Origin of the sequence: Hoeflea ulvae (genome assembly GCF_026619435.1) — a bacterium.
GTDB classification, from domain to species: Bacteria; Pseudomonadota; Alphaproteobacteria; order Rhizobiales; family Rhizobiaceae; genus Hoeflea; species Hoeflea ulvae.
The window spans coordinates 57672-114126 of record NZ_JAOVZQ010000002.1; the positions used below are offsets into that span (position 1 = coordinate 57672).

52 protein-coding genes and 6 pseudogenes (2 of these 58 only partly in view) are annotated in these 56455 nt (G+C 60.6%); 21 read left to right on the forward strand and 37 right to left on the reverse strand.

Annotation, left to right across the window (positions count from 1 at the left end; genetic code table 11):
* The 8 genes from OEG82_RS23805 to OEG82_RS23840 form a co-directional block, all read left to right on the forward strand.
* Nucleotides 1-595: the 3' end of a type II toxin-antitoxin system HipA family toxin gene (locus tag OEG82_RS23805; RefSeq protein ID WP_267615102.1), read on the forward strand. The gene continues 689 nt to the left of window position 1, outside the view; only the last 595 of its 1284 coding nucleotides appear in the window; its start codon lies beyond the left edge, outside the window; its stop codon occupies nucleotides 593-595.
* A gap of 238 nt (nucleotides 596-833) precedes the next feature.
* A complete protein-coding gene (locus OEG82_RS23810) occupies nucleotides 834-1148 on the forward strand; it encodes a DUF423 domain-containing protein (protein WP_324289012.1) in 315 nt (104 codons plus the stop codon).
* 215 nt (nucleotides 1149-1363) lie between these two features.
* Complete coding sequence (locus OEG82_RS23815; protein WP_267615104.1) at nucleotides 1364-1672, forward strand: WGR domain-containing protein; 309 nt, start codon at nucleotides 1364-1366, stop codon at nucleotides 1670-1672.
* A 259-nt stretch (nucleotides 1673-1931) separates the two neighbouring features.
* Nucleotides 1932-2522 carry a TetR/AcrR family transcriptional regulator gene (locus tag OEG82_RS23820; protein ID WP_267615105.1) on the forward strand — a complete coding sequence of 197 codons (591 nt, stop codon included), beginning with the start codon at nucleotides 1932-1934 and terminating at the stop codon, nucleotides 2520-2522.
* Complete coding sequence (locus OEG82_RS23825) at nucleotides 2519-3301, forward strand: enoyl-CoA hydratase/isomerase family protein (RefSeq protein ID WP_267615106.1); 783 nt, start codon at nucleotides 2519-2521, stop codon at nucleotides 3299-3301. Before OEG82_RS23820 ends, OEG82_RS23825 begins: the two co-directional genes overlap by 4 nt.
* Nucleotides 3294-4778 (forward strand): AMP-binding protein, encoded by a 1485-nt coding sequence (locus OEG82_RS23830; RefSeq protein ID WP_267615107.1) that lies wholly within the window; start codon nucleotides 3294-3296, stop codon nucleotides 4776-4778. Before OEG82_RS23825 ends, OEG82_RS23830 begins: the two co-directional genes overlap by 8 nt.
* On the forward strand, nucleotides 4775-5131 hold the full coding sequence (locus OEG82_RS23835; RefSeq protein WP_267615108.1) for a MaoC family dehydratase: 357 nt from the start codon (nucleotides 4775-4777) through the stop codon (nucleotides 5129-5131). The genes OEG82_RS23830 and OEG82_RS23835 overlap by 4 nt, the downstream gene beginning before the upstream one ends.
* Entirely contained in the window at nucleotides 5131-5487 is a 357-nt protein-coding gene (locus tag OEG82_RS23840; RefSeq protein ID WP_267615109.1) for a hotdog family protein, read from the forward strand. The genes OEG82_RS23835 and OEG82_RS23840 overlap by 1 nt, the downstream gene beginning before the upstream one ends.
* 24 nt (nucleotides 5488-5511) lie before the next feature.
* Here OEG82_RS23840 and OEG82_RS23845 read toward each other — a convergent pair whose 3' ends face one another.
* The 6 genes from OEG82_RS23845 to OEG82_RS23870 form a co-directional block, all read right to left on the reverse strand.
* Nucleotides 5512-6270: an alpha/beta fold hydrolase gene (locus OEG82_RS23845; RefSeq protein ID WP_267615171.1), complete on the reverse strand. Its 759-nt coding sequence runs from the start codon at nucleotides 6268-6270 to the stop codon at nucleotides 5512-5514.
* Nucleotides 6271-6284: 14 nt separating this feature from the next.
* Entirely contained in the window at nucleotides 6285-7337 is a 1053-nt protein-coding gene (locus OEG82_RS23850; RefSeq protein ID WP_267615110.1) for a branched-chain amino acid ABC transporter permease, read from the reverse strand.
* Between the two features lies 1 nt (nucleotide 7338).
* Entirely contained in the window at nucleotides 7339-8373 is a 1035-nt protein-coding gene (locus OEG82_RS23855) for a branched-chain amino acid ABC transporter permease (protein WP_425497665.1), read from the reverse strand.
* On the reverse strand, nucleotides 8373-9095 hold the full coding sequence (locus tag OEG82_RS23860; protein ID WP_267615111.1) for an ABC transporter ATP-binding protein: 723 nt from the start codon (nucleotides 9093-9095) through the stop codon (nucleotides 8373-8375). Before OEG82_RS23860 ends, OEG82_RS23855 begins: the two co-directional genes overlap by 1 nt.
* Nucleotides 9088-9852 (reverse strand): ABC transporter ATP-binding protein, encoded by a 765-nt coding sequence (locus tag OEG82_RS23865; RefSeq protein ID WP_267615112.1) that lies wholly within the window; start codon nucleotides 9850-9852, stop codon nucleotides 9088-9090. Before OEG82_RS23865 ends, OEG82_RS23860 begins: the two co-directional genes overlap by 8 nt.
* A 68-nt stretch (nucleotides 9853-9920) precedes the next feature.
* Nucleotides 9921-11096 carry a substrate-binding domain-containing protein gene (locus OEG82_RS23870; protein WP_267615113.1) on the reverse strand — a complete coding sequence of 392 codons (1176 nt, stop codon included), beginning with the start codon at nucleotides 11094-11096 and terminating at the stop codon, nucleotides 9921-9923.
* A gap of 131 nt (nucleotides 11097-11227) precedes the next feature.
* Here OEG82_RS23870 and OEG82_RS23875 point away from each other — a divergent pair, with 131 nt between their 5' ends.
* From OEG82_RS23875 to OEG82_RS23905, 7 genes and pseudogenes are all read left to right on the forward strand, one after another.
* Nucleotides 11228-11677, forward strand: coding sequence for a hypothetical protein (locus tag OEG82_RS23875; protein ID WP_267615114.1), 450 nt, complete (start codon nucleotides 11228-11230; stop codon nucleotides 11675-11677).
* 31 nt (nucleotides 11678-11708) lie between these two features.
* Entirely contained in the window at nucleotides 11709-12458 is a 750-nt protein-coding gene (locus OEG82_RS23880) for an ABC transporter ATP-binding protein (RefSeq protein ID WP_267615115.1), read from the forward strand.
* Nucleotides 12451-13168: pseudogene (locus OEG82_RS23885) on the forward strand (ABC transporter ATP-binding protein). Before OEG82_RS23880 ends, OEG82_RS23885 begins: the two are co-directional and overlap by 8 nt.
* Nucleotides 13169-13220: 52 nt before the next feature.
* Entirely contained in the window at nucleotides 13221-14423 is a 1203-nt protein-coding gene (locus OEG82_RS23890) for an ABC transporter substrate-binding protein (RefSeq protein WP_267615116.1), read from the forward strand.
* A gap of 75 nt (nucleotides 14424-14498) precedes the next feature.
* The gene (locus tag OEG82_RS23895; protein ID WP_267615117.1) at nucleotides 14499-15386 is read left to right on the forward strand and encodes a branched-chain amino acid ABC transporter permease; all 888 of its coding nucleotides are present in this window, start codon (nucleotides 14499-14501) and stop codon (nucleotides 15384-15386) included.
* The gene (locus tag OEG82_RS23900) at nucleotides 15386-16363 is read left to right on the forward strand and encodes a branched-chain amino acid ABC transporter permease (protein WP_425497667.1); all 978 of its coding nucleotides are present in this window, start codon (nucleotides 15386-15388) and stop codon (nucleotides 16361-16363) included. Before OEG82_RS23895 ends, OEG82_RS23900 begins: the two co-directional genes overlap by 1 nt.
* Before the next feature lie 26 nt (nucleotides 16364-16389).
* A pseudogene (locus tag OEG82_RS23905) lies at nucleotides 16390-16603 on the forward strand (hypothetical protein); the annotation flags it as partial.
* 191 nt (nucleotides 16604-16794) lie between these two features.
* On the opposite strand, the gene acnA reads toward OEG82_RS23905, so the two are convergent.
* From acnA to OEG82_RS23940, 7 genes are all read right to left on the reverse strand, one after another.
* Complete coding sequence (gene acnA / locus OEG82_RS23910) at nucleotides 16795-19395, reverse strand: aconitate hydratase AcnA (protein ID WP_267615118.1); 2601 nt, start codon at nucleotides 19393-19395, stop codon at nucleotides 16795-16797.
* Nucleotides 19396-19495: 100 nt separating this feature from the next.
* A complete protein-coding gene (locus OEG82_RS23915) occupies nucleotides 19496-20446 on the reverse strand; it encodes a DUF6282 family protein (protein WP_267615119.1) in 951 nt (316 codons plus the stop codon).
* A gap of 60 nt (nucleotides 20447-20506) precedes the next feature.
* Nucleotides 20507-21478 (reverse strand): Bug family tripartite tricarboxylate transporter substrate binding protein, encoded by a 972-nt coding sequence (locus OEG82_RS23920; RefSeq protein WP_267615120.1) that lies wholly within the window; start codon nucleotides 21476-21478, stop codon nucleotides 20507-20509.
* A 29-nt stretch (nucleotides 21479-21507) separates the two neighbouring features.
* Nucleotides 21508-23010, reverse strand: coding sequence for a tripartite tricarboxylate transporter permease (locus OEG82_RS23925; protein WP_267615121.1), 1503 nt, complete (start codon nucleotides 23008-23010; stop codon nucleotides 21508-21510).
* A 10-nt stretch (nucleotides 23011-23020) separates the two neighbouring features.
* Nucleotides 23021-23512 carry a tripartite tricarboxylate transporter TctB family protein gene (locus OEG82_RS23930; protein ID WP_267615122.1) on the reverse strand — a complete coding sequence of 164 codons (492 nt, stop codon included), beginning with the start codon at nucleotides 23510-23512 and terminating at the stop codon, nucleotides 23021-23023.
* Nucleotides 23513-23629: 117 nt separating this feature from the next.
* Nucleotides 23630-24610, reverse strand: a complete 981-nt coding sequence (locus OEG82_RS23935; RefSeq protein WP_267615123.1) for a hydroxyacid dehydrogenase — start codon at nucleotides 24608-24610, stop codon at nucleotides 23630-23632.
* Complete coding sequence (locus OEG82_RS23940) at nucleotides 24603-25298, reverse strand: RraA family protein (protein WP_267615124.1); 696 nt, start codon at nucleotides 25296-25298, stop codon at nucleotides 24603-24605. Before OEG82_RS23940 ends, OEG82_RS23935 begins: the two co-directional genes overlap by 8 nt.
* 126 nt (nucleotides 25299-25424) lie before the next feature.
* Here OEG82_RS23940 and OEG82_RS23945 point away from each other — a divergent pair.
* Nucleotides 25425-26285, forward strand: a pseudogene (locus tag OEG82_RS23945) (LysR family transcriptional regulator); the annotation flags it as partial.
* A 318-nt stretch (nucleotides 26286-26603) separates the two neighbouring features.
* Here the strand turns inward: OEG82_RS23945 and OEG82_RS23950 are convergent.
* From OEG82_RS23950 to OEG82_RS23980, 7 genes are all read right to left on the reverse strand, one after another.
* On the reverse strand, nucleotides 26604-27485 hold the full coding sequence (locus tag OEG82_RS23950) for a GntR family transcriptional regulator (protein ID WP_267615126.1): 882 nt from the start codon (nucleotides 27483-27485) through the stop codon (nucleotides 26604-26606).
* Nucleotides 27486-27534: 49 nt separating this feature from the next.
* The gene (locus tag OEG82_RS23955) at nucleotides 27535-29760 is read right to left on the reverse strand and encodes a N,N-dimethylformamidase beta subunit family domain-containing protein (RefSeq protein ID WP_267615127.1); all 2226 of its coding nucleotides are present in this window, start codon (nucleotides 29758-29760) and stop codon (nucleotides 27535-27537) included.
* 13 nt (nucleotides 29761-29773) lie between these two features.
* Entirely contained in the window at nucleotides 29774-30100 is a 327-nt protein-coding gene (locus tag OEG82_RS23960; RefSeq protein ID WP_267615128.1) for a N,N-dimethylformamidase alpha subunit family protein, read from the reverse strand.
* Between the two features lie 63 nt (nucleotides 30101-30163).
* On the reverse strand, nucleotides 30164-31204 hold the full coding sequence (locus OEG82_RS23965; protein WP_267615129.1) for an ABC transporter substrate-binding protein: 1041 nt from the start codon (nucleotides 31202-31204) through the stop codon (nucleotides 30164-30166).
* Between the two features lie 32 nt (nucleotides 31205-31236).
* Nucleotides 31237-32079 (reverse strand): ABC transporter permease, encoded by an 843-nt coding sequence (locus tag OEG82_RS23970; protein ID WP_267615130.1) that lies wholly within the window; start codon nucleotides 32077-32079, stop codon nucleotides 31237-31239.
* Nucleotides 32079-32981 (reverse strand): ABC transporter permease, encoded by a 903-nt coding sequence (locus tag OEG82_RS23975; protein ID WP_267615131.1) that lies wholly within the window; start codon nucleotides 32979-32981, stop codon nucleotides 32079-32081. The genes OEG82_RS23970 and OEG82_RS23975 overlap by 1 nt, the downstream gene beginning before the upstream one ends.
* Nucleotides 32982-32985: 4 nt before the next feature.
* Complete coding sequence (locus tag OEG82_RS23980; RefSeq protein ID WP_267615132.1) at nucleotides 32986-34092, reverse strand: ABC transporter ATP-binding protein; 1107 nt, start codon at nucleotides 34090-34092, stop codon at nucleotides 32986-32988.
* A gap of 154 nt (nucleotides 34093-34246) precedes the next feature.
* On the opposite strand from OEG82_RS23980, the gene OEG82_RS23985 reads away from it, so the two are divergent.
* Nucleotides 34247-34453 (forward strand): P1 family peptidase, encoded by a 207-nt coding sequence (locus OEG82_RS23985; protein WP_267615174.1) that lies wholly within the window; start codon nucleotides 34247-34249, stop codon nucleotides 34451-34453.
* The gene (locus OEG82_RS23990) at nucleotides 34450-35310 is read left to right on the forward strand and encodes a P1 family peptidase (protein ID WP_267615133.1); all 861 of its coding nucleotides are present in this window, start codon (nucleotides 34450-34452) and stop codon (nucleotides 35308-35310) included. Before OEG82_RS23985 ends, OEG82_RS23990 begins: the two co-directional genes overlap by 4 nt.
* A 236-nt stretch (nucleotides 35311-35546) precedes the next feature.
* Here the strand turns inward: OEG82_RS23990 and OEG82_RS23995 are convergent, their stop codons facing one another.
* Nucleotides 35547-36917: an aminotransferase family protein gene (locus OEG82_RS23995; protein ID WP_267615134.1), complete on the reverse strand. Its 1371-nt coding sequence runs from the start codon at nucleotides 36915-36917 to the stop codon at nucleotides 35547-35549.
* A 424-nt stretch (nucleotides 36918-37341) separates the two neighbouring features.
* On the opposite strand from OEG82_RS23995, the gene OEG82_RS24000 reads away from it, so the two are divergent.
* Complete coding sequence (locus OEG82_RS24000) at nucleotides 37342-38679, forward strand: PQQ-dependent sugar dehydrogenase (RefSeq protein ID WP_267615135.1); 1338 nt, start codon at nucleotides 37342-37344, stop codon at nucleotides 38677-38679.
* A 96-nt stretch (nucleotides 38680-38775) separates the two neighbouring features.
* Here OEG82_RS24000 and OEG82_RS24005 read toward each other — a convergent pair whose 3' ends face one another.
* From OEG82_RS24005 to OEG82_RS24050, 10 genes and pseudogenes are all read right to left on the reverse strand, one after another.
* Entirely contained in the window at nucleotides 38776-39210 is a 435-nt protein-coding gene (locus OEG82_RS24005; RefSeq protein WP_267615136.1) for a RidA family protein, read from the reverse strand.
* 169 nt (nucleotides 39211-39379) lie between these two features.
* Nucleotides 39380-40762 (reverse strand): NAD(P)/FAD-dependent oxidoreductase, encoded by a 1383-nt coding sequence (locus OEG82_RS24010; RefSeq protein WP_267615137.1) that lies wholly within the window; start codon nucleotides 40760-40762, stop codon nucleotides 39380-39382.
* Nucleotides 40759-42258: an aldehyde dehydrogenase gene (locus tag OEG82_RS24015; RefSeq protein WP_267615138.1), complete on the reverse strand. Its 1500-nt coding sequence runs from the start codon at nucleotides 42256-42258 to the stop codon at nucleotides 40759-40761. Before OEG82_RS24015 ends, OEG82_RS24010 begins: the two co-directional genes overlap by 4 nt.
* On the reverse strand, nucleotides 42251-43132 hold the full coding sequence (locus OEG82_RS24020; RefSeq protein ID WP_425497671.1) for a molybdopterin dinucleotide binding domain-containing protein: 882 nt from the start codon (nucleotides 43130-43132) through the stop codon (nucleotides 42251-42253). The genes OEG82_RS24015 and OEG82_RS24020 overlap by 8 nt, the downstream gene beginning before the upstream one ends.
* Nucleotides 43124-44694: pseudogene (locus OEG82_RS24025) on the reverse strand (molybdopterin-dependent oxidoreductase); the annotation flags it as partial. The gene OEG82_RS24020 and the pseudogene OEG82_RS24025, both read right to left, overlap by 9 nt.
* Nucleotides 44583-45560 carry an ABC transporter ATP-binding protein gene (locus OEG82_RS24030; RefSeq protein WP_267615139.1) on the reverse strand — a complete coding sequence of 326 codons (978 nt, stop codon included), beginning with the start codon at nucleotides 45558-45560 and terminating at the stop codon, nucleotides 44583-44585. The gene OEG82_RS24030 and the pseudogene OEG82_RS24025, both read right to left, overlap by 112 nt.
* Nucleotides 45550-46533 (reverse strand): ABC transporter ATP-binding protein, encoded by a 984-nt coding sequence (locus tag OEG82_RS24035; RefSeq protein WP_267615140.1) that lies wholly within the window; start codon nucleotides 46531-46533, stop codon nucleotides 45550-45552. The genes OEG82_RS24030 and OEG82_RS24035 overlap by 11 nt, the downstream gene beginning before the upstream one ends.
* On the reverse strand, nucleotides 46530-47375 hold the full coding sequence (locus OEG82_RS24040) for an ABC transporter permease (RefSeq protein ID WP_267615141.1): 846 nt from the start codon (nucleotides 47373-47375) through the stop codon (nucleotides 46530-46532). Before OEG82_RS24040 ends, OEG82_RS24035 begins: the two co-directional genes overlap by 4 nt.
* Nucleotides 47376-47380: 5 nt before the next feature.
* Nucleotides 47381-48325, reverse strand: a complete 945-nt coding sequence (locus tag OEG82_RS24045; protein WP_267615142.1) for an ABC transporter permease — start codon at nucleotides 48323-48325, stop codon at nucleotides 47381-47383.
* Between the two features lie 20 nt (nucleotides 48326-48345).
* A complete protein-coding gene (locus OEG82_RS24050; RefSeq protein ID WP_267615143.1) occupies nucleotides 48346-49803 on the reverse strand; it encodes an ABC transporter substrate-binding protein in 1458 nt (485 codons plus the stop codon).
* A gap of 271 nt (nucleotides 49804-50074) precedes the next feature.
* Here OEG82_RS24050 and OEG82_RS24055 point away from each other — a divergent pair, with 271 nt between their 5' ends.
* Together OEG82_RS24055 and OEG82_RS24060 are read left to right on the forward strand one after the other, a co-directional pair.
* Nucleotides 50075-50992: a LysR substrate-binding domain-containing protein gene (locus OEG82_RS24055; protein ID WP_267615144.1), complete on the forward strand. Its 918-nt coding sequence runs from the start codon at nucleotides 50075-50077 to the stop codon at nucleotides 50990-50992.
* Between the two features lie 18 nt (nucleotides 50993-51010).
* Nucleotides 51011-51314: pseudogene (locus tag OEG82_RS24060) on the forward strand (DDE-type integrase/transposase/recombinase); the annotation flags it as partial.
* 61 nt (nucleotides 51315-51375) lie between these two features.
* Here the strand turns inward: OEG82_RS24060 and OEG82_RS24065 are convergent.
* The 6 genes and pseudogenes from OEG82_RS24065 to OEG82_RS24090 form a co-directional block, all read right to left on the reverse strand.
* Entirely contained in the window at nucleotides 51376-52824 is a 1449-nt protein-coding gene (locus OEG82_RS24065) for an aldehyde dehydrogenase (RefSeq protein ID WP_267615176.1), read from the reverse strand.
* A 258-nt stretch (nucleotides 52825-53082) separates the two neighbouring features.
* Nucleotides 53083-53556 (reverse strand): annotated as a pseudogene (locus tag OEG82_RS24070) (ABC transporter ATP-binding protein); the annotation flags it as partial.
* Nucleotides 53549-54277: an ABC transporter ATP-binding protein gene (locus OEG82_RS24075; protein ID WP_267615145.1), complete on the reverse strand. Its 729-nt coding sequence runs from the start codon at nucleotides 54275-54277 to the stop codon at nucleotides 53549-53551. The pseudogene OEG82_RS24070 and the gene OEG82_RS24075, both read right to left, overlap by 8 nt.
* Nucleotides 54274-55188: a branched-chain amino acid ABC transporter permease gene (locus OEG82_RS24080; RefSeq protein ID WP_267615146.1), complete on the reverse strand. Its 915-nt coding sequence runs from the start codon at nucleotides 55186-55188 to the stop codon at nucleotides 54274-54276. The genes OEG82_RS24075 and OEG82_RS24080 overlap by 4 nt, the downstream gene beginning before the upstream one ends.
* Nucleotides 55185-56057 carry a branched-chain amino acid ABC transporter permease gene (locus tag OEG82_RS24085; RefSeq protein ID WP_267615177.1) on the reverse strand — a complete coding sequence of 291 codons (873 nt, stop codon included), beginning with the start codon at nucleotides 56055-56057 and terminating at the stop codon, nucleotides 55185-55187. Before OEG82_RS24085 ends, OEG82_RS24080 begins: the two co-directional genes overlap by 4 nt.
* A gap of 69 nt (nucleotides 56058-56126) precedes the next feature.
* Nucleotides 56127-56455 carry the 3' end of an amino acid ABC transporter substrate-binding protein gene (locus OEG82_RS24090; protein WP_267615147.1) on the reverse strand. 886 nt of this gene lie beyond the right edge of the window, so 329 of the gene's 1215 nt are visible here — the last part of the coding sequence; its start codon lies off the right edge, out of view — the gene reads right to left on this strand; its stop codon occupies nucleotides 56127-56129.

The following is a 56455-nucleotide window of genomic DNA, read 5'->3' on the forward strand; positions in this document are numbered from 1 at the left end:
CCTGAATGCCCCCGACGCCCGGCTGATGCTGGAACGAACCGCGCATCCCATTGCCCTCATCCGCCGCTTTGACCGGGAGGGCACAGCGCGCATCCCCTATATCTCGGCGCGAACAGCGCTCGAACGCCACGGCACCGAGCAAGGCGCCTATACGGATCTGGCGCAATTCATCCGGCAGCACAGCGACAACCCGCTTGCAGACCTGCGCGAACTCTGGGCGCGGATGGTGTTTACCATCCTGGTGTCGAACACAGACGACCATCTCAAGAACCACGGCTTCGTCTATGCCGGTGATGGCCAATGGAGCTTGTCGCAGCTTTTTGATGTCAATCCGCAGCCGGAACGCCACCGTCTTCTCAAGACTGCCATCATCGAGGGTGAACCGTTCTCGGCCTCCCTGGAGCTTGCGCTTGAGGCTGCTGTGTTCTTCAACCTCCCCGCAGATGAAGCCAGAGGATTGGCGCGCATGTTGGCACGGCAGATCAAGGACAACTGGAGGGAGATCATGCGCAACTATGGTGTGACGGGCACAGAGCTTCGCAGCCTGGAACCCGCATTCGAACATGAGGAAATGGAGCGGGCGCTGAATCTGTAGCCTGAAGAATAATATGACATATATGGCAGATAAATTGATTTTATAAGCCATATATGGCGTATCATTCCACGATACCATGAGCTGATCCGCCTCCGTTGCCCACCTTCCAAAGGACACCACCGATGACCTATGACATGATGACCGGGGCTCGCCGGGTGAAACGAGCGCTGCTATTCATTTGCCGCATTCAACCACTGGGATCTGCGTCATGACCATTCTCATTTTTGCGGGCGGTTTGATGGGAGCAGCAGGTGTTGCATTGTCGGCCTATGGTGCCCATGCAGGCGGCGGCAATGTCACCACGGCTGCGCAATTCCTGCTGTTTCACGCACCCCTTTTTGTTGCGCTGGGCCTTGCTGGAAATTCCGGTCGGATCCGGAACGCCGGTGCGGGTCTTCTGTGCCTTGGCCTGGCGCTGTTTTGCGGCGATCTGCTGATGCGCCATTTTGCCGACACGCCCTTATTTTCAATGGCTGCACCTTCCGGAGGCATGGCAATGATCGGCGGGTGGCTGGTGATTGCGGTTTCTGGATTGTGGAGCAGATTCCGCTAATGCCAAGCGTCATCGATTCCTTGCAATGAACCGATTGAGGGTGTCCGCAGGCAAGCAGGTCCTACAAAAGGTGATTCCGGTCGCGGCCTCAATGCCCGGATGAAACATCAGCGATCCCGGCAGAAGCAGGGTCGGGTTCGTCGACAGCACTTATCAAGAATGTGAATCTGTCCGGCGTCACTGATTCACCGAACTCATTGGACGCCCGCGCCTGGATGTCCGAATCTGCCGGCATGATCACGCAGCCCTACCACATCTATGTCGAACGCAGCGAAGCCGCAAAAAACATGGCTCGCTATTACGCCATGGAAATCTCGAAAACACTGTTCGGCGAAACCTGCCTGACCCGGAGATGGGGCAGGATCGGGCAGCGAGGGCAGAGCAAGATGCACCATTTCGAATGCGAAAACGAAGCCGTTGATCTGTTTCTGGATCTGATGCGCCAGAAGCGAAAACGAGGGTATCGACCCAGGGTCTTGCCGCAAAACCCAGTGCATTTGCGCGTGAACAGTGCACACCTGTAGATGCGGATTCTATGGATAGGTCACACTCAACAATTCCGTTCTGTCGGTGCCCCCGAAACATGTTTCTGGCCAGATCCAGACCGGGCGCACGAGCTTGGCTCATGACGCCCATCCCCAAGGGTGGCCCAGGCAATTCTGCCCTGCCACAGATTGGCGCTGTCGCGGGCATCTACATCACCCACGCTGGAATCAGCCGGTTCCGTGCTCTTCACCCATAGTCGCTCTTGCAAATTGCAACATGAACAAGTATTCATGTTTTATGTCGACCAACACTTACCCGAGAACCAAAAGAGGTGTTGCCCGGCGCGAGCAGATCCTGCGTGCGGCCGAGGCGATGATTGGCGCGCAAGGCTTTTCCGCCGCTTCCATCGCCGACATCACCCGGCACGCGAAAACAGCTCTGGGGACGTTCTATATCTATTTCTCCAGCAAGGAAGATGTCTTCCGCGAGCTGGTTCTGGAAATGGGGCAATTGACGCGTGCGGTGGTTACACAGGCCGTGGCCGATGCGCCGAACCGGCTGGAGGCCGAGCGGGATGGATTGAAGGCCTTCCTGCGCTTTGTCGCCAAGCGCCCATCGCTCTACCGCATTGTCGAGGAAGCCCGCTTCATTGATGCCGATGCCTACAAGGCCTATTTCACCAGTTTCGCCAAGGCCTATGCGGTGCAGCTTGACGAGGCGGCGGCAGCGGGCGAGTTGCGGCCCGGTGACGCGGAGGTGCGCGCCTGGGCGCTGATGGGCATCGCCAAGACGCTGGGCGAACGCTATGTGCTGTGGGGCGATACATCCGATATCGATCACGTGGTCGATGAAGCCTTCTCGATGATCCGGGACGGTCTGGCGCCATGACCACACAGGTGGCCTGCGAAGCCTTTGACTTGCCTGACGGCACGCCGGGCATGCGGCTGACCATGGCCGCCGGCCGCGCCAACGCGCTCGAGCCCGGACTGCTGGGCGACCTCGCTTCTGCACTTGATGAGGCCGAAGCAATCGACGCCAGTGTCGTTCTGATTTGCGGCGGCCGGAATTTCTCCAGCGGCGGCGATGTGCGGGCCTTTCACACTGCATCGGCTGGCGGCGAGGCCGATGCCTATGCCCGCGAGGTTGTTCCGTGTCTGCAGGCGATCGTCGTGCGCCTGATTGCCATGAAGCGGCTGGTGGTGGTTGCCGCGCGCGGAGCAATCACCGGCGGGTCTGCCGGGCTCTTGTTTGCCGCCGATCTTGCGGTGATCGCGCCCGATGCTTTCGTGCAGCCCTATTATGCCAAGGTCGGCTTTGCCCCCGATGGCGGCTGGACCGCGCTGCTGCCCGAACGCATCGGCGCCGGGCGGGCGCTGGACTGGTTGCAGTCCGACCGGCGGCTTGACGCTTCCGCGCTCTGTGAAGCGGGCCTGACGACCGCGATTTCGCACACGCCCGAGGCGACGGCAATGCAGCTTGCCTCAGAGGGAGAGATCGGAACGCGGCTGGCCACCAAGGCGCTGATCTGGGACGAGGCTCGCCGCGCCCTGATCAATGCACGGCTGGAGGCCGAGACCGCGGCTTTTCTGGAGCGGATTGTCCAGCCCGATACGGCCCTGGGCATGGCACGATTCATCGAACGCATGGGTGACAGAGCCGATGTTTGACTTAATCCCCGACATGGCCACCAAGCGGGCCGAAATCTCGCCTGACGCCACGGCCTTCATCGATGCCGGCAGCGACCGGGAATGGCTGTTTTCCGACATCAACGCTGCGGCCAATGCGGTGGCCGACGGGCTGGGGCAGGCGGGATTGCAGCGCGGCGACCGGCTGGCGATCCTGTGCCTCAACCGGGTCGAGTTCTTCATCACGCTGTTTGCCTGCCAGAAGACCGGCATCATCCTGTGTCCGCTCAATTGGCGGCAGATGGCGCCGGAACTGGTCGAGACGCTCGAGCCGGTGGGCGCAAAGGCTCTCATCCACGATGCAGCGCAGGCCGGGCTTGCCGGGGATGTGGCGCAGGCCTGCGGGATGCCGCAACTTGGCATCGAAACCGATATCGCGGCGTGGATCGAGGCGGGCGGAACAGTCCCGGTTGCCAAGGTGGTGCCGGACCAGCCTTGGTATCTGCTGTTCACATCGGGAACCACCGGCCGGCCGAAAGCCGTGATCCAGACGGCGCAGATGGCCTGGGCCAATGCGGTCAATATCTCGCAGGCCACGCGGATGACGGCGGATGACCGCTCGGTCAATTTCCTGCCGCTGTTTCACACCGCGGGCATCAATCTCTACACGCTGCCGCTGTTTCTGCTCGGCGGCTGTTCGACGGTTCTGCGGAAGTTCGAACCAGTTCAGATTTTCGACCTGCTCAAGCAGGGCAAGGTCACGCAGTTCTTCGGCGTTCCCGCGATCTACCAGGCCTTCAGCCTGCTGCCCGATGCCGGCGAGATCAACTGGGGTGACATCCGCTGCGGCTGTGGCGGCGCGCCCTTGCCCGAACCGCTGATCCGGCTCTTCGCCGGTTTCGGCGCCAAGGTGCTCAACGGCATGGGCATGACCGAAACCGGGCCGACCGTGTTCCTGATGGATCCGGAAAACGCCGAGCGAAAGATCGGTTCCGTCGGCCGGGCGCAGATGCTGACCGAGATGCGGCTTGAGGGCGTTGCGGCCGGCGAACAGGGCGCCGGCGAGATCCAGCTCAGGGGCCCCAACATCACGCCGGGATATTACCTGAACGAAAGAGCCACGCGCGACGCCTTTACCGAAGACGGCTGGTTGCGCACCGGCGATGTCGGGCGGCGCGATGAGGATGGCTATATCTTCATCGTCGACCGGATCAAGGACATGTATATTTCCGGCGGCGAGAACGTCTATCCGGCCGAAGTCGAGCGCGTGCTCAATGAACATGAAGACGTGCTGGAAGCTGCGGTGATCAGCATGCCGGACGCCAAATGGGGCGAGGTCGGTGCGGCCTTCATCATTGCCCGCCCGGGCGCCAGTCTCGACCCGGCGGAACTCAGGAGCTGGAGCCGGGAGCGGATGGCCGCCTACAAGGTGCCGGTCAAGGTGACGCTGGTGGAGGATTTCCCGCGCACGGCGGCCGGAAAGGTCCGCAAACCGGAGCTGAGGACCCTGCTGTCATGAAGATCGAGCTTGCAGCTACGTGGACGCCGAGCCAGGCGGAATTCGACCTGTTCGCGCAGATTTCGGGCGATGACAATCCGATCCATGTCGATCCGGAATTCTCGGCGCGCACGGCCTTCGGGCGCACGGTCAGCCATGGCATGCTGATCTACACCAGGCTGTGGGGATTGTTGACTGCCGCTTACCCGGATGTCTCGCAGACAGGCCAGACGATGATGTTTCCCAATCCCTGCTACACCGGCGAGCCGGTCGACCTGGTGATCAGCGGTGCGTGTCCGGGCAGACTGTCAGTTCGCGCGGTCAGATCCGCCGATGGTGCGGAGCTTCTGGTCGGCGAAACGGAGGTCGCGTGATGCAGGTGGGGCAATCAGCAAGCATCCGCCGCAGCTACAGCCGCGCCGATCTGGAAGGCTTCGCCGGATTGAGCGGATCGGCTGTTCCCGAAACCATTCCGGAGCCGCTGATCGCAGCGCTGTTTTCCTACCTGCTGGGTGTGGAACTGCCGGGTCCGGGAACGAATTACCTCAAGCAGCAACTCAGCTTCCTGGCGCCCGCTGCGCCCGAGACCGAACTGACCGCGAAGGTGGAGATTACACGGCTGCGCCCGGAGAAGCATCTGGTTGATCTCTGGGCCACCTGCACCGATGCCAATGGCGTGCTGATCTGCGAGGGCCGCTCGCTGGTCAAGGCAAAGGACGTGGCGGTGTAAACCGGCCTTCGCAAACGGGTGGGGCTAGAGGCTGCCGGCAAATGCGACGAATGTTTTTGCAAAGGCTTCAGGCTCTTCCAGATGCGGGGAATGACCTGAATTTTCGAATGCGTGCATGCGGCCGCGGGGCGCGGTAGCCGCCAGCCATTCAGCCGCTGACTTGGGATAGACCCGGCTGCGCGCACCGCAGCTTGCCAGCAGCGGGCAGGGCAGATTTCCGATCAGCTCTGTCTTGTCCATTCTGACCAGTGCTTCCCACATGGCAATCATCTTTGCCGGGTCATTGGCGAGGATCTGGTCAAGCGCCTCCTGCCGGCCGTAGCCCGGTGCGCCTTCGCGCCGGGCAAACATGGTGGTGGCGATCGCTTCGGTCATGCCGGGCCAGTCGGAGATCATGCGCTCGGTGGTGGCGGTGAGATCGCTCTCGCCCTGATCGATCAGCCCGTGCGGCCAGTCCGCGTTGCAGCCCAGCTTGGGGCTCATGTCCACGGTCATCAGGCCTGCGATCCGGTCAGCGCCGAATTGCTCGATAGACTGCCAGGCGACGGCGGCGCCCATCGACCAGCCGACGAGCACCACATCGCGCAGGTCCTGCGCCTCCAGCAGATCGGCCAGCATTTGCGCCGCAGCCTCAAGCGATGGCTCGACCGCTGCCTCCTCGCCGTGTCCGGGAAGGTCAGGCGCATGGCAGTCAAACCCTGCCGGCAACCGGGCAATAAGATCATCGAAGATCGAGCCGCGCATGGTCCAGCCGTGCAGCAGAACCACCGGCCGCCGCGGCATGATCGGCACGGAAGTCAATCTTCCGCCCTTAGCCGTCCGACAATCCCGGTGGGAAAGAAATAGACGCTGAGGATGAACAGCACGCCGAGCCACAACAGCCAGCGGTCGGGATCAAGCAATTGCGGGATCAGCGGCAGCCCCTCGGTGGCGCTGGCTGCGACGCCCATCAGGTTTTGCAGGTAGTTCTGCGCCAGCACGAAAATGGTGGCGCCGATCACTGCGCCATACATGGTGCCCATGCCGCCGATCACCACCATCAAGAGGATATCGAGCATGATCTCGAAGGACAGGGTGGTGGCCGGGCCGACATAGCGCAGCCAGATGGCAAACAGGCTTCCGGCGAGCGCGGCAACGGCTGCCGACAGGCAGGTTGCCAGCGTGCGGTAGAGCACGACCCGGTAGCCGATCGCCTCGGCACGGAAATCGTTCTCGCGGATTGCCTTGAGCACCCGCCCGAACGGCGAGTTGACGATGCGGAGCAGCAGCAGGAACAGGGCCAGCGAGGCGAAGAACACCAGATAGTAATTCAGGATCTTGCCGGTGATGGAGATGCCGAACAGCTTGCCCAGCTTGAAGGCGGGCGTGAGTTCGCGCGGGATGGAATAGTTGAGCCCGTCCTCGCCGCCGGTCAGGCCGGAAAGCTGGCTGACAAGCACGGCCACGGCGGAGGCGACCGCCAGCGTGATCATGGCAAAGAAGATCGCGCGGACCCTCAACGAGAACAGCCCGATCAGCAGCGCCAGGATCGCTGCGGCGACGGCGCCGGCAATGGTGCCGACGATCAGCGCATCGAAGCCGCGGCCCATATGGGTGGAGGCCAGCGCCACGCCATAGGCGCCGAGGCCGAAGAACATGGTATGGGCGAAACTGACAATGCCGGAATAGCCGAGCAGAAGGTCATAGCTCGCCACAAGCACGATGAAGATGCAGATCCGCGCCGCAGTTTCCAGTGACCTGACGCCCGGAAACAGGAAGGGGGCCAGGGCCAGGGCCGCGAGAATGGCCAGCAGCAGGCCGGTCAGGATCAGGGAGCGGGGACGGTCGCCGGAGAGCAGGTTGGTGAGCATCTTACTTCGCCTTCACAACGGGCATCATGCCCTGCGGCCGCCACATCAGGACGGCCGTCATCAGGGCAATGTTGGAAATCAGCGCCAGCTTGGGTTCGAGAAACGCCACGTAATTCTGCAGCAGCCCGACCAGCAGCGCGCCGATGAAGGCTCCCTCGACGGAGCCGAGGCCGCCGATGATGACGACGATGAAGACCAGGATCATCATTTCCTCGCCCATGCCGGCGGTGATGACCTCCTGGTAGAGCCCCCACATGACGCCGCCCAGTCCGGCGAGTGCCGAGCCCGCGACAAACACGCCGATGAAGACCAGCCGCAGCCGGTAACCCAGCGCCTCGACCATTTCGCCATTCTGCACGCCGGCACGGACGATGAGCCCGATCTTGGTGCGCTTGAGCACCAGCCGCATGCCCACGAACAGCACCAGGCCGAAGACAACCGCGAGCAAGCGGTATTTCTCGATGGCCGTACCGGCAAAGGTGACGGCACCTTTGAGCATTTCCGGGCGGGTGAGATAGATCTCGTCAGGCCCCCAGATCACATGGATCATCTGTTCGATGACGATAAGACCGCCGACGGTGACCAGGATCTGCTTGAGATGCGCGCCATAGACCGGCCGCACGATCACCCGCTCGAAGCCCCAGCCCAGCGCGCCGGTGACGCACATGGCGGCAACCGCCGCAGCCAGCACGGCAGCCACATTGAGCAGTAGCGACGGCACGCCGGTCCAGCTCTCGAGCGCCACCAGGGCAGAGATGCCGACATAGGCGCCCACCGAGATGAAGGCGCCATGGCCGAAATTGATCACGTCCATCAGCCCGAAGACCAGGGTCAGGCCCGAAGCCATGATGAAGATCATCATCCCCATGGCGAGGCCAGATACGGTCAGCGTCAGCCAGCTCGATGTCGAGCCGATCGACAGGAAGCCAAGAACCACCAGCACCGGCACGAGCAGCAGCGGCATCGCCTTGCCGATCCTGTCGGGCAGGGAGAGCTGTGCATATTTCGGTGCGTGGTCGGGTGCGGCGGTGGTCATCAGTGCGCCTCCATGCTCAGGCCCATCAGCCGTTCCTGCAACGCGGCGTCACCGGCCAGCTCAGTCATCTCGCCGGCCCAGACAATGCGCCCGTCATCCATCACCGCCGCCGTGTCGCCGAGCGCCTTGGCAACGGAAAAATTCTGTTCGACCAGCAGGATCGAGGCGCCTTTTGCCTTCAGGTCGCGCAGCGCGCCGGCCATGGTCGAGATGATTGCCGGCGCCAGTCCCTTGGTCGGTTCGTCGATCAGATAGAGCTGCCGTTCCTCGGCCATGACACGGGCGATGGACAGCATCTGCTTCTGCCCGCCGGAGAGATTGCCGGCTTCCGAGCGCCAGAAGGTTTTCAGCGGCGGAAAGGCATTGAAGATCGATTCCATGCGGGCCGGATCGAGCGGACCGGAGGCGGCCGCCAGAATCATGTTTTCCTCCACCGTCAGGTCGGAGAAGATGCCCATGTCTTCGGGCACGAAGCCGATGCCGGCGCGCGCCCGGGCAGGGGTGGGCATGGCGGTGATGTCGGCGCCATTGAAGCGAAGGCTGCCGGATTTTGCCTGCCAGTGACCGATGATGGTGCGCAGCGTCGTTGTCTTGCCGACGCCGTTGCGGCCCAGAAGCATGGTGACGCCGCCGCGCGGTACCACCAGATCAACACCCTGCAGGATGTGATACTGGGCGATGTCTGTGTGGACAGCGGAAAGTTCGAGGATCGGATCAGACATCGGCAAGGTCCCGTCCCATATAGGCTTCCTGAACGACATCGGAGGCCATCACGGTGGCCGGATCGCCATCGGCGGCGAGTGCGCCGTTGTGGAGCACGATGATGCGGTCGGCGAGCGAACGGATGACGTCCATCTTGTGTTCGACCAGCAGGATGGTGCGGTCCTTCTCGGCCTTGAGTTCGGCAATCAGGTCGAGCACCACCGGGGCTTCGTCGACGCTCATGCCGGCGGTCGGTTCATCGAACATGTAGACCACCGGATCGAGCGCGATCAGGATGGCGACCTCGAGCTTGCGCTGGTTGCCGTGGCTGAGCCCGCCAACCTTCTGCTCGCTGAGCGGATGCAGCCGGACACGCTCGAGAACGGCCATTGCCGCAACCGTCAATTCGGTGTGGGAGCTCGCCATGGAAAACAGGTTGAAGCCCATCCGGCGCCGGGCCTGGATCACCAGGCGGACATTTTCGAGCACGGTGAGATCGGGAAACAGATTGGTCAGCTGGAAGGCGCGGCCCAGTCCCTTGCGGCAGCGGCTCGCCACCGGGTCGCGGGTCACGTCCTCGCCCATCAGCCGCACCGTGCCGGCAGACGCCGTGACCTGTCCGGAAATCAGATTGAAATAGGTGGTCTTGCCGGCGCCGTTGGGCCCGACGATCGCGGTGAGCTCCCCGGCCCGGAAGCCGCAGCTGACCGAATCCACGGCCACATGGCCGCCAAAGCGGACAGTCAGGCCATCCGTTTCCAGAAGCATCTGTGTCATGGCGCACCTGTGCAAGAAAAGGGAAGACTGCCGCGGACGCCACAAGCGGGCGTCCGCGGCTCAAAGGCCTAGTTGCGGACAGGAATGTCCATGTCGTCAATGCCGATCTCGCGGACCAGAACCGGGACACCATAGTCCTTGCCGTCCTGGATCTCGGTGCGGAAGTGATACATCGACTGCAGCGCCTGGTGGTCTTCCTTGCGGAAGCGCATGGTGCCCTTGGGCGTTTCCCATTCCATGCCTTCCATGGCGGTAATCAGTGCTTCGGTGTCGGTGGATCCTGCCTTCTTGATGGCCTCGACCACGGCGATACCGGCTGCCATGCCGCCGGCGGTGAAGAAATCAGGCGGCGAATCGAAGCGCGCCATGTGCTCCTTGACCAGCCAGTCATTGACCGGGTTTTTGGGGATCTCGTAGTAGTAATAGGTCGCACCTTCCATGCCCGGCAGTTCCTTGTAAGCGGTCAGCGCCGCCAGGATGTTGCCGCCGGTGGCGATCTCGATACCGAAGCGCGAGGGATCCATGGCGTTGATCTTGCCCATCGGATTGCCGCCGCCGGCCCAGATGATGAACAGCTTCTTCTTGCCTTCCACGCCTTCCATGGCATTGAAGATGCGTTCTGCCGCCGCGGTGAAGTCGGTGGTGTCGGTCGGCACATATTCCTCATGCGCGATCTTGGCGCCCGAGCTTTCCAGCGCCTCGCGGAAGGCGGCGATGCCGTCGCGTCCGAAGGCGTAGTCCTGTGCCAGCGTGGCGATGGTCACGCCTTCGCCGCCAAGTGCGACCGCGTTGGAGATGGCGTCCTGCGACGAGTTGCGGCCGGTGCGGAAGATGAAGCGGTTCCAGTTTTCACCGGTGATCGAATCGGCGACAGCAGGCTCGACGATCAGGATCTTTTCATATTCCTGTGCGACCGGGAGCATGGCGAGTGCCACACCGGAACTGACCGGGCCGACGGCGATGTCGGCCTCGTCGTCGCCAAAGGCTTCCGCCAGCATCGCCTTGCCGATATCGGGCTTGAGCTGGGTGTCCTTCTCGATGACGACGAGCTTTTCGCCGTTGACTTCCATCGTGCCGCCGGTGGCATATTCGAGGCCAAGCATCAGCCCGTTATGCGACTGGGCCGCATAGGCCTCCAGCGCGCCGGTCTTTCCGTAAACATGGGCAATGGTGATGTCGGCGAGCGCCGGGACGCTCAGCATTGCTGCGGCCACACCGGTTGCCAGTATCGTTTTCATCTTCATATCGGGTCTCCTCCCCTAAGCGAACAACGGTGAAAATATGAAACATGAATCAATATTCATGTCAATATTCGGACCTGCCCTCCGGCCGTTGTGCGGTTCATCAATTTTTGCTGCGGCGAGGACGGAAGAATATGCGGTTTGCGCCGGAGCCATGGCGGATGTCAGGTGATGAGGCATCAGTGAAGGGTGCGGCATTGGTTGGGATCGCAGTGAGCGATGCCGTCGTCGAATCTGGCGCCTTCGATGGGGCGGAACGACATTGCAAACTCGTTTGTCTCGGCTCGGGGCGCAGCTTCCTCTCGTTATCCGGAACGCGGACGTCAAGGAAGCTGGCACTGCCGCCGGTCGCGATGGTCAGCAATTTTTTGCCGGCCAAACCCTTGCAAACCGGAAGTCAGGAAATCGGCCGTGCGGTGCTTCAACCTCGACTTAATGAACGCACTAAAGCGCAGAAACGACGATGCCGGGACGGTGAGCAGAATATTGACATGAATATTGATTCATGTTTCATGTGGAAGTTCGGTATTCAAATGCTGCTACTTATCGATCGACACGGCCTGGCCTTGCACTTGCGCACGTGACACGAGGACGAATGACGACGTTGGGGGAAGAATGGCAATAGCGCTTCAGGCCAAGGGATTGACGAAGGAGTTCAAGGGTTTCGTTGCCGTGAACGACGTCGATCTGTCGATCGAAAAGGGAACCATCCACGCGCTGATCGGCCCGAACGGTGCCGGCAAGACGACCTGTTTCAATCTGCTGACCAAGTTCCTGCAGCCGACCCGTGGCACGATCACCTATGAGGGCCGGGACATCACCCGCATGAAGCCCGCCGAGATCGCGCGGCTGGGCATGGTGCGGTCGTTTCAGATCTCGGCCATTTTCCCGGATCTGTCCGTCCTGCAGAATGTGCGCGTGGCGTTGCAGCGCATGCGCGGGGAAAGCTACGACTTCTGGCGGTCGGACCGCCTGTTGTCGAAATTCGACGATCAGGCCAAGGGCTATATCGACGAAGTCGGGCTCACCAGATTCACCAATGAACGCGCCGCCGCGCTGCCCTATGGCCGCAAGCGCGCGCTCGAGATCGCAACCACATTGGCGCTGAGCCCCGACATGCTGCTGCTGGACGAACCGATGGCGGGCATGGGGCGCGAGGATGTGGAGCTCATCTCCCAGCTGATCCGCCGGATCGCGGAAAACCGCACCGTGCTCATGGTGGAACACAACCTGTCGGTCGTGGCCGACCTGTCGGACCGCATCACCGTGCTGGCGCGCGGTGAAATTCTTGCCGAAGGCACCTATGCCGAGATTTCGAAGACCCCCGCGGTGATCGAGGCCTATATCGGAGCGAGCCATGACTGATGCGGCAAAGGTGCTACTCAAGGTCAGCGGCCTTCAGGGCTGGTATGGCGAAAGTCATGTTCTGCACGGTATCGATTTCGAGGTGCCTCAGGGCGAGGTTGTCACCCTGCTGGGCCGCAACGGGGCGGGCAAGACCTCGACATTGCTGGCGATCATGGGGATTTTGGGCAAGCGCACCGGCTCCGTCACATTTGCCGGAACCGAACTGATCGGCATGCAGCCGCGCCACATCGCCCGGTTGGGCATTGCCCTGTGTCCCGAAGAACGCGGCATCTTCTCCTCGCTCAGCGTCGAGGAAAACCTGCTGCTGCCGCCGCGCATCGCCGAGGGTGGCCTGTCCATCGAACAGAATCTACGACCTGTTTCCGAACCTCAAGGAACGGCGCTCCAGCAGTCAGGGCACCAAGCTTTCGGGCGGCGAACAACAGATGCTGGCGATCGCACGCATCCTGCGCACCGGTGCCAAGATGCTGCTGCTGGACGAACCGACCGAAGGGCTGGCGCCGGTCATCGTCCAGCAAATCGGCCGCACCATTGCCGCGCTGAAGGACGAAGGCTTCACCATCGTGCTGGTGGAACAGAACTTCCGCTTCGCTGCATCGGTCGCCGACCGGCATTACATCGTCGATCAGGGCAAGGTGGTGGACATGATCCCCAACGACCAGCTCGAACAGAACACCCAGAAACTCCACGACTATCTGGGTGTCTGACCAGCCAACATCAATCAGGCGGCGCATCCGCGCTGCAAACAGGAGGAAAAGCATGATCAGGAAACTCGCAATCTGCTCCGCAGCACTGGCTGCGATGACCGGCTCTTCGGCGCTGGCCCAGGATATCAGTGTCAAGCTCGGCGTGCTCAACGACCGCTCCGGCATCTATGCCGACCTGTCCGGCGAAGGTTCCGTCGTGGCTGCACGCATGGCCGTCGAGGATTTCAAGGCCGCCGACAAGGGAATGAAGGTCGAAATCATCTCGGCCGATCACCAGAACAAGCCAGACATCGGATCCAACATTGCCCGTCAATGGTATGACGTGGACGGCGTGAACGCGATCCTCGACGTCCCGACGTCTTCGGTGGCCCTGGCCGTGGCTGACATCACCAATGAAAAGAACGGCGTTCTGATCGATTCCGGCGCCGGCTCCACATCGCTGACCCGTGAACAGTGCCGCCCGACGACAGTCCACTGGACCTATGACACCGCAGCACTTGCCACCGGCACCGGTGCGGCGATGACCAAGGCAGGCGGCAAGAAATGGTTTTTCCTGACGGCTGACTATGCCTTTGGCCACTCGCTTGAGGAAAACACCGCCCGGGTCGTCAAGGACAATGGCGGCGAAGTTGTCGGCCAGGTCAACGTGCCGTTCCCGGCGCAGGATTTCTCGTCCTTCCTGCTTCAGGCACAGGGCAGCGGTGCTGACGTGATCGGTCTGGCGAATGCCGGCGGCGATACCGTCAACGCAATCAAGCAGGCGTCGGAATTCGGCATCACCCAGGCCGGTCAGAAGATGGCCGCCCTGCTGTTCTTCGTCACCGATGTGCATGCACTGGGTGCGCAGACAGCCCAGGGACTGTCGCTGACCGAAGCCTTCTACTGGGATCAGAACGACGACACCCGCACATGGTCCAAGCGGTTCATGGACATCCACGGCGCGCAGCCGACAATGGTTCAGGCCGGCGTCTATTCCGGCACCATGGCCTATCTGGCCGCGGTCGAGGCCGTAGGCAGCGCGGATGACGGCAAGGCCGTTGTCGCCAAGATGAAGGAAATGGAATTCAACGATCCGCTCTTCGGCACGGTCACCGTGCGGGGCGACGGCCGTGCGATTCACGACATGTATCTGTTCGAAGTCAAGTCACCCGACCAGTCGGAAGGTGAATGGGACCTCTACAACCAGATCTCCTCCATCACCGGCGAGGAAGCCTTCCTGCCGATGCTGGACGAGTGCGACTTCACCAAGCAGTAAGCCTGGCACCCTGTCCGCCCCGCTGTCCAGGCGGGGCGGACAGTCTTTCACCAAACCGCGCAACAGGGCCAAAACATGTTCGAGTTATTGGGAGTACCACCGCAGGTTCTGCTGGGCCAACTCTTGTTGGGGCTGATCAACGGGTCGTTCTATGCGGTTTTGTCGCTCGGTCTGGCCGTGATCTTCGGGCTGCTGAACATTATCAATTTTGCGCATGGTGCGCTGTACATGGCGGGCGCCTTCGTGGCCTGGATGCTGCTCCACTATCTCGGCATTGGCTACTGGCCGGCGCTGTTTCTGGCCCCGCTGATCGTCGGGGCCTTCGGCATCGTGCTGGAACGCACCATGCTGTCGCGACTCTATCATCTTGACCATCTCTACGGCTTGTTGCTGACCTTTGGTCTGGCGCTTATCATTCAGGGTCTGTTCCGCAATTATTACGGCATTTCCGGCCTGCCCTACCAGATCCCCGATCTGTTGTCCGGCGGACACAATCTCGGCTTCATGTTCCTGCCCAATTATCGCGCATGGGTCGTCGCCGCCTCGGTTCTGGTGTGTTTCGGCACATGGTTCATGATCGAAAAGACCCGGCTGGGCGCCTATCTGCGCGCGGCGACGGAAAATCCGGTGCTGGTCGGTGCCTTCGGCGTCAACGTGCCGCTGATGATCATGCTGACCTACGGCTTCGGCGTGGCGCTGGCCGGGTTCGCAGGCGTGCTGGCCGCCCCGATCTATTCGGTCAACCCGACCATGGGCGAGCAACTGATCATCGTCGTCTTCGCGGTGGTGGTGATCGGTGGCATGGGGTCGATCATGGGCGCGATCGTGACGGGTTACATGCTCGGCATCATCGAGGGTCTGACCCGCGTATTCTATCCCGAAGGATCGGCCGTGGTGATTTTCGTCATCATGGCAATCGTCCTGATGATCAAGCCTGAAGGGCTGTTTGGGAGGCCCGCCTGATGGCTATGCAAGACAAGACAACCGATATTGCGCCCGTGGTGCAAACCGCCGGCATGCCGGCCCTGCACAAGGCCATCTTTGCCGTCATGCTCGCCGCGCTGATCGCGCTGCCGTTTTTTGTCTATCCGGTCTTCGCGATGAAGGTGATGTGCTTTGCGCTGTTTGCAGCCGCCTTCAACCTGTTGCTGGGCTTTGGCGGGCTGTTGTCGTTCGGCCATGCGGCCTATTTCGGCGGAGCAAGCTATGTTGCGGCCCATGCCGCCAAGGTCTGGGGCCTGACCCCGGAACTGTCGGTGCTGTGCGGCGCTGCGGCGGCCGGTGTGCTGGGCCTTGCCATCGGTTCGCTGGCGATCCGCAGGCAGGGCATCTATTTCGCCATGGTCACGCTGGCCTTTGCGCAGATGGTGTATTTTGTCGCGCTGCAGGCGGAATTCACCGGCGGCGAGGACGGAATTCAGAGCGTGCCGCGCGGCGACCTGTTCGGATTGATCCCGCTGGCCGACAATATCGCGCTGTATTTCTTCGTGCTGGTGGTGACATTCGGCGGCATCCTGATGCTCTACCGGATCGTGCATTCGCCTTTCGGCCAGGTTCTCAAGGCGATCCGCGAAAACGAGCCGCGCGCCATTTCGCTGGGCTATGACGTCAACCGCTACAAGCTGATTGTTTTCACCTTGTCGGCGACAATGGCCGGTCTGGCCGGCGCCACCAAGAGCCAGGTGTTCCAGCTGGCCTCGCTCACGGATGTGCATTGGTCGATGTCGGGCGAGGTCGTGCTGATGACCCTGCTGGGTGGCATGGGCACGATATTCGGGCCGCTGGTCGGTGCGGCCATGATCGTGACGATGCAGAACTATCTGGCAACCTTCGGCGCCTGGGTCACGGTCATCCAGGGCGTGATCTTCGTCATCGGGGTGCTGGTGTTTCGCGAAGGCATCATCGGCGTGCTGTCACGGTGGCTGAAAAGACCGCTTTAAATGGTGCCCATAGCCTGACAGCACAGAAGCGGGCGCCGATCGAGACCGCGATGGTCGGTGAAAAGGCGTCATCGGACGGCGTTCGCGCGGTCATTCCTCGCTCAACAGACAAAAGCTGCGATCGGCGTCACCATATTGAACCGGATGCCTGCCTGCGAATTCCGCACAGTTGCTGATCCCCGCACCAGCGCCTGCCAGATTAACAATATCTTCCGCTCTCGCCGCCACGTCTTACCGTAATGCCAGGGCAGATGCATTCTGTCTCTGGGCTGACTATGCCGCCGAAATCACACCATAATCGTCGCCATCAAGCGCTTTCAAAATCTCGCTTCAGCAACTTGGCAATACCCACAACCTCGATCGATCCGTAAAATCAACCCTTGGTTGCTTCTACCGGAATCACATAGATCGTTCGATGCAACCATGCTCGTTCATAAACAGCCGCTTTGCAACGCTGGGCAGGATACCGCCTTCGCGCAGGTAGCGGAGCTCCTCCCTTGTATCCGCCCGACAAATCGCCGTGAATTCCAGGCGGACAGCGCCGTCGGGGCCAATGACGGATACCGAAACGTCCCCCCCGGACTGAGCGTGTCACAACTGGCTTCGATCGAGAACCGGTCTTCCGGCGTGAGCCCGAGCGAGGTGCGGCCTAGCTCCTCTTCAAATTGCAGCGGCAGGACACCCATCCGGACGAGGTTGGAGCGGTGTATTCGTTCGAAACTTTCCGCCAGCACGACCCGGATGCCCAGAAGCCGGGTGCCCTTGGCGGCCCAGTCCCGCGCCGAGCCTGCGCCGTAGCGTTGTCCGGCAATGACCATCACCTGCTCGCCGCGCGCGGCATAGGCTTCGGAGGCTTCGAAAATGTTCGTCTCGCGTCCCTCCGGCATCACCAGCGTACGCGGGCCGATGCCGTCGATCATCTCGTTGTTGATCCGCAGATTGGCAAAGGTGCCTCGCGCCATGATATTGTGATTGCCACGGCGTCCGCCGTAATTGTTGAAATCCTTCTGCTCCACGGCACGCTCGAAAAGATAGGCCGCCGCCTCGCTGTCGCGCGCGATGGTGCCCACCGGTGAGATATGGTCGGTCGTCACCGAATCTGCGAGCATCAGCAGAGGCCGGGCAGCGTCGAGGATCTTGCCTGCGGAGAAGTTCGAAGGCAGGTCGAAAAACGGCGGGCGCTGGATATAGGTACTCTCGTCCAGCCAGCTGAATGTGTCACCGCCGGCGACGTCTAGCGCTTCCCAGTTTTCGTCTCCGCGCGTGACATCGCTGTAGGAGGAGGTGAAACCCTCCTGCACCACTACCTGGCGAAGCAAGCTGTCGATCTCTTCGGCGCTGGGCCACAGGTCTGCTAGACTGACCGGGTTGCCTTCGGGGTCCGTGCCCAGAACGGAGAGATCGGTTCGCATGGTCCCGGCAAGGGTGTAAGCCACCACGAGCGGCGGCGAAGCGAGAAAATTGGCTTTCACCAGAGGGTGGATGCGGGCTTCGAAATTGCGGTTTCCGGACAGAACCGCCGAGACGCAGAGATCACCGTCGGTCACGGCCTTTGCCACCTCCGGGTCAATGTCGCCCGAATTGCCGACACAGGTGGTGCAGCCGAAGGCCGTCAGGTTGAAGCCCAGCGCGGACAGGTCCGCATCCAGCCCTGCCGCACGCAGGTAATGCATCACCGCCCGCGAACCCGGCGCCAGGGAACATTTGATACGGGGGTTCACTGCCAACCCGCGCTGCCGCGCATTGCGTGCCAGCAGACCGGCGGCGATCATTGCCTCCGGGTTCGAGGTATTGGTGCAGGAGGTGATGGCGGCAATGACGATGTCGCCATCGCTGACACCGTTCTGTGTCCTGAGCTCGCGTCCGATGGTCTCGTCCATGACAGTTGGAACCGCGTCGATGTCGCGGCCCTGTTCGGGGCGAGAGGGGCCGGAAACCGTGCGCCGGACGGTGGAAAGATCAAACTCCATCACGTCATCGAAACAAGGGCGGGCTGAAGGATCGAACCACAGACCGGTCCGCCGGCAATAGTTTTCGACCGCCGAGACCTTGGCACCGGGGCGTCCGGTGAGGCGAAGGTAGTCGATGGTTGACCGATCGACGGGAAACATTGCCGATGTGGAACCGAATTCCGGGCTCATATTGGCGATAGTCGCCCGGTCGGCCACAGAGAGTGCGGCCACACCGGGCCCGAAGAACTCGACAATGGCGCCGACCACGCCAAAGCCGCGCAGCGTCTCGGTCAGCTTCAACGCAAGGTCGGTCGCAAGCACACCAGGGGGCAGTGTCCCCGTCAGATGCACACCGATCACCGGCGGGACCAGCATCGAGATGGCTTCGCCCAGCATGACGGCCTCGGCCTCGATGCCGCCGACACCCCAGCCCAGCACGCCTATGCCATTGACCATCGTCGTGTGGCTGTCGGTGCCGATCACCGTATCGGGAAACCGCCACCGCGCCCCGTAGACATCGCGCACAGAAACGACTTCAGCCAGGTATTCGATATTGATCTGGTGGATGATGCCGCGTCCCGGCGGGATCACGGTGAGGTTGTCCATCTTCTTCTGCGCCCATTTCATGAAGGCGAAGCGTTCCCGGTTCTCGGTGAATTCCCGCGCCTGGTTGCGCAAAAGCGCATCCGGCCCGCGTGAATGATGGGCCATGATCGAATGGTCGATGATCAGGTCGGCGGGGACCTGCGGGTTCAGCGCGGCGGGGTCCATGCCCTGCTCCCGCGCCTTGTCCCTCAACATTGCCATATCGATCAGTGCGGGCATGCCGGCACTGTCCTGCATGATGACCCGCGAGGGGTGAAAATCGATTTCCAGGCCCTGGGCGTCGCCGCGGGCGAGCCGGGCCAACTGGTCGCTGGTGATGTTTTCGCCGTTTTCGTGACGGGCAAGGTTTTCAAACAGTATCCTGATGCTGAGCGGCATCTCCGCAAGTTGCGGGAAAACCGACGCGGCCTTTGACAAGTCGATGAACCGGTCGCCCGCAATCTCGCAGATCAGGTCAAAGCTGTTCAGTGTCATGCCACAGGGTCCTGCTGGATGTTGAAAACGAAATGATCCGCGCGGGCCTTTCCGGGCTGTCGCCCGCGCGGATCATATCAATGGAGGCAAGCGCGCGAGATCAAAGCCCCAGCAATTTGCCGGGATTCTCCCGCACCATGACGTCGATGTCGGCGCGGGGGATACCCTCGGCCATCAGCCCGTTGATCAGCTCAACCATGCCGTCGGGATGAATCGGGTTGCCGGTCTGCCCGAGATCGCTGGCCAGAATAAAGTGCTGGGCACCGATCTCCTTGACCGCGGCTGCCATGTTGGCAATGGAATTCGGGCGGCGGTTGCGAAGCCACTCCATGTGGGCGGTCGGGGTGCCGAGATGATCGAGATAGATCAGTTCGAGATGTGCCCCCAGGCTTGCGGCCTCTTTCATTTGCGCGACATCAAGACCGGGGTTTTCCGCCATCGCATGGGTGACGACGATCTTGTCTATTCCCAGCTCATTGGCCCTTTGGATCACCGCCAGAACTTCCTCGGGAGAGAGATGCCCGGTCTCAAGGATCAGGTCGTGTTCCTTGATTGCGGCGAGGACCTCTTCGGTTGCCCCGGAGAGTTCGCCACCCTCGAAGACGGTAATTCCCCCGGTCTTCTTTGTCTTGGTCGCACGGTGAAATGCCGAATCGCCGGTCGGGAACCAGACAACCTTGCCGCGACCGCCTGACATTTTCGCCATGTTGTGCACTGCGGCAGCATTGAGGCCGCCGACAGCGTAGTTGAGGACGATTCCGCCGAAGACTTCGATCTCGGGCACCGCGGCATTGACCAGGGCGGCCCGGTCCGCAGTCATCGTGCCGTGGTTCTTGAGCACCAGCCCGCCCATTTCGTAACGGGCGGCGATCCTTGCCAGCTCCATGTCGGTGAGGTTGCGTGAAGACACATCCGGTGAAGTGTGGACGTGGAAATCAATAGCGCCATGTACCGGGTTGTCACTCGTGGCTGCCACTTGCGCGAAAGCTGAAGATTGCACAACGCAAAGGCACAGCGCGGCACAGGCTCCGTAAATAAAATTCAATTTCATTTTTCCCTCCCAGGATAATTAAAAAACGCTCCGGACACGGGGGCCCGGAGCGATATGCGCTTACTTCTTCGAAAGGAAGATATCCTTGTACTGCGAGTTGAAATCGAACTCGTTGTTCAGGTAATCAGCGGTCTCCTGCGCTGAGAGGAAACGAGGCGTCATCTGAACCTTTGCGTATTCGGTCGCCAGCTCTTTGCTTTCACCGAGTTCCGCAAGTGCTGACTGCAGCTTTTCAACCACATCGGCGGGTGCGTTCGGCGGCAGTGCCACCCAGAACAGGCGGTCTGGCATGGCAACGTCAATGCCCTGTTCCTGGAAGGTCGCAACATCCGGCAGGCCGCTGAAGCGCTGGGCGGCAGGGGTGCCGAGCGCACGCATGTCGCCACTTTCAAGATAGCTCTGCACAGCGCCAACCTGCACCTCGGAAACATCGACGTGCTTACCAAGGATGCTGACAATCTTCTCACCGATGCCACCAACATCGACGTTGTGCATCTCAACACCTGCTGCCTCTTCAAAGGCGGCGGCATGGACATGGGTCTGGCTGCCGAAATTGATGCCGTTCTTGACGGTGCCGGGATTGGCCTTGGCGGCTTCAACGAGGTCTTCCATGTTCTGGTAGGGCGAGCTGGCCGATGTGACCCAGATCGATCCTTCGGACATGCCGACGGAGCCGAGCACGGTCAGGTCGTCGAATCTGAAATCGATGGCCTTGGTCAGCATGCTGCCCAGCACGCCGGAGTGGTGGAACAGCATGGTGTATCCGTCCGGATCAGCCTGATAGACCTTGGTGGTGGCGATGCTGCCGGAAGCGCCGGCCACATTCACGGGCACGACGGTGCTTTCCAGGACCCTTTCAAGCTGCGACGCGAAGATGCGGCCGAGCAGATCGGAGTCACCTCCGGGGTTATAGGGAATTACCAGCTGGATCGGCTGGGACGGATAATCCTGGGCTATCGCAGCACCGGCCGTTATGAGGCCGAACGCGGGAATGGCCGCCAGGGCAAGTGTCTTCAAGGTTTTCAGTTTCATGGTAGTCTCCTCCTTTTGAAATAGATCGGTCAGCTTTGGTTGACCGGACGAAAGCGTGTGTAGAGCGCGCTGAACAAGGGCAGCGCGATGAAGATGAACGACAGCACCACGAAAGTGCCGCTGATCGGACGTGTCAGGAATTCGCTGTAGTCCCCCTTCGATGCGGTCAGCGCGCGATAGAAGTTGGTCTCGACGATTGGTCCGAGGATGAACCCCAGAACTGCCGGCTGCAGCGGAAAACCGAAAGTGCGCAGAGCGAAGCCCAGCCCGCCGAACATCACCATCGACCAGACGTCGAAAGCACGGTTGTTGAGGCCGAAAGCCCCGACGAGGCACATGACGACGACAAGCGGCATCAGCACGTTCTTGGGCGTACGGACGATGCGGATGAACACCGGCATCAGCGCGAACATGAACACGGCCATTGCGACCGAGGCGACGATGAGCGAGGTGAAGATGCCATAGACCAGCTCGCCCTGGGTCAGAAACAGCAGCGGACCGGGCTGGATGTTGTTCATGATGAACGCCCCCAGCAGGATCGAAGCCACGGTATCGCCGGGAATGCCCAGGGCCAGCAGGGGAACCAGCGCCCCGCCTATGCAGGCATTGTTGGCGCTTTCCGATGCCACGACACCGTCGACGATCCCGGTGCCATACTGATCGCCACGGCGCGAGGTTTTCTTGGCTGCAAGATAGCCGGTGAGGCTGGCAGTGCTGACGCCGATCCCCGGCAGGATGCCGATGCCTGTGCCGACTGTCGCGGCGACAAAGAAGGTGCGGATGTTGCCAACCACATCGGCCAGCTTCAGCCCGACCTCCTTGGCCGCCGTGCCCAGCTTGTGCATGGTCGCTCGGGCCGGACCATTGCCCGAATCGTGAAGCAGTTCTGAGATCGCGAAGAGACCCACAAGGAACGGCACCATGGCAAAGCCGCTCTGCAGGTCAACCTGTCCGGCGGTCAGCCGTTCGATGCCGCCGACCGGGCTCATCCCCACCATGGCAAAGGCGATGCCGATCACGCCGCTGATGAAACCCTTGATCATCGATCCTGCGCTCAGACTAGCGATCAGCGAGAGTGCGAAGAAGGAGACGGCAAAATATTCAAATGGCGTGAACCTCAGCGCGAAGCGGGCCAGCATTGGTGCAAAGACAGCCAGCACGATAATGCCGAACAGGGTCCCGAGGAAGGAAAACAGCACTGCCGCGCTGAGCGCCTTCCTGGCTTCGCCTTTCATCGCCATGGGATAGCCGTCGAACAATGTTGCCACCGATCCGGGCGTTCCGGGCAGGTTCATCAGGATCGCCGGAATCAGCCCGCCCGAGATGCCGCCGATGAACAGCCCGCACAGCAGTGACAACCCGTGCAGTGCCGGCATGGTGAAGGTCAGCGGCAGGCACAGGATGAGACCCATCGAGGCGGTGAGTCCCGGAACGGAGCCGAAGACGATACCCAGAGCGACTCCGCCGAAAACCAGAAGAACGCAATAGATATCAAGCGCGGCTGCGGCGCCTTGCAGGAAGACGTCAAACATCACAAGCTCCTCACAGGATGCCCTTGGGCAGCGGCATCGAGAGCCAGTGCCAGAACATCAGATAGACGGCGACGGGGAAGGCGATCGCAATGATCGCGGTACGGACGGGTTTGAAGGTGCCGGGGTCGTAAGTCAGGATATAGCACTGCGCGAAGATGTAGATCACCGAGGTCAGCACGAAGCCCAGCCATTCGAACAATGCCGCAGCGGCGATGATCAGGACCGCGGTAGCGATCAGCCGGCCCGGATAGGCAAACCGGTGCTGCGACGCCTTTTCATCGGAGGCGTCGGTGCCCATGCCCAGGCCCTTGAACGGCACGAAGGTCATGATCAGCAGCATGAGGCTCAGGCCACCAAGGATCAGGGCGACCAGCCGCGGAGCCAGGCTCATGTCGAGCCCTGCAACCACCGTCTCTCCGGGTCCTGGCAAGCTCGTATACATCAGGGTCGCAAACAGTAAAATGACTGCGCCGCTGATACCGTCGGTCATCTTTTTCGACATATGAGCCTCCTCCCTTAAACGCTTTTCAGACGCCTCTTTGTGCCCTTTGTAAGCGGCACCATGCCGTCATTGTCTTCCACGAATATCGCAGACTCCCTCCTGAAGAGCTTCGGACTTTCATGCAACCCGGTAGCTCTCTGTTGTCGCTCCGAACAACGCCGATGCTGTCTCCCGCGCGATGGAACATGCGACGCGGCGCAGGCTTTCCTGGGTCGCTCCGCCGTAGTGGGGGGTCGCGATGAAATTGGGTAGGGACAGCAGCGGATGTATCGGCGATGGAGGTTCCTGTTCGAAAACATCCATGCCCGCGGCGCCCAGGCGCCCGCTTTCAAGGGCTGAGGCCAGGGCCGTCTCATTGACGATCCCGCCACGGGACGTGTTCACAAGGATCAGGCCCGGCTTGGCCCTCGCCAGAACCGCTTCCGAGATCAGCCCTGTGGTTTCGGGCGTTCGTGGCAGGTTTATGCTCACGAAATCGCAGGCCGCGAAGAGCTCTTCGAGCTTCTCGACACAGCTGACATCATCCCTTTCCTGCCAGATTTCGGCGGGAAGCTTCGGGTCGTACGCCATGACCTCCATCTCGAAGCCCTTGCGCAGGATATCCGCCGTCATCCTGGCAATGCGGCCATAACCGACAAAGCCGACGCGGTTGCGGTACAGCTCGCGACAGCCCTTTCCCTTGCGCCCCTCGCCCCATTCGTTGTTGCGCACCAGGTGGTTGGCATGGACAATCCGGCGCGCCGCCGACAACATCAGCGTGACGGACAGTTCAGCCACCGATTGCGAGTTTTCAAATGGTGTGTTCAGCACCACGATGCCGCGTTCGCGGGCAGCTTGGATGTCCACGGAATCGACCCCCGCACCGTGCCGACCAATTACCTTGAGCCTCTTGGCCGAGCGGATGTCATCACCTGACAGGTTCGTTCCGCGCAAGATCACCGCATCGGCTTCCTCACGCCAGTTTTCGATCCGCGCCTCGTCCCACGTAACCACATCGAGTCGCGGGTCAGCCTTCAGAAGGGCCACGGCATCGTGATGGATGGGCGCACGCAGAAACACCGTCCTCCGTTCGTCCGGGATGGGCTGGACGTCATTCATAGGCAGCCTCGATGATTTCGCAGCCGGCCTTTTCCAACGCGGCATCAACCCAGTTCCGGTCGAGGGTGCCGTCAATGGCGGCCGCCACCTTGGCCTGATCCTTTTCCGACAGGATTCGGGCGGCGCTCAGTACCGCGTCGGCATCGGCGCGCGGAATGATGACCACACCGTCATTGTCGACCAGCACCACATCACCCGGACAGGCGACACAGCCTTCAAAAGCAATCGGCACATTGATCTGCCCCGGCCCCTGTTTCATTGGTCCGCCCGGACGAGTGCCGGTGGCATAGACCGGCAAGCCAAGATAATCGAGGGAGTCGAGGTCGCGGATCGGACCATCGAAGACGATAGCCGCCACTTTCTTGAACTTGGCATAACCGAACATGACTTCACCCATAAGCGCCTGGGTCTGAGCGCCGCCATTTGAGACGATGATCACATCGCCCTCCTGCGCCATGTTGAGCGCCTTGTGGATGACGAGATTGTCACCCGCGCTCACCTGAACGGTGAGCGCCACGCCTGCCACCGGAGCGGCCAGCCTCGGTCCCTGCAGGCGCGTGCTGGCCGGCAGCGAGTTCAACCGGGTCATGACGTCGGCCACATTCGCCGATGGCAATTCGCCCAGGGCCTTGACGACCTCGGGGGATGGAAGCTTGCGCTTGCTGAATACGCGGAAGCCGACGCTCATCTTATCTCCTCCAATTTTTAGCCCGGCCTCTCCAAAAGCCGGCTTTGATGTTGGAATTGATCTTGCAAAAGCCCGCTGATAATTACAATTTGAAAAAATTCATTTACTGATAACCTGGAGATATGAATGGATTTCAGGGATCTTGTCTATTTTCGCACTATTGCCGAGCTCGGCCACATGGGCCAGGCGGCCGAAAGGCTGCTTCTCACCCAGCCTGCCTTGTCAAAGGCGATGCAACGGCTTGAAGAGTCCCTTGGCGGCAAGCTGTTCATGCGCGAGGGGCGTGGCATCGTCCTGACCGAGCTCGGCTACGTCCTGCTTGACCGAAGCCGGGTAGTCGAGAGAATGATGAACGACACCGAACGCGAGGCCCGCGGCTATGCCCGCGGAGAGGCGGGTCACATCCGTTTCGGCTGCGCTCCGACATTGGCGAAGTACTATCTGCCCAACATCATGCGGCAGCTGCTTTCCGAAAGCCCGCGCGTGACCATCGATCTGGAAACCAATGTGAGCGGCCCGCTGCTCAAGGCGCTGCGCGAATATCGGTTGGATCTGGTGCTTACCCATGTTTCGGAACCGATCGACGGGTTCCATGTCAGCCCGGTGCTCAAAGATGAGGTGGCGATTGTCGCCAGCTGGGCGCATCCGCTGGCCTCCCGCGAAGTTCAGGTGGCCGATCTCGCCGATTACAACTGGGTGCTGCCCACGGAATCGGCCATTCTACCGTGGCTGAAGGACCTGTTCCATCGGCACGGCTGCCCCGCTCCCATGGCGCAGGTGAAGGCCACCTCGATCCTCTACCTGCCTTCGCTCATCGGCGGCACGCAACTGCTGAGCCTTTTATCGACCAGAAACCTCAAGGACGATGTCACAGGCCAGCACCTCACCGAGATCAATGTTGCAGGTGAACGGCTTCAACGCTCATTCGCACTCGTCTGCCGCTCGCCAGAAAGCCTTTCCCCGGCCGCCCGCAGCCTCTTTGGCATCATCCTCGACGCCTCGCCCCCCACGGCTCGTGATTCTTGGCGGACTTTCTGGTTGTTATGGCCGACTTCGCAATCCGGCGCGGCTCAGGAAACTCGGGAAATAGCTGCCAGTACGGAGCTTCGGAGTACGGAGCTTCGGAATGCGCAGCTCGACGGTGCCCGTCCCGTTAGCGCCTCACCCCATTCGCGGTCGCGATAGGCGCGCTCGGCAAGCGGGAAGCCATTGTTTTTACAATTGAATGCCAAGCGACAGCACTGGGCAAGGATGTCGCGGCAATCGGATCTGCCCTTTCGGGTTGAGTGTAGAAGGCATATGCAGTTAAAAATCGGGACCGGCATCCTTGGCTCTCTGAAGGTGGACCGTCATGGCATGGGCTGCTCCCTGCAGGTCCTCCCGCTCCAGTTCATCAAGGATCTCCAGATGTTCGAGGCAGGACCCCTGCAACCTTCCGGTGTTCAAGAGGGAGCTGTATTCGAGCAGTCGCCGAAGCCGGTTCTGCTGTAAAACAGATTGGACCAGGAAGCGGTTGCCAGAGCATTTCGCGATAAAATTATGGAAATCCTCGTCCAGCGCAAACAGATCAGCGGCACTCCTGGCGACTTCGCTGGAGTGAATGACTCTGGTGTGCCGCTCGCGCAGCGCCGATCCTCCGGCGCGGTCAAACCGGAATGTTGAGACAAGGAGACATTGTGGCTCAACCACCAGGCGAAAATCATAGCTTTCATCATGGGCCTGAGAAGAGTTGAGCGTGGGCTCGAACTGCCAGCCATATCCCGGCATTCTCGAAACGACGCCGTCATCGGACAAGCTGTTCAATATCCGCTGGGTGGACAGCCGCCCGAGACCGTATCTCTTTCGAATATCGCCTTCGCTCATATCCTTGGGAAGAGTGCCCTCGAACCAATCTCGAGCAATCGTCTCTTTGATTTTCTCGTCATCGGTTTTTGGCAGGGTTTTGAGGAAATTTTCACAGGCTGCCTTGTCCGCAGTGACGAAGAAACCGCGATTGGCTTGGCTGTCTACCAAATCGGCGTCCAGCAAAAGGCCCAAAGCAGCCCGGACCGGCGAGCGTGAGACGCGGAACATTTCCGACAACGCAGCTTCTCGCAGGTGCTCACCTCTTTGGATGGACCCTTCACTAATGGCCCTAGCAATTTTTTCGGCAAGTTGAAGTTGAAGGTCGCTTGCTGGAGTATTCATGAAATGCACATCGTCTGAGCGGAGCTGCTTTTGTCAACAATCCGGCGCATTATAGGGCAGGCATAGAAAAAAGCTTGGGATTATTGAAGCGTCGAAGGACATTTTCCGTCATACGCGCGATTTCATTGTCATATCCGTTCCAGGCAACCGACCCTGCCCAGGCAATCGATCCGGTCGAGAAAACCGCCCCTCCACCCGTGGTCTCGAAGAACGTCAGATCTGCACGGATGATTTCTGCCTGCGTTCCGGTCCAGTCCGGCGTCGGATCCAGCAAGTCTTCGGGTGTCATGAGATAGATGTCGGTATGCCGCACCGACGATGCCAGCACCACCGCATGCTCCGGGGTGCCCTGGGCAATATCCGCACGATCCAGCTCTAGTCCGGCCGCACCGCCGCCCGCCAGTCCGAAATCTCCGATAACAGACCGGTCAATGCCATCGAAGATGAAGGCTGTGCGACTGGTCTTTGCTTCGGGATTGACCACATAGGGTTCGGATATGTCGAAGCCCTGGCTTGTCATCCCCACTCCGCAAAGACGGTTTGGCGGATGCCCGTTGCGTCGCCACAGCCCGCCATATTCGCCGGTGAAGGCATGATAGAACTGACCGTGGCCAGGCTCCCAGGGGCGAATGCCTGCTTCCGAGCGGCGGCATTCCATAATACCGGGCATGTCCTCGTTGAAGCTCACCACCCAGTAAAAGCCGTTGCCGCCAAGATACATCAACCGGCCGCCCCGCTCGGTGAAGCTCTGCACCGCTTCAATCATGTTGCGCGTGTAGTACTCGGGATGACTGCCGGTGATCACCACATTGTAGCGCGACAGCAGCCGCAGGCCTTCTTCGTGAATGTCTTCGTCGGTGATGACATCAAAATCCTGCCCGATGTGATCGAGCCATCCTGTTATGTGGGTGTCGGCGTTGAACTGCCAGATGTTGGAGCCCAGCCCGCCCAGAAAGGATTTGACCTTGGGCTGCATGTCCACAATCGGGCGCAGGCGAGAGCTATGGAACACTCCGCTGTCATCGTCATGCATCTCATAGACAGAAAAACCAATTCCGGGATTGTCCTGCAGGAAGAGGTGGTGACGGTCGAGCTCGACGGCACGCCCCATTCCTATCTCCGTGCCCGGCACGTCCATACCGAGCCGGTGGTTAGCATAGGCCATGTAGCTGCAGGTCGGGAAGAGGAATGCAATGGTGTTGCCTGTTGGCTTGCTGCGCGGCGGGCGAACAACGAAGACACAATAATACGCGTCCTCTTCAACGCCGTCGGGCACCAGCCGGACCGCGTAGATGCCGCTTTCGAGATCGACGGGGAGGGACAGTGCAAACTCTACGTCCCAGGCCGCGTCGTAGACATCGGTCGCGTGAAAATGAATCGCCGAGTAAAGCTCGGGCCTTTTCTTCCAGTCAAGCTCCTGCCCCCTCCACAACCACCCGGTCATCGCGCGTTTGGGGGCGTTGTGTATCCTTCCGTGCAATCGATAAGGCGAGATGTCGCAAATCGTCTGCGTCGTCATTTTCTCCGAAAAGTTCCAGGCCGCGACCAGATCACTCTGGCGGCGCAGCGTCGAGAAATCTGCCAGCAAGGTGCGCAATGTCTCAGGCGCTACAACTGAATTGAACAGTGCCGGCCGATCTATCTTGCCATCGTAGAAATCGCAAAACGGACCTTCACGGGTGCGTGTAGCCGCAATTATGCACTCATCGGCACGACCATCGACGATCGCTGAGATGGTTTGCGTGTTAGGTGCCGCCAGCCTGGTGGCGGATTCGTTGTCAACAATCAGACTCAGGCTTGCGGTACCGCTCTGCACTTCATAGGACAGGGAAACGATTTGCCAACAGGCCACTGACATGCACGCTGTGCTGCGAAGGCTTGCCATGCCGCAGGTTCCGCTCAAGTGACCTTCCGCATCAATTCGCAGACTCGCCACACCGGGTAGTGAAATTATCACACGGTCGCGGCCGGTTATCAGTGTCGGCTTGACGACAGCGGCAAGGGTGAAGCTTGAAAGGCTGCCGATCACGTCTTGGCCGGGCACGATGACGCAGGAGCCCGGCCGGAATGGTTGCGCCTTGGCTTTGCGGGTTCCACCCAGATCCAGGTCAATCAGGTCATCCTTGTACCCCGGCCCCTCGGGATTTGTGTCCCCCTGAATGATCCGCCGCAGGTCCGCGGTATACTCTCTCGCGCCGAAGGAGGACACCATCACATCAAGCGTTTCCCCCGGCGCGATCGACAGCTTGTCAGTGTAGCCAACTATTGGCAGCATGGGTTGTGTCCTGTCAGGTTGATTGCGAAAGATAGGGGTCCAAATTCTGACCGGTCAGGTCTCTCCATCGGCGCTTGAAGATGTCGCGCTCGGCGTCAATCAGATCGGTATATGTGATGCCCGCAACCAGCTCGATCTTGGCGCCGCGGCGTGCCGGCAAACGACCCAGCTGCCAAAGTCCATAACGTTCCTTCACCACCAGAACATATTTGAACGATCCGTGCGGGCCCCGCATGCGGTTCAGGACGCGTTGCAAGCCGGGACTGTGATAGCCGATCGGGGCGGCCATGAATTCCCGTGCAAACGGAAGGTCTTCTTCTGTCAGCTGATACCGCGCCATAGCTAGCCTCAACAAAATAGGAAATGGGGCGCCAGACGCGGCGCCCCAAAGGAATGTAAGCGTTCAGTTGGTTTTCACATGATCCCATGCGCGTGTGTAAAGACGCAGGTCCTTACCCAAGTCGTCAAAGATTTCAAGCTTCGCGCGGACATCCGCCGGAGGGTTCACTGAAGGATTGTCCTTGAGTTCCGGAGGCAGCAATTTGATTGCAGCGGTGTTGACCGATCCGTTTGTCAGGCGTTCTGTATTCATTGCGGAGATGTCGGGCCGCATGAGGAACTCAAGGAATTTCAACGCATTGTCACGGTTGGGCGCAGACTCGAGCATGCAAATATCTTCCTGATACATCGTGGCCCCCTCTTCGGGAATCACAAAGCCGAGCAAATCTGGATTTTGGTTGACGTTGAGAACCGCGCCGACATAGTAATGCGATGCTGCAACGTCACCGGCGGTAACCAGCGGGATGACATCATAGCGGAACGCGCCGATATTCGGTTTCTGTTTCAGAATATACTCTTCAGCTGCGGCAATCTCGTCCGGATTTGTCGAGTTGACGGAAGAGCCGGTCATGATCAGGCCAACACCGAGCGTTTCGCGCAGATCGTCCAGCATGGTGACTTTCCCGGGATTGGCGGCCGCGTAGTCGAAGAACTGCTGCCAGGATGTCAGTTCGGGAATCATCTCTTTGTTGTAGAAAATGCCAACAGCGCCCCATGCATATGGCAGGCAATATTCTGCATTTGGATCTTCTTTTGATCTGATGGAGCCGGGGTCGATGTTTTCGAATCCCGGCATCTTGTTCACGTCCGTCTTCTGCAGCAATCCGATTTTTTGCATGACGTCATGCATGTGGACCGACGGCCAGACCAGATCGTAACCCGTGGCACCCGCCTGCAGTCGGGCCAGCAACTCTTCGTTAGTTGAATAGGTATCCAGCGTCACCTCGACCCCGAATTCCTCGCTGAACTTCTCGATGACCGTGGGGTTGATATAGTCACCCCAGTTGTAAAGCCTCAGATTCCCCTCGGCGGATGCGGCGGTGGACAGCCCCATGGCACCGGTGAGCGCGATACTCGCAAGTTTCGCTACCGTTTTTATGTTCATGGCTTTCTTCTCCTTTGTTGGATGGCTTCGTGTCAGGATTTTCGGCTGCGCAGATAAAGGCCCAACGCAGCGACCAGGAATGAGAACGTGAGCAGCAACACGGCCAGCGCGTTGATCTGGGGTCTCAGACCCCGGCGCATCATGGCAAGGATGAACAGCGGCAAGGTTTGGGAGCCAACACCGGCGATGAAATAGGTGATCACCACATCGTCGAGCGAGATGATGAAGGCCAGCAGGAATCCGCCAACGACACCAGGCATGATCTGCGGCAAGGTGATCCGGCGGAATGTGGTGATCGGACCGGCGCCAAGGTCCGCCGAGGCTTGCTCCAGACTTGTATCCATTCCCGCCAGCCGCGAACTGACCACGACGAAGACATAGCTCGACAGGAAGGTCGTGTGCCCGATGATCACAGTCGCCAGGCTGAGTTCAAATCCCGCACCGACGAAAAAGATCAACAGCGCAATGCCAAGAACGATGTCGGGGACGATCATCGGCAGGATCAGCATCGCCTGGTAGAATTTCTTGCCAACGAAATTGAAACGTTGAAGGGCAATGGCCGTCGCCGTGCCGATAGCGGTCGATATGGTGCTCGCCGTCAGAGCCACCAGGGCGCTGGTCTTGACGACATTGAAAATACGCTCGGGTGATTCAGTGAAGGCCGCGTCGAACGCAGATTGTGAATTGGCGCCGCCGAAGATGGTCAGATACCAGTCGAATGTGAACTCGGTCCAGACCGCCATATTGATGGAATTGGCATTGAACGAATAGACGAATATCAGGGCCAGCGGCATGTACAGGAAGGCAAGGAAGAAAAACCCGTAGCCTTTGAAGAGTTTGGTCCAGATGGAAAGGGCAAGGATCTTGTCCAGCACTATGCGACTCCTCGTGCTTCAGCCCGGTTTTGACGGCTGATCTGGAACATCACAACAATTACCACCGCCGCCATGATCAGCAGCGCCAAGGCTGCGCCAAACGGCCAGTCACGCGATTGCAGGAATGACCGTTCGATCAGGTTGCCGGTCATCTGCACCTTCGACCCTCCGAGAAAGGAGGGAACGATAAAATTGCCAAGCGCCGGGATGAAAACGATAACCGACCCGCCAATGATCCCGGGTGCGGTCAGCGGCAGCACCACGCGGCGGAAGGTTTGAAGCGAATTGGCGCCAAGATCCTGCGAGGCGCGCAGCAGCGAATAGTCGAGCTTTTCCACATTCGCGTAAATTGGCAAAAACATGAACGGCGTCAGGATATAGACCATGCCGATGATCACGGAAAAATTGGAGAACAGCAGATCCAGCGGTTCGACGATCAGCCCGGTAGATTGCAGAATTGTATTGAAAAATCCGGTCGGTCGCAGAAGCAGCAGCCAGGCATAGATCCGGACAAGCATATTGGCGAAGAACGGCAGAGTGATCATGAACAGGGCCATGTTCTTTCTGGTCCCCTTCATCCTGCTCACCCAGAAGGCTGCTGGATAGCACAACAGGAAAGTTCCGATCACCGTCATGACTGCAATCTGGACGGATTCGAGAAAGATCATCAGATAGATCGGCTCGAACTCTTCATAAGCATTGAGCGGCCAGCCGAGGATACGTCCGTAATTGTAAGGGTACCAAGTCCATTCCACCCCGCCATAAAGGCCTGGCTCCAGAAAGCTGTAGACCACCATGATCGCCAACGGGATCAGAAAAAAGACGCCGACCAACAGCGTGAACGGAGCCAGAAGCAGAAACAGTGTCCGGCGGCGACGTTTGGCGAGGGCTCCGCTGTCCAAGATGTCAGCCCCCCGTGCTTTCGATCAAATGCGCGGCCTCAGGCGAGTAGTACAGTTTGACCTCGGCGCCTGTATGAAAATCCTCGCCTGTCGCACCTTTGTTGTGCCGATGGCGCACCAGCGCGGTACGCCCCAGTCCGACATCAACATGCAACTGCATATCCGAACCAACGAAAAGACAATTGGTCACCGTGCCGGGCACGAAGATGTCTTCGTCAGCGCCGCTCAATGGAGACAGCGTCAGATGTTCGGGGCGCAAGACCATGCTCACATGGTCACCGGATGTGAAGCGGTCGGACTTCGCCAGAAGCTCGCGTCCGTTGCCGGTGCGCAGAGTCAGATAGCCGCCATCGGCCTTGATGATCTTGCCGGTAAAAATGTTGCTTCGGCCAACGAAGTTGGCAACGAATTCATTGGCCGGGGCGTCGTATATCTCTTTCGGGCCGGCGAGTTGCTGTACTTTGCCCTGCGAGACAACCGCGATGCGGTCCGACATCGCCAGTGCCTCATCCTGGTCATGCGTGACGAAGACAAAAGTGATTCCCACCGAGTGCTGGAGGTTCTTCAGCTCGACCTGCATTGTCTCGCGCATTTTGCGGTCCAAGGCTGATAGCGGCTCGTCAAGCAACAAGACCCTTGGCTTGAGCACCAGCGACCGCGCCAGGGCTACCCGTTGCTGCTGGCCGCCAGAGAGCTGTCTGGGTTCGCGTCCGCCAAATCCGGACAGCCCGACGAGATCCAGCATCTCGTTAACCCGAGCGTTGCGTTCCTTTTTGTCGGTACCGGCGACATCAAGGCCGTAGCCCACATTGTCCGAGACATCCATGTGCGGAAAAAGCGCATAGTTCTGAAAGACTGTATTGAAGGGTCTTCGGTGGGCCGGGACTTGTCTCAGACTTACACCCTCAAACACGATGTCGCCCACATCAAGGTCTTCGAACCCCGCGATACATTTCAGCAATGTCGTCTTGCCACAGCCCGAAGGTCCGAGAAGCGTGAGGAATTCATTGTTCTTGATATCAATCGAGACGCCATCAAGCGCTTTGACCTCGCCTCCTCCCGGCATACGGTAGAATTTGGAGGCTGACGAAATTCTTAGGAAACTATCCACTCAGACCTCTCGAAGGACGCTGTGACTTCTCTCGTTGGCGCTGTATTTGTAGCATCTGAAAATACAAAAACTCAAGCCCGAAATAGTGTATATCCTTCCCAGGACACGACAAAAGAGGCTGAAACTGATGAAAAAACGGGCAAGAGAGTTGGGAATGCTGTTTCGAGGCACGCCGGGTCACCGAAACACAATCCTGGATGTGGAGGGAATTCTGGTGGGGCAGGTGTCGCTTTCCCGATCTCAATCGCCTGACAGCGGGCAGATCCGTACCGGCGTCACGGCGATTTTGCCGAGAGGATTTACCCACCCCCCAAGCCAGTGCTGGCTGGCCAGTTCTCGCTCAATGGCAATGGTGAAATGACCGGAAGCCACTGGATCCGTGATGCCGGCCAGTTTCTCGGGCCCATCTGCCTGACGAATACGCACAGTGTCGGAATAGCCCATCACGCGACCGTCAAATGGATGATCACCCATTATGCCGAGGAGTTCCGGCAAAATCACATCTGGGCTATGCCCGTAATCGCGGAAACATATGATGGCGTTTTAAATGACATCAACGCTCAATATGTGACCGAAGGCCATGTGCTTGAGGCGATTTCATCTGCCGGTACGGAGCCGGTGGCCGAGGGCAACTCCGGCGGTGGCACCGGCATGATATGCTACGAATTCAAAGGCGGAACGGGGACATCCTCCAGGGTTCTTCACATTGACGGCAGCCCATTCACCATAGGCGTCTTGGTGCAGGCCAACCACGGCATCCGCGACTGGCTGACGGTTTTGGGCGAACCGGTCGGGTCCGTCATGCAGGACAATCGCTTGATGGACCGCGAGTCCGGATCAATCATCGTCATTGTCGCGACAGACCTTCCCATGCGCCCGGACCAGCTCGAGCGACTCGCACGGCGGGCAGCCATTGGGATCGGACGCTCGGGGACACCGGGCGGCAACAATTCTGGCGATATATTTCTGGCCTTCAGTACTGCCAATCCGCAAGAGTTGCCGGGATGCGGGGCACCATTCCACACTCTCGAACACGTCAGTGATGACCATCTCGACTGCGTCTATCTCGCCGCGGTCGAAGCGACGGATGAAGCGATCATCAATGCCTTGGTCGCGGCTCAGGATACACCGACGTTCAAGCCCCCGGGCCATATCTGCAAGGCGATCGACACAGGTCAGCTTGTGCGCCTTTTGCGCAGCGCCGGAAAATGTACCTAAATCGCCGCCGTGCGCATGGGGCCGCGGCTGAAACGGTTATGGTTCCGTCAAGACGGTTCAAGACGACATCGCGCCACGGATACATCATGGCGCCAAACATCGCGAGCGGACGATCGCAAGACCTGCTGAAATGCGGGACTTTTTGGCCTGTCACCGAAGAAAGGCAAGATGACGCAAGCAGATTTATATCTGCTTGACGAAACCCTTTATCGCCGCTCCCGGCCTATCGAAACCCGTCAGAGGCCGACATCGGAAAAGACTTCCACCATCGTCTCTTCGAGAATATCGAAGATTTCATCTATTTCTTTTTCGGTGATGATGAAGGCAGGGCCGAGAACGATCGCAGCGCCGAGAGGCCGGCAAATAAGCCCCTTCTCCAGCGCCTTGTTTGCGATCCGCTCGGAAATCTGAAGCTCACTGGGCAAGGCCTGCTTTGTTTTCTTGTCCGCAACGATTTCGACCGCGCCCATCAGGCCGACGCCGCGCGCTTCTCCCGCGTATTTATGCTCGCCAAGTTTGCGCAACCGCTGCATGAAATGTGGGCTCACCTTGACCACGTTTTCCATCAACCCCTCATTCTCGATCACCTCAATCGACTTGAGAGCGACCGCGCAACCCAACGGATTGCCGCCAGCCGTGAAGCCATGGGGAAACTCCTCGGCTTCCTCCGATACCCGGATCAGTTCCTCGCTGAGCTCCTTGCCCAGAATGACAGCTCCCATCGGGAAATACCCTGCCGTAATGCATTTTGACGCCACTATGGCGTCGGGTTCCATGTTGTATTTAACGCTGCCCCACATGGTGCCAGTGCGGCCAAAGCCACAAATCACTTCATCCGCGATCAGGGGAATTTTATATTTGCGAAGGATCGGTCGAATTTCCTCGAAATAGCCCTCCGACGGAGGAATGACGCCGCCCGCTCCCTGCACCGGCTCAGCAAACATGCCCGCGATAGTGTCGGCGCCTTCCTTGATGATCAGCTCTTCCAGATTGCGCGCCAATCGCTGTGAAAATTCCAGTTCGCTCTCACCATCACGCCCGAATCGCCAATAATGCGGGCAATCTGTCTGCAGGAATCCAGGCAATGGCAGCCCAAACTCCGCGTTATAGGCTTTGCCGGTCATCGAAGCGGTGGCAACGGTTACGCCATGATAGGCGTTCAGGCGCGTTATGATCTTGCGTCGCTGCGATTGACCGTTGCGGCGGTGCAGCATCCATAGCATTTTAACAACAGAGTCGTTTGCTTCCGATCCGGAGTTGGTGAAATAGACCTTGCCATCGCTGAATGGCGACAGCTCCACGAGTTTTTCCGCCAGGGCAACAGTGGTGTCCGCCACGCGCCCGAAAAACGAGTGATAGCCCGGAAATTTGCGGGCCTGCTGGCACAAGGCGTCGATGATGCCCTGATGGTTGAAGCCGGCGACATTGTTCCAAAGGCCCGAATTTGCGTCGATATAGCTTTTGCCGTGCACGTCAAACACCCTGATGCCATCACCATGGGTAAGCACAACCGGTCCCTTTGAATTGAGTGTTCCGAAGTCAGTGAAGGGATGGAAAACACTTTCCATGTCCCGCTGCTCCCAGGTCTTTTCAATCTTGTGTCTCATCGCCGGATCTCCCGTTGTTTGTATTTGGTGCTACATGAAACACAATATTTCGTAAAGGGAAAGATCACGGGCGATGTGACCTGCATCACGAATGGCGCATTTTTCTAGAGATTTGAGCCGGGGACAGCGGTGATACGGTGTGGAAATCCAGGTTTGATTTCGTCCTGAACACGTCCGGCAACGACTGAAGGCCGGCCGCTTCAGGCGGTAGGGCCAGTCTTTTGATCAGTGCTGTAATGGTTGCCTCAGAGGCGCCATATACGCGTCGGATCCAGCACTGCGGAACGATTGACATACGGCAAGGGAGCCATTTTTCGATCCTTTTCCCCCGGCGGCCTTTGCTTCAGAATGACAATCAAGCTATCACGCCGGAACAGGGCTCTTTGTGCCCTGATGGCCCGCGCCAGTTGAAGGGATCCGATCCATGTCTGCCATTTTTGCCCGCCTCGTCGCCATCATCGGCGGCGTCATGATCCTGTTGCGCCGCTGGGGCGTCAGCGCCGAGGCCCCCGCCGTCGGCGGCGCGCCGATCATTCCGGAAGCCAAGGCGCAGGGCATCCCGACATTGAAGATGCCGACGGCGCGCGGCTGGAAGGACGGCCACACGCCCACCGCGGCTCCAGGCCTCAAGGTCAATGCCTTTGCCGCCGGTCTCAAGCATCCGCGCTGGATCCACGTACTGCCCAATGGCGACGTGCTCACCGCCGAGGCGCTGGGCGTTCCCGGCGGCCCGATCAGGACACCTTTCGATTACGCCATCTACTCGACCATGAAACGCGCCGCCGCCGTCGGCAACAGCCCCAACCGCATCACGCTGCTGCGCGACACCGATGGCGACGGCGTTGCCGAGACACAGCACGTCTTCATGGACAAGCTCAACCATCCCTTCGGCATGGCCATGCTCGACGGCACCTTTTATGTCGGCGCCACCGACGGCATCTCGTCCTATCCCTATGAGGAGGGCGCCATCCGCATTGATGCGCCGGGCAGGAAGCTCGTCGATTTCAAGCCGGCCGGCCATTGGACCCGCAGCCTGCTGCCAAGCCCCGACGGCTCGAAACTCTATTGCGGGGTCGGCTCGCTCTCCAACATCGGTGACAATGGCCTCGAGGCCGAGGAAGGCCGCGCCGCGATCTACGAGCTCGATATTGCCACCGGCGACAGCCGCATTTTCGCCGGCGGCTTGCGCAATCCGGTCGGCATGGCCTGGGAGCCGTCGACCGGATCGCTATGGACCGTGGTCAACGAGCGCGATGGCCTGGGCGACGAGACCCCGCCCGATTACCTGACCTCGGTCAAGGACGGCGGCTTTTACGGCTGGCCGTTCTGCTATTGGGGCCAGACGGTTGATGACCGCGTCGAGCAGGACCCGGCGCTGGTGGCGACCGCCATCCGTCCCGACTATGCGCTTGGCGGCCACACGGCCTCGCTCGGCCTCTGCTGGCTTCCCGCCGGCACCCTGCCCGGCTTCCCCGAGGGCATGGTTATCGGCCAGCACGGCTCCTGGAACCGCTCGACGCTAGCGGGCTACAAGGTCATCTTCGTGCCCTTCGAGAACGGCCGTCCTTCCGGTCCGCCGCGCGACATCCTCACCGGTTTCCTCGCTCCCGATGAAAAGGTCTCCTATGGCCGTCCTGTCGGCGTGACCCTCGGCCCCGACAACTCGCTTCTGGTCGCCGACGATGTCGGGGATGTCATCTGGCGCGTTACCGGTGCGGCCGGCCCTGCCGCAAACGCGCCGCCAACCGGCGACCGGTCATGACCTCTCGACAGGATCGGAGATGGCGAGGTTCAAAGGCCGCCATCTCCACCGACCGGTGATCTGGCTGTGCGCAGGCAGGTCCGGGGTCTGAAGCCATCAGCGTCCCAGGGAAACCGATCTGTGCTCCACCGGTCCGCTTCCCGCGCCCCGGTAAGCGGTCATTTCCATCTCGACCTTGAATTCGGGCATTCCGAGCGGGGAGCAGGTGATGGTGCGTTGCGGGTCGATACCGTTGAACCTTTCGCCGACATAGTCCATCACCGCGGGCACATCTGCAGGATTCGGGATGAAGATCTTCGAGATGATGATGTCCGTGAGATCGGACCCGACAGCTTTCAGCGCTCCTTCGATATTGGCGAAGCACTGCTTGGCCTGCTCCACCGCATCGTCGGACATTTCCCGCGTCTTGTAGTTCCGACCCGCCGTATTCGAGACAAAGATCCAGTCATCGACGCAGACAAGGCGTGAATAGCTCTCCTTTTCCTCAACTATCGATCCGGATTTGAGCTTGATGATTTTTGCTTCAGTCATGTTGGGGTCTCCAGGGATTCGATGAGAATAGGCGTAACCTTTGACGAAAAGGGGTGCGCATGCAGGGGTGAAGCCAGGGTTGCGCGGGCGTCCTGAAGGAGGATGAAATCGGGCTTGCGCGCCGCATCGTGTGCGGGCCCGCGCCGACACCAATCATCCGCCGGGACATTCATGAGGACGCACTGCGGTCGGGCGCCTCTGGGCCGGAGGCGGGGGAACGGTCAGAAGAGCCAGGCTCCGCTGTCTTCGATGATGTGAACCGGTTCCATCGAAACGGTTTCGGATCAACAATCGGAGGGCGATCGAGAAGCATGTCGGCCGCAAGCCGCCCCAATCCCGGGCCAAGTCCGAAACCATGTCCGGAGCAGCCGGAAGCAATATAGGCACCTGCCAGGCCCGGGATCTGATCGACCACGGGAACCGCATCGGGCGTCACATCCATGACACCGGCCCAAGCGTGAGTTGTGCGCGCATGCGCGAATTGGGGGAAGACCTTGCTGGCATTCCTGACCGCACGCTCAAGGAAGGGTTTCGACGGGCTGGGATCAAGGCTGCGCACCGCTTCGAAGATCGTCGGCCTGTCCGCGTCCCAGTGTCTTGAAAGCGAAAGGTCCTTGAGGAACGAGGGACCGATACGCAGATGGAATTCCCGCCAGTTCTCGATCAATCTGGGAAGGTACTGGCGAAACAGGCGGAAATTGTCAGGGACAATCTCGGCGATATTGGCGTTTCGCAGGGTCAGTGTATGGCCGCCATCAAGGCGGGGACGAAAGGAGAAATTTTCGGTCCCGAACGGATGGTCAGGCAGGCCCTGCGCACCGACAACGCGCGCAACCGTGCCGATGAGCCGCAACTGGGGGAAGTCGATGTCGTGATTGCCAAGCAGGGTGCGGCTCCATGCGCCCGCGGCTATCACCACCTTCTGCGCGCGGATGCGGCCGCGTTCCGTGACGACACCGGTCACGCGTCCCCCCTCAATATCGAGAGACCGGACGGCGCACTGGGTGACGACCGCGACACCGGCCCCGCGCGCCGCCTGTGCCATGGCGGGAACGGCCAACCAGGGTTCGGCATAGCCGTCTTGCGGCGACCACAGCGCCATGCGCACGTCACCCGCCAGCTCGGGAGTTCCGGCTTTCACCCGCTCACTGTTCAACAGGGTGGTTTCGATACCGTATCGATTGCCGATCTCGTGCCAGCGCATCCAGTGGTCCGCATCGCGCCGGGTAAAGGCTGCATAGGTGATTCCTGCCTGCCGGAATCCCGTTGTTCCCTTGATCCGTGTATCCATGACGCGCCAGAGTGCCAGTGAGGCGCTGGCCAGCGGCAGTTCAGCCTCTTCCCGTCCCATCTGGCGCACCCATCCCCAGTTGCGGCTGGATTGCTCTCCAGCGATCACCCCTTTCTCGCAAAGAGCAACCGACACCCCTGCTTCTGCCAGCTCCAGCGCTGTCATGACGCCGACAATGCCTCCGCCGATAACGACGACATCCGCCGAGAGCGGAAGCGTGGCGTCGCCCTCAAAGGCGGCGACCGGTACTGAAAGGGTCATTTGCCGGTCTCCAAACCTATCCAGATGGTCTTGGTCTGCTGATACTGCGCCAGCGCTTCCAGACCGTTGTCGCGGCTAAGCGATCCTGATCTGCGATAGCCGCCAAAGGGGGTCGCGACCGAACCTTCGGAGAAGCAATTCACCGAGACGGTGCCTACAGGCAACGCACGGGCGAAGCGGAACGCCTGGTCAATGTCCTGGGTAAAAACAGAGGCATGAAGGCCGAACTCCGTATCTGCAGCCAGCTTCAAGGCAGCGTCATCGCTGTCAACCTTCATGAGGCCCATGACCGGCCCGAAGATTTCCTCCCTGGCGATCTTCATGCCGGGCGTGACGCCGTCGAATATTGTCGGCTTGAGAAAGAAGCCGGGACTGTCGTCCAGGTCCGCGCTCCCGAGCAGGACCTGCGCGCCCTCTTCGACCCCCGACCTCAGATAGCCTGCGACCCGGTCCCGATGCTCGGCAGTGATCATCGCTCCCATGTCCGTGGCCGGATCGAGGGGGTCACCCACCTGAAGCTTCTTCACCCGTTCCAGGGTCCGTTCCACAAACTCTTCATAGCGGCTGCGATGAACGATCTGGCGCATATTGGCGGAACAGTTCTGACCGCCGTTCCAGAACGCCGCCATCACCGAGGCCTCGATCATCTCGTCGGTGATACGCGCCTGTTCAAGCACGATGAACGGGCTCTTGCCCCCCAGCTCCAGGCCGACAGGCTTCATGTTGGTCTCTGCGGCATAGCCGAGCAGGAACGCGCCGACTTCGCCCGAACCGGTGAAGGACACCGTGTCGATATCCGGGTGTCGTCCGATCGCCTGTCCGACGACTTCGCCAAGACCCGGGAGAATGTTCAGCACTCCGGGGGGGACGCCGGCTTCCGCTGCAAGCTCTCCAAGCCGCAGAGCCGTTAGAGAGGACTGCTCGGCCGGTTTGAGAATCACGGAACAGCCCGTGGCCAGCGCCGGCGCCAGCTTCCACGCCGCCATCAGCAGGGGAAAGTTCCACGGAACGATGAGACCCGCCACGCCGATCGGCTCCTGGACGATCATCGAGAACGCCTCCGGCCCGGTCGGCACCACGCGGCCAAATGTCTTGTCGATGGTTTCGGCGTACCATTGGAAGAAATGCGGCACCTCGTGCGCCACCTCATTGCGGCAGTCCCGGATGGTCTTGCCGCTGTCGAGCGCTTCAAGCAGTGCCAGCTCCTCGCCGCGCTCGCGCAACAATGCGGCAAACCGCAACAGGACATCCTTGCGCTGCGCGGGGTCGCAGCGCGACCATGCGCCGTCATCAAAGGCCCTGCGCGCGGCCCTGACTGCATGATCGACATCCGCACCGTCGCAGGCGGAAACTTCGGCCAACAGGGCGCCGGTGGCAGGGTTGAGGGTCGCAAAGGTCTTCCCGGAACGCGCGGGAACCGCAGCGCCGTCTATCCAGGCGCGCGTCTCGATCCTCACATTCTCCGCAAGTTCTCGGTTGCGGTGCGCATCACTCATCGCCGGTTCCTTCTCTTTCTAGGGTGACAAAACAGGGGGGATCAAAGGCGCGCACGGGCGGCAGGGCACCTGTCCATTTGCGCACGGCGACCCTGCTGACCTGGCCGGTACAGCCCCGCGTCAATTGCGAGGTGCCCTTGTCGGGCGTAAGCACATTTGCCGAGCCATGCGCGCAGAAGACACGTGCCGTCCCTTCGGGATCCGGTTGGGGGTCGAACCAGGCTCCGGTTTGCAGGTGCGCGACGCCGGGCCGAACGCTCGGGGTAATCTCGACGCCTGCGAGGCAGGCGCCGCAATCGTTTTCCACGCGCGCAACGTCGCCATTTTTCAGTGAGAGCGCCGAGGCATCGGCCGGGTTCAACCGCAGCTTTTCGCGACCAGCCACCTTTGCCCGGCAAGAGGTTTCCCCGAAATCCAGCTGGCTGTGAAGCCGCGTCGAAGGCGCATTGGCAATCAGATGGAATGGGTATCGCGCATCGGGTGCGCGCAGATGCGGACGCCAAACGGGCATGCCGGGCGCATCATCATAGCCGTAGGCGGCAATTTCCTGGCTGAAGATCTCGATCCTACCGCTGGGCGTGCCGAGAGGGCGGTCCACAGGCGCCTTGCGAAAGGCTTCGAGGAACCCGCCGCTGTCAGCCTCGCAGGGCAGATCGATCCACCCCCTGCGCCAGAACTCATCGAAATCCGGCGCATCAAGGCCCCGTTCCTCAAGCGCCTTGCGGGTCGGCTCATAAAGATGGCGCAGCCACTGGTCCGGCGAGCGGCCTTCGGTAAATCCTGCATGTTCTTCCGGTCCCATCGCTTCGGCCACGGCCGCCAGCGCCTCGTGGTCGGAACGCGCCTCGCCTCTCGGTTCGCACAACTGCTGCATCGCAAACAGACGCGGATCATTGCGGGTACCGCCAAAGTCCGAGCGTTCAAGCGAGAAGGAGATCGGCAAGACGATGTCGGCGGACTTCGCAGTGGCGGTCCAGGCCTGTTCCTGCACAACAAAGGTATCGACCCGACCGATCGCCTGCGACAGACGATGGAGATCCTGATGGTGATGAAAGGGGTTCCCCCGGCCCACCACAGCAGGCGAATGTCCGGGAAGGTTCGCTCCTGTCCCATGAAGCTGAACGGCGCCCCGGGATTGAGCAGCATGTCGGAAATCGATGCAACGGGTATCCACTCGGAACAGCTATTCTTCCCCTGCGGCATGACCGGTATCGGAACCGCGACCTTCTGGCGTCCGGTATGGGCAAGCGACCCGAAGGCATAGGTGAATCCGCGACCGGGCAGACCGATCTGTCCGACCATCGACGCCAGAGCAAGGGCCGCCCAGAGCGGCTGCTCGCCGAACTCCGCGCGCTGAATCGCGTGCGCGACGGAAATCAGCGACTTTCGCCGAACGAGTTCGCGCGCGAGTGTCGCAATCGTTTCGGCGGAAATGCCGGTGATTGCCTCCGCCCATGCCGGCGTTTTCGGGCCACCGTCGGTGGCGCCGACCAGGTACTCGCGGAATCGCTCATAGCCCACGCAATGGGTTTTCAGGAACTTCGTGTCGGCAAGACCTTCATCCTGCAACACGAAAGCCATCGCCAGGATGAGCGCGGTGTCCGTGCCCGGCCGTATCGGATGCCACACGGTGCCGATGTCGGCCGGCATGTCGTCGCAAATGGGCGAGACCAGGTGAAACACCCCGCCGCGGGCCGATATCCGGCGCATGGCATCATGTTCGATATGATCGCTGACGCCGCCATTGCCGATGGCCGAGTTGCGCGGCGGCATGCCGCCGAAACTGACGATGAGTTCTGTTTCTGCCACAACCTGTTTCCAGGAAACGGTGTTTCGCGAGATCTCGCCGAAGCTGCCGATCAGTCTAGGCAGCAACGGCGCGGACGCACCGGCGCTATAGCTGCTCACCCCGGTGACATAGCCCCCGAACACGCTGTTGAGAAACCGGTGGATCTGGCTCTGGGCATGGTGGAAGCGCCCCGCGCTGGCCCAGCCATAAGATCCGCCATACACGCTCGCCGCGCCGAAGTCGGCTCGCACGCGCTTCACCTCACCCGCCAGCAGTTCGGAGGCTTTTTCCCAGCTCACCTCGACGAAGGGCTCACCGATCGGGCGCGGGCGCGGACCCGGGCCGTACCGGAGCCAGCTTTCCCGGATCGCCGGCCGGAGCACACGCGCGGGATGATCCAGGGCGTTGCGATAGTTTTGCAGCATCGGATTTGGTGCGCGATCGCCCTCGTGCGGCGTAAGCTTCAGCCCATCGCGGTCTTTCCGTGCGTAGAATGCGCCCCAGTGGCTGGAGTGGATGACATCGCGTGACATGGTCATGCCTCCACCGGCGGAAGCGATTCCGCGTGGTGGCAGGCGACAAGCCGCCCCATCACCGGTCGCAACACGGGCGTTTCCGAGCGGCATCGCTCTGTTACAAAGGGACATCGGGGATGAAACCGGCATCCGCTGGGCGGATCGAGCGGTGAAGGCGGCTCGCCTTCCAAAACTTGGGAACTGGCCACCCATTCCGGATCCGGCACTGGCGACACGCTGCGTAGCAGCCGGGTATAAGGATGAGCCGGCGCGTCGAAGACCGCCCGCGTGGCCCCGCTCTCGATCACCTGCCCCAGATACATCACGGCGGTCCGCTCACAGAAGTGACGGACAACGCCGAGATCGTGGGAAATGAAAACGAAGGCTATGTTCCGTTCCTTTTTCAGGCGCGCCATCAGGTTGAGAATTTGGGCCTGAACCGAAACATCAAGCGCCGAGACCGGCTCGTCGGCGATGATCATGCTGGGTGAAAGAACGAGAGCCCGGGCGATGCCGATCCGTTGCTTCTGGCCGCCAGAGAACTCGTGAGGGAAACGGCTGGCGGCTTCCGGCGGCAGACCGACTTCGCTCAACGCGCTGTGCACGAGCCCATTGATGGCTGCACCCGAAGCGATCTTGTGCACGCGGATAGCTTCCGCGAGCGCGTCGCCGATGCGCATCCGGGGCGACAGCGACGCCGCAGGATCCTGGAAGATCATCTGCAGTTTGGGACGCAGATGCCGCAACTGGCGCACAGCCATTTGGGAAATGTCGGTTCCGTTGAAAACCACTGTGCCGCCGCTGGGCTTGACCAGCCGCAGAATTGCACGCGCGACCGTGGACTTTCCGCAGCCGCTCTCGCCGACGATGCCGAGCGCCTCGCCTTCGTCGACTTTGAAACTCACCCCATCCACGGCCTTCAGCGGATAGGTCCTCGGCACGGGCCAGCCCCTGCGGATTGAATAGGTCACACGCAGGTCATCGACACTAAGAAGCATTGTCGCCTCCATTGACGTGCAGCCAGCAGCGGACAGTATGGTCCGGCGTGCCTTCCAGCGTGACCGGCGGCGGCATCTTGTGGCATATCTCCATCGCATGCGGACACCTGTCCATGAACCGGCATCCATCCGGCATGCTCGGAAGGGATGGCACCCTTCCCGGAATCGAGGCCAGTTCCGACAAATCCCGGTCGACCCTGGGCAAACTGGCGAGAAGCGCGCGGGAATAGGGGTGCGCGGGACGGCGGAAAAGCTCCTGGACGGACGCGGATTCAACCAGATCGCCGCCATACATCACGACGACGCGGTCAGCGTGACCGGCCACGATCCCCAGATTGTGGGTGATGAGCAGCATGCCCATCTTTCCCTCGCCCTGCAAAAGATCGAGAAGATCGAGAATCTGGCGCTGTACGGTCACATCGAGCGCCGTTGTCGGTTCGTCCGCAATCAGCAGACGGGGGTGACATGCGATCGCCAGCGCAATTACCACACGCTGGCGCATGCCGCCGGAGAACTCGTGCGGATAGGAATTGTACCGGCTGGCGGCAGACGGGATCCGCACTTTCTCCATCAAGGCAATCGCTGCGGTTCGAGCTTCGCGCTTGCCCATACCGAGGTGATCACGCAGCGGCTCGGCGATCTGCTCGCCGACGCTCAGGACAGGGTTAAGCGCCGTCATTGGCTCCTGGAACACCATGCCGATCCTTGCGCCTCGGATCTTCTCCATCCGGACTTCCGGCAGTGCTTCGATCGCGACGGAATCGAGGATAACGCGGCCTTCGGTGATCGCGGCGACGGAGGGAAGAAGTCCCATGATAGACATGGCGAGCAGGCTCTTGCCGCAACCGCTTTCGCCGACGATTGCAAGGGTTTCCCCGTCAGCGACCTCAAACGAGATTTCTCGCAAGGCGTGGCAATCACGTTCGTCGAGCCGAAGCGTGGTGCGAAGGTTTTCGACACTGAGCACACTCATGCCGACGCCCTCGGATCATTGGCATCTCGAAGCCCGTCACCCACCAGGTTGAGACCGATCATCACCACGAGGATGGCGACCGAAGGCCAGATGGCGAGCCCTGGATAATCCAGGAGGTTGTCAAATCCCTCGCGCACCAGACCACCCAGGGTCGCCGCCGGCGGTGGAGCCCCGAGGCCGATAAAGGCCAGCGAGCTTTCGGTGCGCACGGCGGTCGCAAGCCAGAGCGTTGCGACAATGATCATGTCATCGAGCGTTTCAGGCAGGATATGACGGAACACGATGCGCGAGTCCGAATAGCCCAGCACCCGGCAGGCATCGATGTAGTCGCGGTCCCGCAGGGCAAGGGCAGCCGAGCGCGCCATCCGGTAAAAAGCCGGAAAGGCGGTGATCGCAATGGCGATGATCAGATTGGTGATCCCCGGACCCAACAGCGCGACAATGATAATGCCGGCCACCATTTGCGGAAAACTCATCAGCAGATCGTTGGCGGCCGAAATCCAGCGATCAATGCGGCCCCCGTAATAGCCCGACAGGATGCCGACGGCGGTGCCCGCCACCATCGCCAGCACGGTCGACGCGAGAGCTGTCCAGAGTGTGATCCGCAATCCGTAGAGTATGCGTGAAAAGGTGTCGCGGCCGAACCGGTCGGTGCCCAGCCAGTAGTCTGCCGATGGCGGACGGAAACGCGCCAGCATCGACTGGGCATAAGGGTCATGCGGCGCGATGAACGGCGCGAACACGGCTGCCAGGAGCACGATGATCATGATCGTGGCGCCGATGCAGATGGCGATCCAGCCGGGGCTGCGGGACTTGCGAGCGGGGTGAGTGGCGCTGGTCATGTCGGTCATCCGGTCTTCACCCTCGGATCGGCAAACCTGTAGCAAAGGTCGGTCAATGCATTGACCAGCACAACCAGGATCGCATAGGCCACGACCAGTCCCTGCAACAACGTGTAGTCGCGCCGCTCCAGCGCCCCGATCACCAGCTTGCCAAGGCCCGGCCTGTTGAAGACGATCTCGGTCAGGACCGAGTTGCCGATCAGAACGCTGAAATAGAGCCCCGTGAAGGTTACGACGGCGAGCAGGACATTGCGCAGGGCATGCTTCCAGACGATGCGGCTGGCGGGGACGCCCTTGGCCTTGGCTGTCCGGATGAAATCCGCCCGCATGATGTTCATCATGCCGCCGCGGGTGACGCGCGCTACATAGGCCATCATCACCAGCCCCAGATTGAGCGCAGGCAAGGCCAGCGACATCAGCCTGCCCATCGGATCGGAAAATGGTTTGCCTGACGAAATCACCGGAAACCACCCCAGCCAAACGGAAAAAACCAGCAGCATCATTACGGCAGAGACGAAGGCTGGAAAGGACAGCCCGCCAAGCGTGAAAATCCGAACCGCCCAGTCGACCCATCCCCCGTTGGACCGGGCCGCGATGACGCCGAGCGGCACGCCCAGCGTGACGCCCACGAACACGCCCGCCAGAGACAGTTCCAGGGTATAGGGAAGGACCTCGAGGATGGAGGTCAGAACCGGACGGTTGGAGATCATCGACGCGCCGAGGTCACCCCGGGCGAGTTGTGAAAGGAAGGCGAGATATTGCTGCCAGATCGGCAGGTCGAGACCGGTGGCCTGGTGAAACCGCGCGATCGCCTCGGGCGTGGCCTGATCACCCAGGATGATCAGGGCCGGATCGCCCGGGACGATGCGCACCAACACAAAGGCCAGAGTCAGGACTGCGATAAGCGTCGGTATCAGTGTCAGAAGCCGCTGGCCGACATAGCGAAGCATGATCTCGCCTTTCGCTTGGGTTACTTGAGTTCGGTCAGTTCTGTGACCACCGGTCCGAGATGCATCTCTGCCTGCAACTCGTAGCCCCAGTCCACATTGCTGCGCCGTCCGTAGGCGATCAGCTGCTCGTACAGCGGCACGGCGCAGATGTTCTCGATGATCTTCTTCTGCGCGGATGCCCAGAGTTCCTTCTGTCTGGCCGGATCCGTTTCCGAGCGTGCGCTGACGATTTCCTCGTCCGCCACGTCGCAATGGGAGAAGTTGATCGACGCCGTGGGGGTGCCAACAATGGAATCCGAGTGGAAGAACTGGCTCAGAAACACATCGGCGACCGGGAAGCGCGCGGCCGAGTAGTACACAATCTGAGAGCGGTCCTCGCGGATCTGCGCGTGGAATGTCTGGTGATCGACCACATCAAGCTGCAGATCGATACCCGCAAGCGCCAACTGGGCTTGCGCCACCTGGGCCACGCCCAGCATGGTGGGAAGCGACGTCTGCACCATCTTCAGCGAAATCCCGTCCGCAAACCCGGCATCGGCCAGCATCTTGGCAGCCGCCTCGGCATTGCCTTCGCCGTAAATGGGGGTTGAGTTGTCCCAGCCCAGGTTGCCATTGGGTATGACCGAACCCGCTGGCTGCGCCAGGCTTTCCCCGATGAACTGGATGTACTCCTCACGATTGAGAGCCGTGGCAACGGCACGTCTGACCTCGATGTTGTCAAGCGGCGCCGAACTTGTGTTGAGGTGGAACTGCTGCAGTTCGGCCGGCCGCATGATGTCGACGACCAAACCCTCAGCCCCCTTGATGGAGTTGATCCATTCCTGATCCTGACGCCCATAGGAAACGTCAAGCTCTCCGGCCTTCAGAGCCAGGTCCCGGGAGGAGTCGGACGGAATGTAGCGGAACTCGATGCCGTCAAGCTTGGGCGCGCCCCGGAAATAGTCCGGGTTCGCGACGAACGTCACCCGTTCCTGCGGGACGTATTCTTCCACCATGAACGGTCCGGTGCCGACCGGCTGAGTTGCGAAGTCGGCGCCGCGTTCCTCGGCCGCCTTCTTCGAGACGATGTTGCCGCCGTGGTAATTGGCCACCAGGCCCAGCAAGGATGGCACCGGCTGCTTGAGGGTAATCTGCACCGTCATCGGATCCACCGCCTCGATCTTGTCGATCGCGCGATAATCGGAGGAGAAGGCCGAAGTGTCGGGATTGGCGCTTCGGTCGAGCGAGTACACCACGTCATCAGCTGTCACTTCGCCGAAACCATGATGAAACTTGACGCCCTCGCGCAACTTGAAGGTCCAGACCAGTCCGTCGTCGCTGCTTTCCCAGCTTTCTGCCAGATCAGGCTCCAGGGCGCCGATATCGTCGGAGCCGGGCTTGAAACGAACAAGTCCGTTGAACAGCCAGCCGGTGATCGGCTTGTCGGGCGTGGTGGTCGCGCGATGCGGGTCCATCGTGCCCAGATCCTGGGCAGCCATTCCGTATCTCAATGTGCCTTCCGCGAAGGACGGCTGGGCAGCGGCCAGTCCCATTGCCGTTGTGAGCAGCATGAGCGCTAGTCTTGTTCTTTTCATTGCTTTAACCTCCGAATTTGGGCTGATTTCTGAATGCCGCGCGGTGCGCGGGATGCGCTGTTCGACCTCGGTCTTCTTCTGTCGGAAAACCTCCAAGGTGGTATAGATGAGCAGCTAGCCAGTGTGCTAAGCCTAAGTCAAATATCATTATCTGAAGGTTGCATCCGGAAAAGTTATGCTGAGCCAACGGTCGCTGGAAGTTTTTCGTGAAGTCATGCTGTACGGCTCGCTCATCGGCGCAGCCCAGCGGCTGCGAATCTCGCAACCTGCGGTGTCGCGCCATATTCGCGAACTTGAATTGCAGACCGGGCTCACGCTTTTCCAGCGCGGGGGAAATCGGGCAACCCCGACCAAACAGGCTTTTGGCCTTCTCGCCGAGGTTGATCGTGCCTTTATCGGCCTGCGGGAAATAGAGGCGCAGGTAGCCAGGATTGCCAGCGGCGAAATCGACGCGGTCACGGTCGCTGCGATGCCGGTGATCGCGACCACGATGCTGCCCGAAATTGTCGCAAAGCTCACGAGCGATTTCAGCGACACAAGTGTCGATCTGCAGTCCGCCCACAGCAATCACATCATTCCGCGTGTTCGCGGCGGGTCCTACGCTCTCGGGCTGGTCTCGCTTCGCCAGCCGACGGTGGGCGCGCGCGTGATGTGGCGCGACCGTTTCCCCTATTACTGCCTCCTGCCCGTCAATGACCCCTTGAGCGACAAGCAGTGCATCCGCCCGGGCGATCTGGCCGGACGCCATCTGATCGGTTATGCGGAAACCTCCGTATCGGGTCTGATGCTTGACCGGGCCCTTTCAAGCGTCTCGCCCCCTCCTGTGGTGCGCCTGCGCGTCCATCTGAGCAAGAGCACCTGGGCGCTGGTGGAAAGAGGCTGCGGAATAGCCATCGTGGATTCGTTCGCCGCGCATGTTCATCGCTTGCGCGGAGGGATCGTGCGGCGGTTCGACACGGAGACGGAATTTGAACTCACGCTCGTCGTTTCGGAAACCGGCCAAAAGAGCGACTATGTCGATCGTTTCATCGAAACCCTCAAAACTGTAAGCGACCACTACAAGTCAGACGAGTTCCTGGGTGGTCAAGCCTGATGGACGTGGAGACCGGTCGGCAGCCAGACAAATCACGAGGCAATTGTGGCCTGCGATCTAGAAGACCGCCTCCGCGACAGGACGCGACGTTCGCCCAAACCAATTCGCATCTGTAGGACGAAGTATCTCAATAGCCGGATAGCAGGACCATCGGCATATCAAGCTCCGGGTCCGCTCAATGCTCGGCGTCAAGTCGATAGCGAGCGCCCGGGCCATACTCGTCAGCATCGAAATGGTTCATATGATGCGCAAGCGGCAGGCGAGGTTTGCCTATAATCCGCGCCCGTCAATCGCTGAGCAATTCGAAATCCGGGCCGCTTGATGGTCAGCTCGCAAGCGTCCCATCGAGGCCAGAATGACGGTTTGCGACAGAACCAGGCCCTTCAGATCGGATAATGCGGGGTGCCGTCCTGAATTGTGATCCATCTCAGTTCGGTAAATTCGGCAATGCCCCAGTTTCCGCCAAATCGTCCATAGCCGGAAGCCTTGACACCACCGAAGGGCATTTGCGCTTCATCATGCACGGTCGGGCCATTGATGTGGCAGATGCCGCTTTCGATGCGCTTGGCGACACTCATGGCACGCATGATATCCTTGCTGAACACAGCCGAGGACAGCCCGAACTCGCTGTCATTGGCAATCCGCACAGCCTCGTCAACCGAACCGGCGCGAATGATGCTGACCACCGGTCCGAAGCTTTCCTCGGTGTAAAGCCGCATGTCGGGAGTGACGTAATCAAGCGCCACGGCGTTTAAAATGGTGCCTTTGCCGCCACCGGCAATGAGTTTGGCGCCTTTGGCCACGCCGTCCTCTATCAGGTCCCGGATCCGTTCAGCCGCGCTGAGATTGACAAGCGAGCCAAGCGGCGATGAGCCTTCGCGAGGATCTCCGGCCGTGAGCTGCGCCACCTTCTTCGAGAACGCCTCGACAAACGTGTCGCCGACCGAGCCGACCACAATGATGCGTTCGGTCGACATGCAGATCTGGCCCTGGTTCATATAGGCGCCGAAACCGGCCGCAGCGACTGCCGCATCGACGTCGGCATCCTCGAGCAGGATCATCGGAGCCTTGCCGCCAAGTTCCAGCAATGCCGGCTTGAGATGGCGGCCCGCCAGTTCGCCGATCACCTTGCCGACCCGCGTCGAACCGGTGAAATTGATCCGTCGCACCGCCGGGTTTGCGATCATCGCCTCGACCAGAGCCGGCGCATCTTCGGGTGCATTGGAAATCGCGTTCAGCACGCCGTCCGGCAGGCCGCCCTGCGCCACCGCCTCGATGATCAAGGCGTGCGTCCGCGGGCACAATTCGGACGTCTTCATCACCACGGTGTTGCCGCAGGCCAGAGGCGTGGCGATCGAGCGTATGCCCAAAATGACCGGGGCGTTCCACGGCGCCATGGCCAGCACCACGCCCGCAGGCTGACGAACAGCCATCGCCATCGATCCCGGCCGGTTTGACGGAATGATTTCGCCCTTGATCTGCGTGGTCAGCGAAGCGGCCTCGATCAGCATGTTCGACGCCAGCATGACGTTGAACCGGGCCCAGCCCTCGGTTGCGCCGATTTCCTCGCCCATGGCCTTCACAATATCATCGGCGCGACCGGTAAGAGACGCCGCCGCATCAAGCAGCATCTTGCGCCGCTCCGCCGGCCCGGTTTCCGACCAGGCCGGAAACGCCCTGGCTGCGGCGTCAACCGCTTTGGCCGCGTCGTCAAGCGACGCCGCCGCCGCAATCGTCACGGTTTCTCCGGTCACCGGGTTCTTCCGCTCGAAGGTGGCGTTGTTGGACGCGGCGACGTGCTTTCCGTCGATGTAGAGGTCAAGATTTTTCATGGTGCTGTGCCTCGTTGTGGAGTTCTTGTTTCCGCCCAGAAAGGCGCGAATGACAGCCGGATCGCTGCGCAAATCGGATGCGGCGCCGGAGCCGGTAATCGAGCCGGTCTCAATCAAATAGGCGCGGTCGGCCAGCGCCAGTGTGGCGCGGGCGTTCTGTTCGACAATGACGATGGTCATGCCTGTCTCGCCAATCTTGGCCAAGGCCGCAAACACCTCCTGCGCCACGATCGGAGCCAGTCCGAGCGAGGGTTCATCAAGCAGCAGCAGCTCTGGCGCCGACATCATGGCGCGGCCGATGGCGACCATTTGCTGTTCGCCGCCCGACATGGTTCCCGCCAGTTGGGTCTGGCGTTCGGCCAGCCTGGGAAAGAGCGTCAGAACAAGATCCAGATTTCTCCTGGCATCGGCGTGGGCGCGTTTTGGCAGCGCCCCGAGCTTCAGGTTCTCGGCAACCGACAACAGCGGAAAGATGCCACGGCCTTCCGGCACGATGACAATGCCATGTTCCACCACCTGATGCGGTTGCAATGCGAGAATGTCGCGGCCGTGATACAGCACCTGACCGCCTGCCGGTCTGATTCGGCCGCCGATGGCGCCCAGCAACGAGGATTTGCCCGCACCATTGGCGCCCAGGATCGCCACCATCTCGCCCTCGCCGACATCAAGCGAGATCGAATCGATGGCAACATGCTTGCCATAAATGACGCTGATATCGCGAACTTCAAGCATCTGCCGTGTCCCCCAGATAGGCCGCAATCACGGCTTTGTCTGACAGCACACCGGCTGTCTCGCCATCGGCGATCAGCTTGCCTGCGTTCATCACCGCGCAGCGCGGGCACAGCGCCCGCACCGCATCCATGATGTGCTCGACCATGATGATCGAAATGCCCGAACCCGACAGCGAGCGGATCAGGCCGATGCCTTCCTGCAGTTCGGTCGGGTTGAGACCGGCGAGCCATTCGTCAAGAAGCAACAGCTCGGGCTCGGCCGCCAGCGCGCGCGCCAGTTCCAGCCGCTTCTGGTCGATGTAATTGAGGTCGCCTGCGCTTGCTGCGGCGCGATCACCGAGCCCGGTTTTGTCCAGTGCGGCGCGCGCCACCCGGTCGGCGTCCTTGCCCCAATGCGAACGGTGGCCGAAGACTGCGGGCAGCATGACATTTTCCAGCAGCGTCAGTGACGGCAGGATCCTGACCAGCTGAAACGTCCGGGCGATACCGGCGCGGGCGATCTTGTCGGGCCTGGCACCAGCCAGATCGCGTCCGTTGAACACGATCCTGCCCGCCGACGGTGAGAGGAAACCGGAGATCAGGTTGAGCAATGTGGTCTTGCCCGAGCCGTTGGGTCCCAGAAGGCCCATGATCGTGCCGCTTTCGATGTCGAAGGAAACCTGATCCACGGCTTTCAGTCCGCCGAAATTCCGGGCGATCTTGTCGATCTGCAAAAGGGTCATGACTTGCTCCGCTTGAGTGACGCCCGCAGATTGTCCAGTCCGGCAAGAATGCCGTTTGGCAGAACGAAGACGACCGCGATGAACATCAGTCCGAGGAAGATCGGATAGGTATCGGGGAAATTGACCGACAGCCATTCAAACAGCAGGAACAGCGGAATGGCACCCACCAACGGTCCCCACAACCTGTTGGCGCCGCCCAGAAGCGCCATGATCACCGTGAGAAAGCTGACGGTGGGATTGAACACGATCAGCGGTTCGACATAGACCCAGCGCGGCGAGGCGACAGCGCCGACAAGGGTGATCAGCGTCGCCGAAAGCGTAAAGGCGAACAGCTTGGTACGCGCCAGCGGAATCCCCGAATGGGCCGCAACCACTTCGTCATCACCGATTGCCCGGAGCGCCAGCCCCAGCCGCGACCGGTTGATCCATGCGGTCAGGCCGATGGCAATCGCCACCAGCGCCAGCATCTGCCAGTAGATGTCGCGCGCGGTCAGGTCGAGAAAGATGTAACGGCCCAGCGTGCCGGTGATGGTCACCTCGTACCAGGTGATCAATTGGCGCACCAGTTCGGCCAGACCAAAGGTGAAGATCACGAAATAGATGCCGGAAAGACGCAAGGTGGAAAGTCCCACCAGCAACGCCATTGCGGCGCCGATGAGGCCTGCACACAATATCACCACCGGGTAAGGCAGGGACTCGTTGAGCACGGCGACGGTGTAGGCGCCGGTTCCGTAGAAAGCCACGGTCGCCAGCGAGATGTAATTGGTATGGCCTGAAAACAAGGCCCAGGCTGACGCCAGCGCCACATAGGTGGCCATGCCGATCATCAAGCCCAGTTCGTAGTCGGACACGAACAGCGGCACGATTGCGAGCACCGCAAGCGCCAGAAGGGCGAAGGCCGGACGGATCATGAGCGCCTCCCGAACAGGCCTTGCGGACGCCAGATCAGGACGATGAGAAAGATCGAAAATGTGGCGGCGAGTGTCAGTCCGGGGTCGAACATGGTGGCAACGAAGGTTTCCACCAATCCCAGGGCAAAGCCTGCGGCAAGTGCGCCGACGACATTGCCGACCCCGCCCATGATGACGATGATCAGCGCCTTCATGGTGAAAACCACACCATCATTGGCCGAAAAGGTCTGGTACATGGCAACACTTGCGCCGCCGATCGAGGCCAGTGCGGTGCCGAGCGCAAAGCCCTGGCGGCTGACCTTGTTGACGTCAATGCCGACAAGCGGAGCCGAACCCGGGGTCAACGCCACTGCACGCAGGATCAGCCCCCAACGGCTGCGGGCGAGCAGCACGACCAGCGAAAGGCCGGCGACAAGACAGATCGCAAAGGCAATCAGCCGGTTCAGCGCAACAGAGACGCCAAACACGTCGACGCCCTGGTCCAGATAGGAAATCGACGTGAAATTGGCGCCAAACAGCACCAGCATGATGCCTTGAAGGACGAACAGCAGCCCGAATGTGGCGAGAATCGAATCCACTTCCAGCTTGCCGGTTTTTCCCTCCGCCCGCTGCACCAGCGGCCGCATCATCACGGCATAGAGAAGCGAGCCCATCAGATAGCCGGCCGGACCGATCAGCAGGATCGAGATCAGCGGCGACAGGCCCGCCGACTGGAACAGGAAGACCAGAACGAAAGCGGCGAGCAATGTCACCTCGCCATAGGCAAGGTTCATGATCCGGGCGATGCCGTATTGCAGCGTCAGCCCGAGCGCCAGCAGCGCATAGGTGCCGCCCAGCACCAGGCCGAGCACAAGCGTCGTCATTGCGATGTTCCGCCTTTGTCGATTTCGGGAAAAGAAGGGCCGCCAAGCGTGGCCGCCCTTCTGATGCGCGTTGTTTTACCAGTCCGGCTTGGGAACAACTGCAGCGACGGCGCCTTGCTTGCCGGCAGGATTCACGGCCACAAAGGTGCCGTTCTGCCATTGTCCGACCCACCAGAGATCGCGCAGCTGGTTGTCTTCCAGCTTGACGTCGCCGATGACCGTGCTGAACGTGCCGGTCGACAGTTCTTCAGCCAGCTTGGCATGGTCGAGGCCAACGCGCTCGATCGACTGCGCCAGCATCTCGAGCGAGGCGTAGGTGATCGCCGAGGCCCAGCTGTCAGGCGGTGCGCCGGCGCTGTCCGTGTGGCGGGCAAAATAGTCCTTGATCGCCGGGGACGCCGCAT

Excerpts from the sequence above, each read along its gene's own strand:
- OEG82_RS23890 (WP_267615116.1), top strand. The coding sequence starts at position 13,221 with ATGATCAGGAAACTCGCAATCTGCTCCGCAGCACTGGCTGCGATGACC.
- OEG82_RS23855 (WP_425497665.1), bottom strand. The coding sequence starts at position 8,373 with ATGACCACCGCCGCACCCGACCACGCACCGAAATATGCACAGCTCTCC.
- OEG82_RS23810 (WP_324289012.1), top strand. The coding sequence starts at position 834 with ATGGGAGCAGCAGGTGTTGCATTGTCGGCCTATGGTGCCCATGCAGGC.
- OEG82_RS23895 (WP_267615117.1), top strand. The coding sequence starts at position 14,499 with ATGTTCGAGTTATTGGGAGTACCACCGCAGGTTCTGCTGGGCCAACTC.
- OEG82_RS24045 (WP_267615142.1), bottom strand. The coding sequence starts at position 48,325 with ATGCTTCGCTATGTCGGCCAGCGGCTTCTGACACTGATACCGACGCTT.
- OEG82_RS23955 (WP_267615127.1), bottom strand. The coding sequence starts at position 29,760 with ATGCTGCCAATAGTTGGCTACACTGACAAGCTGTCGATCGCGCCGGGG.
- OEG82_RS24020 (WP_425497671.1), bottom strand. The coding sequence starts at position 43,132 with ATGCAGCAGTTGTGCGAACCGAGAGGCGAGGCGCGTTCCGACCACGAG.
- OEG82_RS23825 (WP_267615106.1), top strand. The coding sequence starts at position 2,519 with ATGACCACACAGGTGGCCTGCGAAGCCTTTGACTTGCCTGACGGCACG.
- OEG82_RS24005 (WP_267615136.1), bottom strand. The coding sequence starts at position 39,210 with ATGACTGAAGCAAAAATCATCAAGCTCAAATCCGGATCGATAGTTGAG.
- OEG82_RS24050 (WP_267615143.1), bottom strand. The coding sequence starts at position 49,803 with ATGGCTGCCCAGGATCTGGGCACGATGGACCCGCATCGCGCGACCACC.
- OEG82_RS23960 (WP_267615128.1), bottom strand. The coding sequence starts at position 30,100 with ATGGCGCGGTATCAGCTGACAGAAGAAGACCTTCCGTTTGCACGGGAA.
- OEG82_RS23850 (WP_267615110.1), bottom strand. The coding sequence starts at position 7,337 with ATGCTCACCAACCTGCTCTCCGGCGACCGTCCCCGCTCCCTGATCCTG.
- OEG82_RS23950 (WP_267615126.1), bottom strand. The coding sequence starts at position 27,485 with ATGAATACTCCAGCAAGCGACCTTCAACTTCAACTTGCCGAAAAAATT.
- OEG82_RS24015 (WP_267615138.1), bottom strand. The coding sequence starts at position 42,258 with ATGAGTGATGCGCACCGCAACCGAGAACTTGCGGAGAATGTGAGGATC.
- OEG82_RS24075 (WP_267615145.1), bottom strand. The coding sequence starts at position 54,277 with ATGACCCTTTTGCAGATCGACAAGATCGCCCGGAATTTCGGCGGACTG.
- OEG82_RS23940 (WP_267615124.1), bottom strand. The coding sequence starts at position 25,298 with ATGAGCGTCGGCTTCCGCGTATTCAGCAAGCGCAAGCTTCCATCCCCC.
- OEG82_RS24080 (WP_267615146.1), bottom strand. The coding sequence starts at position 55,188 with ATGATCCGTCCGGCCTTCGCCCTTCTGGCGCTTGCGGTGCTCGCAATC.
- OEG82_RS23990 (WP_267615133.1), top strand. The coding sequence starts at position 34,450 with ATGACCGGAAGCCACTGGATCCGTGATGCCGGCCAGTTTCTCGGGCCC.
- OEG82_RS23930 (WP_267615122.1), bottom strand. The coding sequence starts at position 23,512 with ATGTCGAAAAAGATGACCGACGGTATCAGCGGCGCAGTCATTTTACTG.
- OEG82_RS24035 (WP_267615140.1), bottom strand. The coding sequence starts at position 46,533 with ATGAGTGTGCTCAGTGTCGAAAACCTTCGCACCACGCTTCGGCTCGAC.
- OEG82_RS23965 (WP_267615129.1), bottom strand. The coding sequence starts at position 31,204 with ATGAACATAAAAACGGTAGCGAAACTTGCGAGTATCGCGCTCACCGGT.
- OEG82_RS23820 (WP_267615105.1), top strand. The coding sequence starts at position 1,932 with ATGTCGACCAACACTTACCCGAGAACCAAAAGAGGTGTTGCCCGGCGC.
- OEG82_RS23880 (WP_267615115.1), top strand. The coding sequence starts at position 11,709 with ATGGCAATAGCGCTTCAGGCCAAGGGATTGACGAAGGAGTTCAAGGGT.
- acnA (WP_267615118.1), bottom strand. The coding sequence starts at position 19,395 with ATGACACTGAACAGCTTTGACCTGATCTGCGAGATTGCGGGCGACCGG.
- OEG82_RS23875 (WP_267615114.1), top strand. The coding sequence starts at position 11,228 with ATGCGGTTTGCGCCGGAGCCATGGCGGATGTCAGGTGATGAGGCATCA.
- OEG82_RS23815 (WP_267615104.1), top strand. The coding sequence starts at position 1,364 with ATGTCCGAATCTGCCGGCATGATCACGCAGCCCTACCACATCTATGTC.
- OEG82_RS24065 (WP_267615176.1), bottom strand. The coding sequence starts at position 52,824 with ATGAAAAATCTTGACCTCTACATCGACGGAAAGCACGTCGCCGCGTCC.
- OEG82_RS23925 (WP_267615121.1), bottom strand. The coding sequence starts at position 23,010 with ATGTTTGACGTCTTCCTGCAAGGCGCCGCAGCCGCGCTTGATATCTAT.
- OEG82_RS23830 (WP_267615107.1), top strand. The coding sequence starts at position 3,294 with ATGTTTGACTTAATCCCCGACATGGCCACCAAGCGGGCCGAAATCTCG.
- OEG82_RS23915 (WP_267615119.1), bottom strand. The coding sequence starts at position 20,446 with ATGAAATTGAATTTTATTTACGGAGCCTGTGCCGCGCTGTGCCTTTGC.
- OEG82_RS23840 (WP_267615109.1), top strand. The coding sequence starts at position 5,131 with ATGCAGGTGGGGCAATCAGCAAGCATCCGCCGCAGCTACAGCCGCGCC.
- OEG82_RS23935 (WP_267615123.1), bottom strand. The coding sequence starts at position 24,610 with ATGAATGACGTCCAGCCCATCCCGGACGAACGGAGGACGGTGTTTCTG.
- OEG82_RS24055 (WP_267615144.1), top strand. The coding sequence starts at position 50,075 with ATGCTGAGCCAACGGTCGCTGGAAGTTTTTCGTGAAGTCATGCTGTAC.
- OEG82_RS23900 (WP_425497667.1), top strand. The coding sequence starts at position 15,386 with ATGGCTATGCAAGACAAGACAACCGATATTGCGCCCGTGGTGCAAACC.
- OEG82_RS23845 (WP_267615171.1), bottom strand. The coding sequence starts at position 6,270 with ATGCCGCGGCGGCCGGTGGTTCTGCTGCACGGCTGGACCATGCGCGGC.
- OEG82_RS23985 (WP_267615174.1), top strand. The coding sequence starts at position 34,247 with ATGCTGTTTCGAGGCACGCCGGGTCACCGAAACACAATCCTGGATGTG.
- OEG82_RS24000 (WP_267615135.1), top strand. The coding sequence starts at position 37,342 with ATGTCTGCCATTTTTGCCCGCCTCGTCGCCATCATCGGCGGCGTCATG.
- OEG82_RS24040 (WP_267615141.1), bottom strand. The coding sequence starts at position 47,375 with ATGACCAGCGCCACTCACCCCGCTCGCAAGTCCCGCAGCCCCGGCTGG.
- OEG82_RS24030 (WP_267615139.1), bottom strand. The coding sequence starts at position 45,560 with ATGCTTCTTAGTGTCGATGACCTGCGTGTGACCTATTCAATCCGCAGG.
- OEG82_RS23860 (WP_267615111.1), bottom strand. The coding sequence starts at position 9,095 with ATGTCTGATCCGATCCTCGAACTTTCCGCTGTCCACACAGACATCGCC.
- OEG82_RS23835 (WP_267615108.1), top strand. The coding sequence starts at position 4,775 with ATGAAGATCGAGCTTGCAGCTACGTGGACGCCGAGCCAGGCGGAATTC.
- OEG82_RS23920 (WP_267615120.1), bottom strand. The coding sequence starts at position 21,478 with ATGAAACTGAAAACCTTGAAGACACTTGCCCTGGCGGCCATTCCCGCG.
- OEG82_RS23870 (WP_267615113.1), bottom strand. The coding sequence starts at position 11,096 with ATGAAGATGAAAACGATACTGGCAACCGGTGTGGCCGCAGCAATGCTG.
- OEG82_RS23995 (WP_267615134.1), bottom strand. The coding sequence starts at position 36,917 with ATGAGACACAAGATTGAAAAGACCTGGGAGCAGCGGGACATGGAAAGT.
- OEG82_RS24010 (WP_267615137.1), bottom strand. The coding sequence starts at position 40,762 with ATGACCCTTTCAGTACCGGTCGCCGCCTTTGAGGGCGACGCCACGCTT.
- OEG82_RS23865 (WP_267615112.1), bottom strand. The coding sequence starts at position 9,852 with ATGACACAGATGCTTCTGGAAACGGATGGCCTGACTGTCCGCTTTGGC.